Source organism: Yinghuangia seranimata (assembly GCF_029953285.1).
Taxonomy (GTDB): domain Bacteria; phylum Actinomycetota; class Actinomycetes; order Streptomycetales; family Streptomycetaceae; genus Yinghuangia; species Yinghuangia seranimata.
The window spans coordinates 225,123-282,793 of sequence record NZ_JASAOI010000014.1 but is presented as its reverse complement, the minus strand read 5'-3'; the positions used below and the strand labels follow the sequence as shown (position 1 = coordinate 282,793).

Annotated in this window: 47 protein-coding genes (1 of these 47 only partly in view); 18 read left to right on the top strand and 29 right to left on the bottom strand. The window is 72.3% G+C overall.

The features are described from left to right. The 6 genes from QI554_RS10940 to QI554_RS10915 form a co-directional block, all read left to right on the top strand. On the top strand, positions 1–146 hold the end of the coding sequence (locus QI554_RS10940) for an amino acid deaminase/aldolase (RefSeq protein WP_281468589.1). It extends 1,081 nt beyond the left edge of the window; 146 of the gene's 1,227 nt are visible here — the last part of the coding sequence; its start codon lies beyond the left edge, outside the window; its stop codon occupies positions 144–146. Positions 147–321: 175 nt separating this feature from the next. Next, a complete protein-coding gene (locus tag QI554_RS10935) occupies positions 322–762 on the top strand; it encodes an STAS domain-containing protein (protein ID WP_281468587.1) in 441 nt (146 codons plus the stop codon). Between the two features lie 43 nt (positions 763–805). Further along, entirely contained in the window at positions 806–1,447 is a 642-nt protein-coding gene (locus QI554_RS10930; RefSeq protein WP_281468585.1) for a GNAT family N-acetyltransferase, read from the top strand. A 64-nt stretch (positions 1,448–1,511) separates the two neighbouring features. Continuing rightward, entirely contained in the window at positions 1,512–2,426 is a 915-nt protein-coding gene (locus tag QI554_RS10925) for a 5'-3' exonuclease (protein ID WP_281468736.1), read from the top strand. Between the two features lie 193 nt (positions 2,427–2,619). After that, positions 2,620–3,345: a hypothetical protein gene (locus QI554_RS10920; protein ID WP_281468583.1), complete on the top strand. Its 726-nt coding sequence runs from the start codon at positions 2,620–2,622 to the stop codon at positions 3,343–3,345. Positions 3,346–3,679: 334 nt separating this feature from the next. Next, entirely contained in the window at positions 3,680–5,581 is a 1,902-nt protein-coding gene (locus QI554_RS10915) for a sigma-70 family RNA polymerase sigma factor (RefSeq protein ID WP_281468581.1), read from the top strand. 922 nt (positions 5,582–6,503) lie between these two features. Here QI554_RS10915 and QI554_RS10910 read toward each other — a convergent pair. The 8 genes from QI554_RS10910 to QI554_RS10875 all read right to left on the bottom strand — a co-directional run bounded on the left by QI554_RS10910 (position 6,504) and on the right by QI554_RS10875 (position 14,393). Beyond that, the gene (locus QI554_RS10910; protein WP_281468579.1) at positions 6,504–9,269 is read right to left on the bottom strand and encodes a DEAD/DEAH box helicase; all 2,766 of its coding nucleotides are present in this window, start codon (positions 9,267–9,269) and stop codon (positions 6,504–6,506) included. A gap of 93 nt (positions 9,270–9,362) precedes the next feature. Then, positions 9,363–10,310 (bottom strand): diacylglycerol kinase, encoded by a 948-nt coding sequence (locus tag QI554_RS10905; RefSeq protein ID WP_281468577.1) that lies wholly within the window; start codon positions 10,308–10,310, stop codon positions 9,363–9,365. 94 nt (positions 10,311–10,404) lie between these two features. Next, positions 10,405–11,271 (bottom strand): twin-arginine translocase subunit TatC, encoded by an 867-nt coding sequence (tatC, locus tag QI554_RS10900; protein ID WP_281468575.1) that lies wholly within the window; start codon positions 11,269–11,271, stop codon positions 10,405–10,407. 88 nt (positions 11,272–11,359) lie between these two features. Then, entirely contained in the window at positions 11,360–11,632 is a 273-nt protein-coding gene (gene tatA / locus QI554_RS10895) for a Sec-independent protein translocase subunit TatA (RefSeq protein ID WP_281468573.1), read from the bottom strand. A gap of 144 nt (positions 11,633–11,776) precedes the next feature. Then, the gene (locus QI554_RS10890; RefSeq protein ID WP_281468571.1) at positions 11,777–11,974 is read right to left on the bottom strand and encodes a hypothetical protein; all 198 of its coding nucleotides are present in this window, start codon (positions 11,972–11,974) and stop codon (positions 11,777–11,779) included. An 18-nt stretch (positions 11,975–11,992) separates the two neighbouring features. Continuing rightward, positions 11,993–12,196, bottom strand: a complete 204-nt coding sequence (locus QI554_RS10885; protein ID WP_281468569.1) for a PDDEXK family nuclease — start codon at positions 12,194–12,196, stop codon at positions 11,993–11,995. A gap of 248 nt (positions 12,197–12,444) precedes the next feature. Beyond that, entirely contained in the window at positions 12,445–13,401 is a 957-nt protein-coding gene (locus tag QI554_RS10880; protein WP_281468567.1) for a helix-turn-helix transcriptional regulator, read from the bottom strand. Further along, positions 13,401–14,393, bottom strand: coding sequence for a helix-turn-helix transcriptional regulator (locus QI554_RS10875; protein WP_281468565.1), 993 nt, complete (start codon positions 14,391–14,393; stop codon positions 13,401–13,403). The genes QI554_RS10880 and QI554_RS10875 overlap by 1 nt, the downstream gene beginning before the upstream one ends. Positions 14,394–14,633: 240 nt before the next feature. On the opposite strand from QI554_RS10875, the gene QI554_RS10870 reads away from it, so the two are divergent. Continuing rightward, a complete protein-coding gene (locus QI554_RS10870) occupies positions 14,634–15,716 on the top strand; it encodes a DUF3866 family protein (RefSeq protein ID WP_281468563.1) in 1,083 nt (360 codons plus the stop codon). Between the two features lie 119 nt (positions 15,717–15,835). On the opposite strand, the gene QI554_RS10865 is transcribed toward QI554_RS10870, so the two are convergent. The 4 genes from QI554_RS10865 to QI554_RS10850 all read right to left on the bottom strand — a co-directional run bounded on the left by QI554_RS10865 (position 15,836) and on the right by QI554_RS10850 (position 20,144). After that, on the bottom strand, positions 15,836–16,216 hold the full coding sequence (locus tag QI554_RS10865) for an FKBP-type peptidyl-prolyl cis-trans isomerase (protein ID WP_281468561.1): 381 nt from the start codon (positions 16,214–16,216) through the stop codon (positions 15,836–15,838). A gap of 116 nt (positions 16,217–16,332) precedes the next feature. After that, entirely contained in the window at positions 16,333–17,343 is a 1,011-nt protein-coding gene (locus QI554_RS10860) for an FKBP-type peptidyl-prolyl cis-trans isomerase (RefSeq protein ID WP_281468559.1), read from the bottom strand. 193 nt (positions 17,344–17,536) lie between these two features. Continuing rightward, the gene (gene pafA, locus QI554_RS10855) at positions 17,537–18,898 is read right to left on the bottom strand and encodes a Pup--protein ligase (RefSeq protein ID WP_281468557.1); all 1,362 of its coding nucleotides are present in this window, start codon (positions 18,896–18,898) and stop codon (positions 17,537–17,539) included. A gap of 28 nt (positions 18,899–18,926) precedes the next feature. Then, on the bottom strand, positions 18,927–20,144 hold the full coding sequence (locus QI554_RS10850; protein ID WP_281468555.1) for an MFS transporter: 1,218 nt from the start codon (positions 20,142–20,144) through the stop codon (positions 18,927–18,929). 335 nt (positions 20,145–20,479) lie between these two features. Here QI554_RS10850 and QI554_RS10845 point away from each other — a divergent pair, with 335 nt between their 5' ends. Next, positions 20,480–21,577: a LacI family DNA-binding transcriptional regulator gene (locus tag QI554_RS10845; protein ID WP_281468553.1), complete on the top strand. Its 1,098-nt coding sequence runs from the start codon at positions 20,480–20,482 to the stop codon at positions 21,575–21,577. Positions 21,578–21,653: 76 nt separating this feature from the next. On the opposite strand, the gene prcA is transcribed toward QI554_RS10845, so the two are convergent. The 6 genes from prcA to arc form a co-directional block, all read right to left on the bottom strand. After that, positions 21,654–22,415, bottom strand: a complete 762-nt coding sequence (gene prcA, locus QI554_RS10840; RefSeq protein ID WP_281468551.1) for a proteasome subunit alpha — start codon at positions 22,413–22,415, stop codon at positions 21,654–21,656. A gap of 64 nt (positions 22,416–22,479) precedes the next feature. After that, positions 22,480–23,328, bottom strand: coding sequence for a proteasome subunit beta (gene prcB / locus QI554_RS10835; RefSeq protein ID WP_281468549.1), 849 nt, complete (start codon positions 23,326–23,328; stop codon positions 22,480–22,482). After that, a complete protein-coding gene (locus QI554_RS43375) occupies positions 23,280–23,513 on the bottom strand; it encodes an endonuclease VII domain-containing protein (protein ID WP_343230777.1) in 234 nt (77 codons plus the stop codon). The genes prcB and QI554_RS43375 overlap by 49 nt, the downstream gene beginning before the upstream one ends. A 248-nt stretch (positions 23,514–23,761) precedes the next feature. Further along, positions 23,762–23,977 (bottom strand): ubiquitin-like protein Pup, encoded by a 216-nt coding sequence (locus QI554_RS10825; protein WP_281468547.1) that lies wholly within the window; start codon positions 23,975–23,977, stop codon positions 23,762–23,764. A gap of 270 nt (positions 23,978–24,247) precedes the next feature. Further along, complete coding sequence (gene dop / locus QI554_RS10820; protein ID WP_281468545.1) at positions 24,248–25,753, bottom strand: depupylase/deamidase Dop; 1,506 nt, start codon at positions 25,751–25,753, stop codon at positions 24,248–24,250. A gap of 207 nt (positions 25,754–25,960) precedes the next feature. Further along, positions 25,961–27,733 (bottom strand): proteasome ATPase, encoded by a 1,773-nt coding sequence (gene arc, locus QI554_RS10815; protein ID WP_281468543.1) that lies wholly within the window; start codon positions 27,731–27,733, stop codon positions 25,961–25,963. Between the two features lie 223 nt (positions 27,734–27,956). On the opposite strand from arc, the gene QI554_RS10810 reads away from it, so the two are divergent. Then, positions 27,957–28,244 (top strand): ferredoxin, encoded by a 288-nt coding sequence (locus QI554_RS10810; protein ID WP_281468540.1) that lies wholly within the window; start codon positions 27,957–27,959, stop codon positions 28,242–28,244. A 103-nt stretch (positions 28,245–28,347) separates the two neighbouring features. On the opposite strand, the gene QI554_RS10805 is transcribed toward QI554_RS10810, so the two are convergent. Together QI554_RS10805 and QI554_RS10800 are read right to left on the bottom strand one after the other, a co-directional pair. Further along, entirely contained in the window at positions 28,348–29,139 is a 792-nt protein-coding gene (locus tag QI554_RS10805) for a hypothetical protein (protein WP_281468539.1), read from the bottom strand. Between the two features lie 117 nt (positions 29,140–29,256). Next, on the bottom strand, positions 29,257–30,141 hold the full coding sequence (locus QI554_RS10800; protein ID WP_281468537.1) for a tRNA (adenine-N1)-methyltransferase: 885 nt from the start codon (positions 30,139–30,141) through the stop codon (positions 29,257–29,259). An 80-nt stretch (positions 30,142–30,221) separates the two neighbouring features. Here QI554_RS10800 and QI554_RS10795 point away from each other — a divergent pair, with 80 nt between their 5' ends. Next, positions 30,222–31,469, top strand: coding sequence for a site-2 protease family protein (locus tag QI554_RS10795; RefSeq protein ID WP_281468535.1), 1,248 nt, complete (start codon positions 30,222–30,224; stop codon positions 31,467–31,469). Between the two features lie 39 nt (positions 31,470–31,508). Here the strand turns inward: QI554_RS10795 and QI554_RS10790 are convergent, their stop codons facing one another. Beyond that, positions 31,509–32,936 carry a cellulase family glycosylhydrolase gene (locus QI554_RS10790; protein ID WP_281468533.1) on the bottom strand — a complete coding sequence of 476 codons (1,428 nt, stop codon included), beginning with the start codon at positions 32,934–32,936 and terminating at the stop codon, positions 31,509–31,511. A 267-nt stretch (positions 32,937–33,203) separates the two neighbouring features. Between QI554_RS10790 and QI554_RS10785 the strand changes: the two genes are divergently transcribed. After that, on the top strand, positions 33,204–34,115 hold the full coding sequence (locus QI554_RS10785; protein ID WP_281468531.1) for a RecB family exonuclease: 912 nt from the start codon (positions 33,204–33,206) through the stop codon (positions 34,113–34,115). A gap of 856 nt (positions 34,116–34,971) precedes the next feature. Here QI554_RS10785 and QI554_RS10780 read toward each other — a convergent pair. From QI554_RS10780 to metH, 6 genes are all read right to left on the bottom strand, one after another. Then, positions 34,972–35,979, bottom strand: a complete 1,008-nt coding sequence (locus QI554_RS10780) for a hypothetical protein (RefSeq protein ID WP_281468529.1) — start codon at positions 35,977–35,979, stop codon at positions 34,972–34,974. 49 nt (positions 35,980–36,028) lie between these two features. Beyond that, positions 36,029–36,724, bottom strand: coding sequence for a response regulator (locus QI554_RS10775; RefSeq protein WP_281468527.1), 696 nt, complete (start codon positions 36,722–36,724; stop codon positions 36,029–36,031). Further along, positions 36,721–38,163, bottom strand: coding sequence for a sensor histidine kinase (locus tag QI554_RS10770; RefSeq protein ID WP_281468525.1), 1,443 nt, complete (start codon positions 38,161–38,163; stop codon positions 36,721–36,723). The genes QI554_RS10775 and QI554_RS10770 overlap by 4 nt, the downstream gene beginning before the upstream one ends. A 667-nt stretch (positions 38,164–38,830) precedes the next feature. Next, a complete protein-coding gene (locus QI554_RS10765) occupies positions 38,831–39,526 on the bottom strand; it encodes an HAD family hydrolase (RefSeq protein WP_281468522.1) in 696 nt (231 codons plus the stop codon). Between the two features lie 155 nt (positions 39,527–39,681). Continuing rightward, positions 39,682–40,527: a putative RNA methyltransferase gene (locus QI554_RS10760; protein ID WP_281468734.1), complete on the bottom strand. Its 846-nt coding sequence runs from the start codon at positions 40,525–40,527 to the stop codon at positions 39,682–39,684. A 174-nt stretch (positions 40,528–40,701) separates the two neighbouring features. Then, a complete protein-coding gene (gene metH / locus QI554_RS10755) occupies positions 40,702–44,184 on the bottom strand; it encodes a methionine synthase (RefSeq protein ID WP_281468520.1) in 3,483 nt (1,160 codons plus the stop codon). Between the two features lie 347 nt (positions 44,185–44,531). Between metH and QI554_RS10750 the strand changes: the two genes are divergently transcribed. After that, positions 44,532–45,401 carry a PAC2 family protein gene (locus QI554_RS10750; RefSeq protein ID WP_281468518.1) on the top strand — a complete coding sequence of 290 codons (870 nt, stop codon included), beginning with the start codon at positions 44,532–44,534 and terminating at the stop codon, positions 45,399–45,401. A 60-nt stretch (positions 45,402–45,461) separates the two neighbouring features. Here QI554_RS10750 and QI554_RS10745 read toward each other — a convergent pair whose 3' ends face one another. Beyond that, a complete protein-coding gene (locus QI554_RS10745) occupies positions 45,462–46,451 on the bottom strand; it encodes an LLM class flavin-dependent oxidoreductase (protein WP_281468516.1) in 990 nt (329 codons plus the stop codon). Between the two features lie 347 nt (positions 46,452–46,798). On the opposite strand from QI554_RS10745, the gene QI554_RS10740 reads away from it, so the two are divergent. After that, complete coding sequence (locus QI554_RS10740; protein WP_281468513.1) at positions 46,799–47,803, top strand: NAD(P)/FAD-dependent oxidoreductase; 1,005 nt, start codon at positions 46,799–46,801, stop codon at positions 47,801–47,803. 39 nt (positions 47,804–47,842) lie between these two features. Here QI554_RS10740 and QI554_RS10735 read toward each other — a convergent pair whose 3' ends face one another. After that, positions 47,843–48,403, bottom strand: coding sequence for a DUF937 domain-containing protein (locus QI554_RS10735; protein ID WP_281468511.1), 561 nt, complete (start codon positions 48,401–48,403; stop codon positions 47,843–47,845). A gap of 952 nt (positions 48,404–49,355) precedes the next feature. Between QI554_RS10735 and QI554_RS10730 the strand changes: the two genes are divergently transcribed. The 5 genes from QI554_RS10730 to QI554_RS10710 all read left to right on the top strand — a co-directional run bounded on the left by QI554_RS10730 (position 49,356) and on the right by QI554_RS10710 (position 57,610). Further along, complete coding sequence (locus tag QI554_RS10730; protein WP_343230776.1) at positions 49,356–50,156, top strand: peptidylprolyl isomerase; 801 nt, start codon at positions 49,356–49,358, stop codon at positions 50,154–50,156. 107 nt (positions 50,157–50,263) lie between these two features. Then, positions 50,264–51,385: an AAA family ATPase gene (locus tag QI554_RS10725; RefSeq protein ID WP_281468507.1), complete on the top strand. Its 1,122-nt coding sequence runs from the start codon at positions 50,264–50,266 to the stop codon at positions 51,383–51,385. Then, a complete protein-coding gene (locus QI554_RS10720) occupies positions 51,382–51,966 on the top strand; it encodes a bpX5 domain-containing protein (protein WP_281468503.1) in 585 nt (194 codons plus the stop codon). Before QI554_RS10725 ends, QI554_RS10720 begins: the two co-directional genes overlap by 4 nt. Further along, positions 51,963–53,720, top strand: coding sequence for a hypothetical protein (locus QI554_RS10715; protein ID WP_281468501.1), 1,758 nt, complete (start codon positions 51,963–51,965; stop codon positions 53,718–53,720). The genes QI554_RS10720 and QI554_RS10715 overlap by 4 nt, the downstream gene beginning before the upstream one ends. Further along, positions 53,717–57,610, top strand: coding sequence for a bpX6 domain-containing protein (locus QI554_RS10710; RefSeq protein ID WP_281468499.1), 3,894 nt, complete (start codon positions 53,717–53,719; stop codon positions 57,608–57,610). The genes QI554_RS10715 and QI554_RS10710 overlap by 4 nt, the downstream gene beginning before the upstream one ends. Positions 57,611–57,671 lie beyond the last annotated feature (61 nt).

Below are 57,671 nucleotides of genomic sequence, written 5' to 3'. Positions count from 1 at the left end.
ACCTGCTGATCGGCGACCGGGTGTGGTTCCGGCACGCGAAGGCGGGCGAGCTGTGCGAGCGGTTCGACGCGCTGCACCTGGTCGAGGGCGACCGGGTCGTCGGCACGGTGCCGACGTACCGCGGCGAGGGCAAGACGTTCCTGTAGAAGGCCGGTCGACGGGACGCCGAACGGCCCGGGGCGCGAGGGTGGATTCCGGGTGGAATCCGGGCGGTCCGAGGCACGGCGAACACCCGAAACCGGCTGCTATGCGGCAAGCCGCCCGCGATCCGCACGGGCGGGTGCAAGACGCGTGGTCGTGGGGCTGTCACCGACGCTCCGGATGCAGCAGAATGCACACGGCGCCGTGAGGTTCCACTCCCGTCCCGACCACGGAAAGGTCGAGGCCATGGTCGCGCGGCTCGGCATGCTCGGTCAGGAACATCCCGTCACCGGGGTGACCATCTGGCGCGGGTGCGCCGTCGTCCATCTGCATGGCGAACTGGACCTGCACAACGCGCCGTTGCTGCACCGGACCCTGATCGACCTGATCGACGGAGGCTGCCGCCGCGTGGTGGTCGACGCGACCGGTCTGACGTTCTGCGACTCGGTGGGGCTCGGCGTGCTGATCGACGCGTTCAAGGCGATGCACGCGTGCGGCGGAGGCCTGCGGCTCGCCGCGCCGGACCGGCACGTGCGGGCGACGCTGCGGATGACCGGACTGATCGACATCCTCGGGGTGCGTGACACGCTCCAGGAAGTGCTGGACGAGTTCGCGGTCTGAAAACGCGTTGGCCGGCCCCCAGGGGGCCGGGCGACAATCGGGCATGATCTCCGATGCCTGGCCGCTGTTCGGTCTGCGCGTGACGACGCCGCGCCTCGAGCTGCGGCTGCCCCGCCTGGAGGACTTCGACGGCCTGTTCGAGGCGGTCGCGCGCGGCATGCACGAACCGGACTACCTTCCCTTCAACGTGCCGTGGTCGACGCAGCCGGAACCGGCCAGGTCGCGCGGCTCGCTCCAGTTCCACTGGCGCACGTGGGCGGAGTGGAGCGCGGCCAAGTGGACGCTCGCGCTGGTGGTGTTCCACGACGGCGTGCCGGTCGGCCAGCAGGACCTGGTCGGCAGGGACTTCGCGGTGACCCGCCAGGTGTCGTCCGGCTCGTGGCTGGAGACCCGGCTCCAGGGCCGCGGCCTGGGCGCGGAGATGCGCGCGGCGGTGCTGCACCTGGCGTTCGAGGGCCTGGGCGCCGAGTGGGCGGTGTCGGCGGCGTTCACCGACAACCCGAAGTCGCTGGGAGTGTCCCGCAAGCTGGGCTACGCCGAGGACGGCGTGGACGTCGTCGCGTCCGGCGACCGGGCGCGCCTGCAGCAGCGCGTGCGGATCGACCGCGCGGCGTGGGAGGCGCACCGCACGGTCCCGGTCGAGGTGCACGGGCTCGACGCGTGCCGGGACATGTTCGGGGTGTGAGCGGGGCGGTCCCGGGGCGTTGGCGGACCCGTACGGCACGATAGGTCGCGTGCCTGGACAACTGATGCTCCTCGATACCGCTTCCCTGTACTTCCGCGCCTACTTCGGCGTGCCCGAGTCGGTGAAGGCGCCCGACGGCACGCCGGTGAACGCGGTGCGCGGGCTGCTGGACTTCATCTCGCGGCTGGTGTCCGACCACCGTCCCACCGCGCTGGTGGCGTGCTGGGACGACGACTGGCGGCCGCAGTTCCGGGTCGACGCGATCCCCTCGTACAAGGCGCACCGCGTCGCCGAGTTCACCGAGGACGAGGTGCCGGACGAAGAGGAGGTGCCGGACACGCTGTCGCCGCAGGTCCCGATCATCGAAGACGTACTGGCGGCGTTCGGCATCGCGCGGGTGGGCTCGCCGGGCTTCGAGGCGGACGACGTGATCGGCACGCTCGCGACCGCCGCGGACACGCCGGTGCGGATCGTGACCGGCGACCGCGACCTGTTCCAGCTGGTCGACGACGCGCGCGGCGTGCAGGTGCTGTACCCGGTCAAGGGCGTCGGCAACGCGGACGTCATCGACGAGGCGGCGGTGCTCGCCCGCTACGGCGTGCCCGCGTCGGCGTACGCGGACTTCGCGACCCTGCGCGGCGACGCCAGCGACGGCCTGCCCGGGGTCAAGGGCATCGGCGAGAAGACCGCGGCGCAGCTGATCGCCGAGTTCGGGGACCTGGCCGGGGTGCGGCGCGCGGCGGACGACCCGGCCTCCTCCCTGACTCCCGCGCGGCGGCGCAACCTCCAGGCCGCCGCCGACTACCTCGACGTGGCACCGGGGGTCGTCGCGGTGGTCCGGGACGTTCCGGTTCCGGCGGATCTGGTCACCGCGCTCCCCCGCGCGCCCCGCGACCCGGCCGCGCTCGACGCGCTGACGGCCCGCTGGGGGCTCGGCGGCTCGGTCGAGCGGCTGCTCGGAGTACTCGCCGAGGCCTGAGGACACACACTCCTGAGGGGTCCGGCGCACACTCCGCGCCGGGCCCCTCAATCACGTCAAGGCAAGGCAAAGCGATCACTCGAAAGGGTCACCCGGAAGCGCGCCGGGCGCGCAATCCCCATGTGATCCAGGTCACACCAAATATTACTCACAAGTCGCGTCACTTCTCGGGGACACCCCGGTCTCCCCTGGCATGGGTACCGAGTGTGACATCGCATCGACCGCCGACCCCGACTGGCTTCGGGGCGAGTGGCACCGTGTGACGCGCCGGGCCGGCTGGCCCGCCCGCGTCGAATGGCACAGCGCCGCCGTGGAGCTGTGCATCGAGTCGTTCCTGACCACCGGACACGTCCGGTCGGCCTGCATGGCGCTCGGCCGCGACCGCGCGGCCGCCGAGATCCCCCTCGACGTGGCGCTCGCCGAACTGGACGCGCTCTTCCTGTGCGCGCTGGCGTACGCCGCGCCCGCCGCCGTCGTGCAGGCCTACGTGAGCGCCCGCGCGCGAGCCACCGCGCCGGGAACGCTGCCGCCGGGCACCGACCCCCTCACCGAACTCCCGTCCGCCGCACTGCTCCAGCGCCGCCTCCAGGAGCGTGCCTACACCGGGGAGCACACCCGGCTGATCGTCGTCCAGCTGGAGGTGCCCGAGACCCGCTTCTGGGCGCACCTGCGGCACCTCCTGCTGACCGCACGGCACATGGAGCGCGCCCTCGGCGAGGACGTGCACGCGGTGCCGGCCGGACGCCTGATGGCCCTGGTCGACGGCGACGAGCCGACCCTCCCCGACCGCCTCGACCGGCTCTGCCGCGCCCCCGTCGACCCGTTGGCGGGGCTGCAGGGCGCGCCCGGCCACGTCCCCACCGTCCCGCGCCCGCACGTCCGGCTCGCCGTCGAGCCCGGTACGCCCCAGGGGAGTTGACCGTGTACCACCGCACCACCGGCACGACCGGCACCACCCGCACGACCGCACCGACCCGCACGACGCACGCCCTCCTCGCGGCCCGCCCCGCCCACCGCGGCGGGCCCACAGGACACCGCACCGTCCACCGCATGACGCACGGTCACGCACACCACGACCCGCACCCCGGGGGCGCGCAGGAGATCCCCTCACGCCCCCTTTGCACAACTCACGCCGGAGCGCACAACCCCTATGGCGTACGCCCCCGGGCGTTCTGGACAGACGGCGCGGACATCGCCACGATGCTGACGAAAGAGCCGAAAGAGCCGGGCAGTGCCGCGCAAGGGGGTCATGGGTGTCACGCGAGGACGACCCGTCGGCCTCCGGTCCCGACCGGCAGCCGCCGGATCCACCGACCGAGCCCGACGGCGCACCGCCCCAGTCACCCGACGACGACAGCAGCTGGATCCCGGGCCAAGGGCGCCACGAGGACGGACCGCGCCACGCGGTCGTTCCGGGCCAGCGCACCGCCCTGCACCGCCGAGGACCGTTCCCGACCCCGCGGCGGGACGAGCCGACCGGAGCCGGCGAGGCCGGTACCGGGGCGGCCGACGCCGCAGCGACCGGTGCCGTCCCGGCCCCCGTCCGGGCGCAGCACGACGCCGTCGGCGCCGACCACCCCGGCATGGCCGACACCCCCCAGGGACACGGCGGTTCGGGCGGAACCGGCGACGAACACCAGGCCCCGCCCGAGCGCCACGACGACGGCCCCTCCGACGGCTACCTCGCCGAACGCGTCCGCGACGGCGACGACGCCGCCTACGAACTCCTCTACCAGCGCCACGTGGCCGCCGTCCGGCGCCTGGCGCGCCTGTGCACGCGCACCAAGGAGAACGCCGAGGACCTGGTCGGAGAGACGTTCACCCGCACGCTGCACGCCCTCCGCGCCGGCCACGGGCCGCGCGAGGCGTGCCGCCCCTACCTGCTCACCACGGTGAGACGGGTAGCCGGCGACTGGGCCCGCAACGAGCGCCGGGTCCTGCTCACCGACGACGTGGCGGCCTACGAGTCCGCGAACGAGGTCCCGGAGGACCCGGCCGTCGCAGCCACCGACCGGCAGCTCGCCGCCAAGGCGTTCCACGAACTCCCGGAGCGCTGGCAGGCCGTGCTCTGGTACACCGAGGTGGAACGCGAGCCCCGCGACCGCGTGGCACCGCTCCTCGGCGTGAGCCCGAACGCCCTGTCCAAACTCAAGGAACGGGCCCGAGACGGACTCCGCGACGCCTACCTCAAGGTGTACGTGGAGAGCGGACTGCCCAGCGAGTGCCGGCCGTTCGCCAAGAACTACGGCGCCTACGTGCGGCACAGGCTCGGCGACCGCGCCGAGGACAACGTGAAGGCGCACCTCGACGTCTGCGACCGGTGCCGGGCCGCGTGCGTCGAACTGGCCAGTGTCAGCACGACCATGCGCGTCGTCGCCGAGGGCGTCCTGGGCGCCGCGGCGCTGGCCTACCTCGCCGCGGCGACCGCCGCAGCGGCAGCCGTAGGCGTGGCGGTCGCCGCCGGGACAGGCGCGGCAGGCGCGGGAGCGGCAGGCGCCAACGCGGCCGGAGCCGGAGCGGCAGGCGCGGGCAGCGCCGCCGGCACCAGCGGCGGCTCCGCCGCGGGCGCCGCCGGAGAAGGCGGCTCGACAGTCCTCAAGGCCTCGCTGATCGCAGGCGCCACCATCGCCATCGCCGCGGCCGCCTGGGCGTTCGTGGCAGGCCAGGACGACCACACCAAGCCGGCCGCCGCCCCGGCGCCCGCCGCACCGCCCAGCCCGGCCCCGTCGCCCCCGGCCCCGCCGGCACCCCCGCCGGTCATCCCACCGCCGCCCCCCACCCCGACGCCGCCACCCCCCAAGCCGACGCCCCCGAAGGCCGAACCCGCCAAGCCCACTCCCCCGCCACCCCAGCCCACCCCGACACCCCCGCGCCCGGAATCCCCGCCCCCCACCCCGAAGCCCGACCCGCCGAAGCCCACCCCCAAGACGCACCCGACGGTCATCGTCGAACCGACGAGGATCCTGATCGACACGGGCCGTTCACGCTTCGAATGCAAGGGCACCCAGATCCCCCACACCAGCCTCCCCCGGTGCGAACAGGTGACCATCACCCTCCCCACCCGCCCAGCCCCACCGAACCGCCCGACCCCGGCCCCGACCTGCAAGGAATACACCCGCCCGGGCGGAACGAAGCTCACCATCTGCCGCAAGTAGCCCGCCGAAACGGCCAGTTCACCCGGTGACGCAAGTGTGACGCCAAAGGGGCCTACCAGGGCCGATTCGGTGATTCGCATACGTGACGGCACAGTGACCGGGGGTCCGGGGTGGGGCTGTTCCGTTGCAGCGTGGAGACCTCCTGCCATGCACCGTCCCGGACCTGTCTGCCGGCGGAGGCCACCTCCCCCTCCCGATTGGTGATTGTCCGCGCGGCCGGTCGCCTGTCAAGGCGCGGTGGACCGGTCTTCGACAGGTGGCCTGTCCCGGGGTGGTGGGGGCGCCTTGACAGGCGCCCGGCCGCGCTTAAAACCGCGGCAACTATCGGGAGGGGGAGGCGGTGTGGAGGCGCATCGAGTGCGTTGCGTCGCGGGGTTGCGGTCCCAGCGTGGTGGGGCGGGCGACCACCTTTGACGGCCGGCGACCGGCCTTCTCGAGTCTTATATCGCACCAAATCGGTATATTAAGGCGCCGAATCCCTATTTGGCTTTCCGTCAAGAGGCGGATGTGGCAACACATTGCCCGATCCGTCACACGAAAAAGGTTTTCAGTAAGCCTCGGTGGCCGCAGCCCCTCGACCGACCCGCCGGCACGGCCCGCCCCCGACCGGTACCGCCCGCCCCACCACGCTGGGACCGCAGCCCGGCAGCGCGAACCCGGACACGCGCGCCTTCACACCCCGCGCCCCTCCCGACAGCTGCCGGGTTGTCTGCGCGGACGGGCGGCTGTCAAGCCGCCCCCACCACCCCGCGACAGGCCGCCTGTTGAGGACCGGTTCACCGCGGCTTGACAGCCGTTCGGCCGCGCGGACAATCCAAAATCGGGAGGGGCGCCAGGACACCGCCACCAGCCAGGTCAGGAACGGTGCAGCAAAAAAGCCACAACGAGGCAGGCCAAGCCGTCGGCGCAGCCCTCGTCGCCCCTAGTTCACCGACGAGTACGCCACAACCCCACGCCGAACAGCCTCAACCGCCCGCCGAGCCGTGGCCCGCACCTTCCCGTCCTCCGGCGCCGCGTCCGCGATCTGGCCCAACACGTCGACCAGTTGCTTCATCCATCGCACGAAGTCCCCCGCCGGCAGCTCCGACTCCCCCAGCACGACGTCGAGCCGCTGCCCCGAAGCCCAGTTGTACGCCGTCCAAGCGAACCCCAGGTCCGGCTCCCGCAGGAAGTCCAGCCCGTGCCGCTCCTCCAGAGCGTCCAGGTGCCCCCACAGCCGAACCATGTCCGCCAACGCCGCCTTCGCCGCCCCACCGGGCAGACGAGGCGCCAACGCGTCGTCGGGCATCCGGGCCTCGAACACCAGAGCCGACGCACAGGCCGCGAGTTCCGCCGGGGTCAGTTCGTCCCACAGCCGTTCCCGCAGACACTCCGCCGTCAACAGATCCAACTCGGCGTAGATCCGTGCCAGCCGCCGCCCGTCGTCGGTGACGGTGTCCCCCCGCAGGTAGCCGAGGTCCGTCAGCATGCCGCACACGCGGTCGAAGGTCCGCGCGATCGTGTGCGTCCGCCCCTTCATCCGCCGCTCGAGCTGCTCGGTGTCCCGCTGGAGCCGGTAGTACCGCTCCGCCCACCGCGCGTGGTCCTCGCGCTCGTCGCACCCATGGCACGGGTGCTGCCGGATCTCCTGCCGCAGCCGGGTGATCTCGGGGTCGTCCGCCGCCGCCGAGCGGCCCCGTCGGGGCCGGGAGGGCTCGATGTGCCCCGCCTTGGTCCGGAGCGCCGAGGCCAGGTCCCGTCGGGACTGGGGGTTGCGGGCGTTGAACGACCGCGGGATGCGCATGCGTTCGACCGCCTCGACCGGCACAGGAAAGTCGATGGACGCCAGCCGGCGCGCCTGCCGGTCGGCGGTCAGCACGAACGGCCGCGGCCCGTCGTGCCCTTCGTCCAGTCCGGGGTCGAGCACGACGGCGAGCCCCGCGTACTTCCCCGTGGGCACCACGATGACGTCACCGGGCCGCAGCTTCTCCAGCGACGCCGAGGCCGCCGCCCGGCGCTGGGTGGCGCCCTCCCGCGCGAGCGCCGTCTCGCGGTCCTTGAGCGCGCGGCGCAGCGCCCCGTACTCCTCGAAGTCGCCGAGGTGGCAGGTCATCGCCTCGCGGTAGCCCTCGAGGCCTTCCTCATTGCGCTGCACCTGCCGGGCGATGCCGACGACCGAGCGGTCGGCCTGGAACTGCGCGAAGGACGTCTCCAGCAGTTCGCGCGACCGGTGCCGCCCGACCTGCCCGACGATGTTGACCGCCATGTTGTACGACGGCTTGAACGACGACCGCAGCGGATAGGTGCGCGTACCGGCCAGGCCCGCCAGGTACTTCGGGTCGAAGCCCTGGTGCCACAGCACCACGGCGTGGCCCTCGACGTCGATGCCGCGCCGCCCGGCGCGCCCGGTCAGCTGGGTGTACTCGCCGGCGGTGAGGTCGGCGTGTGTCTCGCCGTTCCACTTGACGAGCTTCTCCAGCACCACCGAGCGGGCCGGCATGTTGATGCCCAGCGCCAGCGTCTCGGTGGCGAACACGGCCTTCACGAGCCCGCGCACGAACAGTTCCTCCACGACCTCCTTGAAGGTCGGGAGCATGCCCGCGTGGTGCGCCGCGATGCCGCGCTGGAGGCCTTCGAGCCATTCGAAGTAGCCGAGCACCTGGAGGTCTTCGTCGGGGATGTGCCCGGTGCGGGACTCCACGATCGACTTGACCTGTGCGCGTTCGGCGTTCGTGTTGAGCCGCAACCCCGCGTGCAGGCACTGCTGCACGGCGGCGGCGCAGCCGGCGCGGCTGAAGATGAACGTGATGGCGGGCAGCAGCCCCTGCGCGTCGAGCTTCTCGATGACGTCGACGCGGGAGGGCGTCCACACCCGGCGCCGCGGGGGCGCCCCGTCGCGGATCGCCGCGGCGCGGCCCTTGCGGTACTTGTCGTACGGGCGGCCGGTGCGCTCGTTGGTCTCGCGGGCGAGCCGCACCAGGTCGGGGTTGACCTCCTGGTGCCGTTCGTCGGTGAACAGGTCGTAGACGCGGTTGGCGGCCATGACGTGCTGCCACAGCGGCACCGGGCGGTGCTCGGAGACGACGACCTCGGTGTCGCCGCGCACGGTGCCGAGCCAGTCGCCGAACTCCTCGGCGTTGGACACGGTCGCGGACAGTGACACCAGGGTGACGGACTGCGGGAGGTGGATGATCACTTCCTCCCACACCGCGCCGCGGAAGCGGTCGGAGAGGTAGTGGACCTCGTCCATGACCACGTATCCGAGCCCGGCGAGGGTGTGCGACCCCGCGTAGAGCATGTTGCGCAGCACCTCGGTCGTCATGACGACGATCGGCGCGTCGCCGTTGACCGAGTTGTCGCCGGTGAGCAGGCCGACCTTCTCGGGCCCGTAGCGCTTCACCAGGTCGGTGTACTTCTGGTTCGACAGCGCCTTGATGGGCGTCGTGTAGAAGCACTTGCGGCCCTGTTCGAGGGCGAGGTGCACGGCGAACTCGCCGACGACGGTCTTGCCGGAGCCGGTGGGTGCGGCGACGAGGACGCCGCGCCCGGCCTCGAGGGCCTGGCAGGCCTCGACCTGGAACGGGTCGAGGCCGAACTCGTACTCGCCCCGGAAGGCGTGCAGGCTGGTGCGCTCCTCGATCTGCCGGGTGCGTGCCGCGGCGAACCGCTCGGCGGGCGACGGTTCGCGGTCCTGGTCCGGTGCTGTCATTCGGACCACCCGATCTTCGGTCGCGCGCTGTTCAGGACTCGGAAATCGCGGCGTGCGCCGCGGCAAGGATCCAGAGGCATCTCACCGAGCAGATTACCGGGCGGAGTCCGGCGATGTGATCACGTTTATCTCCGGCTCGGGGGCGGGCGCGGGAATCTCGGCGACGGGCGGGGCGAGCAGCCGCAGGGCCCCACGCTCGGTGGTCGCGGTGACGGGGAGGGCGGAGATGCGCTCGCCGTCGGCCCACGCGGTGACCTTGGGGGCCGCGAGGGACACGACGGAGGCCTCGTAGGTGGTCACCTTGGGGTGCTCGACGTGCCGGCCGCTGTAGGCGCGCGGGAGGACGCGGAGCAGCTCGATACGGCCGCACGCCTCGACGACGGTGATCTGGAAGCGGCCGTCGTCCATGCGCGCGTCGGGGCAGATCTTCATGCCGCCGCCGTACGAGCTGCCGTTGCCGACCGCGACGAGCATGGCCTCGACCTCGAGGGTGCGGCCGTCGAGCTCGAGTTCGTACGGGACGGGCTTGAGGTTGCCGAGCTCGGCGAGGACCGCCCGGTTGTAGCGCATGCGCCCGCGCGGCCAGCGCATGGCGTTGGCGCGCTCGTTGACCCGCGAGTCGAAGCCGGCCGCGATCACGGTGCCGAACCAGCGTTCGCCGACCCGGCCGAGGTCGAGGTCGCGGGTGTGGCCCGCGGTGATGACGGGCAGCGCGGCGTCGAGGTCGCCGACCGGGAGGCCGACGGTGCGCGCGAAGTCGTTGCCGGAGCCTATGGGGACGATGCCCAGCGGGGTGCCGGTGCCGGCGACCGCCTGGAGCGCGAGCGAGACGGTGCCGTCGCCGCCGACGGCGACCACGGCGCCGGTGCCGGAGCGCACCTCGGACCGCAGCCGGGCGAGTGCTTCGGCCGGGTCGGGGACGAGGATCTCGCGGACGGGCAGGCCCGCCGCGCGCAGGCCGGCCGCGACGGGTCCGGCGGCGCGGGCGGCACGGCCCCGGCCTGCGGCGGGGTTGACGAGGATGGTGATCTCACGGGACACGCCCGGCACAGTAGTGCAGGGCGTGTCATCCGTGCAGGTCAGACCCGCCCGTCAGGCCGGTAGGCGCGAGCGGGTCGCGGGGTCGTGCGGGACGTCAGGTGATGTCGTCCGCGTGCACCGACGCGTCGTGCCCGTTGCGCGGCGTCGGCGTGGTGGTGTCCAGCCGGGACGGCGTCAGGTCGAGGTCGGAGGCCTCGTCGTCGTCCAGGTCGCCGCCGAGCTGCTCGGTGCGGTGGCGTCCGCGCCGCTTGTCGTTGATCAGCGCGACGAGTATCGCCAACCCGTACAGGAAGGTGATCGGCACCGACAGCAGGCACATCGTCAGCGGGTCGGTGGTGGGGGTGGCCACCGCGCCGAAGATGAAGATGCCCATGACGACCCAGCGCCACCAGCTGATCATGTTCTTCGCGCTGATGATGCCCGCAAAGTTCATCAGGATCAGGATGAGCGGCAGTTCGCACGCCAGGCCGAAGACCAGCACCATGCGGACCAGGAAGTCCAGGTACTCGTCGAGGTCGATCTGGTTGTTGGCGCCGGCGACCGTGAAGCCGAGCAGCGCCTCGAGGGCGTGCGGCAGGATCGCGTACGAGAACCACGCACCCGCGACGAACAGCGGCACACCGAGCGCCACGAACGACAGCGAGTAGCGCTTCTCGTTCTTGTGCAGGCCGGGGGCGAGGAACGCCCACAGCTGGTACAGCCAGATCGGCGCGGCCGCGACCACGCCGACCACGAACGAGACCTTGAGCATGGTCGAGAAGGGCGACAGCACGCCCTTCTGGACCAGCGCGGAGCACTCGCTCTGGCCGACGCCCTGCACGTCGAGGTCACACACCGGCTTCACGAGGAAGTGCGCGATGTCCTTGTAGTAGAACAGCGCGACGATCGTGACGACGAGTATCGCCAGCAGTGCCTTGACCAGCCTGTTGCGCAGTTCGCGCAGGTGGTCCATGAGGGGCATGCGCCCCTCGTCGTTCTTGGGCGGGGCAGGCTTGCGCCTGAGCCCTCTGCGTTCGCTCACTTGAGGGCCGACTCCGGGGGGCTTGGGGTCAGCGGCGGTTGGCGTCGGCCTCGCCGACGGGGCGCGCCTGCGTGGTGTCGCCGGGCGCGGCCTGGATGGTCCGCGGCGCCTCCGGGGCGTTCGACCGGGCGGCGGCGTCCGCGTCCGCGTCGTCGGTCTTCATCGCCTTGGCCTCGCTCTTGAGGATGCGCATCGAACGGCCGAGCGCCCGCGCGGTGTCCGGCAGCTTCTTGGCACCGAACAGGAGCACGACGATGACCAGGATCAGAATGATCTCGGTGGGTCCAAGCCTGCCGAACATAGTTGCTACCTCATAACCGGGGGGTTGATGGGTCCGATCGTACGCTGACCAGTGTTAAGGCTGTGCAACGCAATCGTGGCGAACGTCGGGCGCTTTCGGAACCCATCTGTTCACCGGTGTTACGCCAAAGATCTTTCAGGACATCTACAAACCGCGCCGGTTGAGCGGCATTCGCGCCGCATCGAGCTCCGCGGCGGCCTCGCCGATGCGGTCGGCGGCGTCGGCGGCGGTCCGGGCGAAGTGACGCACGTCACCCGCCAACCGGAAGGCCAGTCTGCCGAGCACCGCGAGACCGGCGACGACGAGGACGAGGACGGCGGCGAGCAGGACCCACAAGAGCATGCCGGAACCCTACCGACGTCAGCCCGCGACCTGCATGGACGCGACGCCGCCGTCGGACAGCAGCTCGACGATCTTCTCGCCGGCCGGGCGGCGCACCGACTCGCCGCACGTCGGGCAGCGGAACAGGTAGAACGACTTGTTGGGGCGCAGCACGAGCCGCAGCTGATCAGCCGTCAGCTCAACGCGCCCGCACACCGTGCAGCGTGCCGTGAACGTCGCCACCGGGGAGCCTCCTTGCCCGCGCCGCCGGGCGCGCCGAGTGCCGGGTCAGGGAACCGGTGCCCCGCGTGCCACCCTGACGCCGCACCAGAGTGTGGGATCACCGGGTCCGGGTCAAGCGCCGCACGTGAGCGGGCGGTCACCGGGGGCTCCGGGACCGCCCGGCGCACGGGCGGGATCGCGGGAGTCGGCGCGGCCGACCGGGCCGAGTCTGTTGGAACGAAGGTGCCGCAGGCGCCGGACGCGTCGGGTCAGGCGGTCGCGTACGCCGCGAGCGCGGCCTCCGCCGTCCCGCGGACCTCGTCGGCCAGCTCCGGCGGGGACACCACGCGGCCGTGCTCGCCGAGCCGCAGCGCGAGCCGGCGCACCACCGACGGGTCGGGGGTGCGCAGCGTCAGCCGCAGGCCGCCGTCGGGCAGCTCCTGGAGCGCGTCGTACGGGTAGTACTCGCGCACCCAGCGGCCGCCGGGCCCGAGTTCGAGCACCACCTCGATGTCGTCGGGCGACGCCTGCACCAGGCCCTCGGCCGGGTCGAACGGGGCCACCGTCGGCGGCTCGGACGCCTCGTCCAGCAGCTCGGCGGCGACCACCCGGTCGAGCCGGAACAGCCGCCGGTCCTCGGCGGTGCGGCACCACGCCAGCAGATAGGGCCGGCCCTCGACGAGGAGCAGCCGCACCGGGTCGACGACGCGCTCGGTGACCTGGTCGCGGCGCGGCACGTAGTAGTTGAGGCGCAGCACGCGCCGCTCGGCGATGGCGCGGTCCATCGTCGCGAACGACGACTCCTCCGTCTCGAACTCGACGCTGACGTGCGCGGCGACCTCGGCCGCCTCGCCCGCCGCGTCCTCCAGCTTGGCGGTGACCCGGCCGAGCGCCTCGCGGTCGCGGTCGCGCAGACCGGACAGCCCGGCGAGGGCGCGCAGCGCGACCAGCAGGCTCAGCGCCTCGTGCGGGGCGAGCCGCACCGGGCGCACCGGCGCGTCGGCGTTGTCGAGCCAGACCCGGCCCTCGGAGTCGACGTGCGGTTCGAGGAGGTCGTCGGCCATGAAGCTGGTGCCGCACATGTGCAGCGTGCCGAGGTCCGCCTCGATCGCGTCGATGTCGTGGCCGAACGCGCGGGCCACGTCCTCAAGGCGCGCGCCGGGGCGCTCGCGCAGGTAGGCGACGAGCGACAGCAGGCGCCGGGTGTCGTCGAGTGCGTTGCTCATCAGACGTCCGTCCCCTCGTTCGCGGCGTCGACCGGCAGGCCCGCGGCGGCGCGCAGCTGGCGCACCACGGCGGTGCGCAGCTCGGGCGGGTCGACCACGACCACGTCGGGGCCGAACTCGGCGATCCAGTTGTGCAGGCCGTGCCCGTACGGGAGTTCGAGCTCGTCCCAGGCCTCGTCGAGCTGCTTGACGGCGGTCGCGCGCGCCCGCAGCGGGAAGCCGGCGCCGACCCGCACGCGGATGCGCGCCGTGCCCTCGCCGCCCTCGCCCGCGAACCGGGCGACCTGCGCGCGGATGTCGACGTTGTCGGGCACCGGGGCGCGCAGCGGCTCGCGCAGGATCTTCGGCTTCGGCTTGTCGAGCACCCGCTCAAGGCGGAAGACGCGCTGCTCCTCGCGGTCGCGCGCCCAGCCGACCAGGTACCAGCGGCCGCGCCAGCAGCTCATGCCCCACGGCTCGACGACGCGCTGGCGGGCCTCGGCGGCACCCGAGCCACGGTAGGTGAACTGCACGGGACGCCGCGTGCGCAGCGCCTCGAGGAGCGGCCCGAACGCGGACTCCCGTGCGGTCACGCGGGGTTCGACCGCCGTCAGCGGAGCGGTGTCGATCTCGACGCCGGCCGCCTTGAGCTTGTAGAGCGCCCCGGTCGCCGCGCCGGACAGCGAGGACTGCTGCCACGCCCCGGCGGCCAGCGCGAGCGCGGCCGCCTCCTCGGGGTCGAGGTCGACGGGCGGGAGCGCGTTGTGCTCGGGGCGGATGCGGTAGCCGTCGGCGGACTCGACGAGCGGGTCGTTCGCGCCGGTCTCGATCGCGAAGCCGAGCTCGCGGACGTCGTCCTTGTCCCGCTCGAACATCCGGTCGAACGCCTCGTCGGAGGTACACATGCGGTACGACTCGATCGAGGACCGCAGCTCCTCCTTCGTGACGTACCGGCGCGCGGCGAGCAGGCACATGACCAGGCTCACCAACCGCTCCTGCTTGGGGATCGCCATCCGTTCCCGCCCCTTGGGTCCACATCTCGTCACACCACGCGGCGCGCCTGCCGCGCGCATGGCCGTGCCCGCACGCGCACAGCGCGGAACAGGCGGCACGTTCCGCCCCGACCGTACCGCGTTCGCGTGTTCGGTGTCCGCCCGGTCACCGGGGCGTGGCCCCGGGGGCGGCTGGGGCGCAAGCACACGCCGGGGACGCCGGGTGGAGGGAGGCGACCAGTTCCACTAATCTCACCGACCGTGATCACGTGGCGGCGCGGTGAGGTGCTCGAAGTCCGGCGCGAGTGGCGCGGAGCCGTTGAGTTGACGGTGCGTCAGGACGGGTCGGGGGACGTCGTCCGCGCGCTCGCCTACCCCGCGCTGGTCGGCCGCCCCGAGCCCGGCGACACCGTGCTGCTCAACACCGGCGCGCTGACCCTCGGACTCGGCACCGGCGGCTACGCGATGGTCGTCGCGCTGCCCGACCGACTGCCGCCCGACCCGCCGCCGGGCCCCGGCCACCTGGTGAAGGGCCGCTACACGCCGCTGCAGGCCATCGTCCTCGGCGCCGACGAGCAGGACTCGCCCCACCACGAACTCCTGCGCGACGCCGACGACCTCGACGGCATGCCCGTCGTCGTCGCCGACCTGCACTCCGCACTGCCGGCCGTCTGCGCGGGCGTACGCGCCGAGCGCCCCGACGCCCGCGTCGCCTACGTCATGACCGACGGCGGCGCGCTCCCGTCCTGGTTCTCCATGACCGTCGCGACGCTGCGCGACACCGACTGGCTCACCGGCACCGTCACCACCGGGCAGGCCTTCGGCGGCGACCTCGAAGCCGTCACCGTGCACACCGGCCTGCTCGCCGCCCGGCACGTCCTGCGCGCCGACGTCGCCGTCGTCACCCAGGGCCCCGGCAACCTCGGCACCGACACCCGCTGGGGCTTCTCCGGCGTCGCGGCCGGCGAGGCGGTCAACGCCGTCGCCGCGCTCGGCGGCCGCGCGGTCGCCGCCCTCCGGATCTCCGACGCCGACCCGCGCGCACGCCACCGCGGCGTCTCCCACCACAGCCTCACCGCCTACGGCCGCGTCGCCCTCGCCCCCGCCGACGTCGTCGTCCCCGCACTCGACGGCCCGCTGGCCGACGAACTCGCCGCCGACGTCGCCCCGTTGCGCGACCGGCACCGCGTCGTCACCGTCCCCGTCGACGGACTCGACGCGGCCCTGCGCGCGACACCGGTCCGGCTCTCCACCATGGGGCGCGGCCTCGACGAGGACCACGCCCACTTCCTGGCCTCGGCCGCGGCGGGCCGCCACGCGGCACGCCTGCTCCCCGACACCTGACCTCGGCAGCCCACCCACACCCCGCGCCCGGCCCGACCGGCCCCGGAAACGCCGGCGGGCGGCACCCCGGCTCGTCGCCGGAGTACCGCCCGCCGTGATGCGGCCGAGCCGCGGAACGTCTAGCGCACGCCGCGCAGGTCGACGACGAAGATCAGCGTCTCGCCGGCCTTGATCAGCGGGCTCGGGCTGCGGTCGCCGTACGCCATGTGCGGCGGGATGACCAGCTTGCGGCGGCCACCGACGCGCATGCCCTGGATGCCCTGGTCCCAGCCCTGGATGACCTGGCCCCTGCCGAGGCCGAACTCCAGCGGCTGGCCGCGGTTCCAGCTCGCGTCGAACTCGTCGCCCGTGGAGAACGACACGCCGACGTAGTCGGCCTTGACGGTGTGGCCGGCCTTGGCCTCCTCGCCGTCGCCCACCACGATGTCGGTGATCTCCAGCTCCTTGGGCGGCGCGCCCTCGGGGAAGTCGATCTCGGGCCGCTCGTTCGTGTTGCTCATCGGGTACCGCTCCTTGCTGTCTGAACACTGCCGACGGACACTCTGTCAGCCCAGCGCGGCCCATGTGCCGCGCCCCGCCGCGCGGGACCGGGAAAACCCGGCCCCGCGACGCCGGATCAGCTACCGCTGCCGCTGCCCGCCTGGCCCGCCGGAATCGCCTGGACCACGTCGATCACTATCACCAGCGTGGCGTTCGCCGGGATGTTGTACTGCGGCGCGCCCGCCGCGCCGAACGCCTTGTCCGGCGGGATCACGAGCATCACGCGGCTGCCGACCTTCTTACCCGCGAGACCCTCGGCGATGCTCTTCCCGAGCGTCGAGTTCGCCTGCGCCGCCGAGAACTCGGTCACGCCGCTGGTCGTCCAGCTCGAACCGAGGCCCTTCGGGTCGCCCCACACCCACTGCACGACCTGGTGCACCAGCGTGTCGGTCGGGGTGATCGCCGCGCCGCCGCCCTCGATCAGCACCTGCGAGACCATCTGCGCCGGCGGGTTCTTGCCCGCCGGGAACGTGATGCCGCTGACCTTCGGGCCGTCGGTCGTCAGCGTCGGCAGGTCCGGGTTCGCCGGCGCCGGGGTGCCGCTCGCGTAGCCCGGGGTGTCGCTGACGATGTCGACGATGAAGACCAGGGTCTCGTTCGCCTTGATGTCGTCGCCCTTGCCGGCCGCGCCGTAGCCCAGGTCCGGCGGGATGACCAGCTGCACGCGGCTGCCGACCTTCTTGCCCTCCAGGCCCTGCGTCCAGCCCTTGACGACGCCCAGCAGCGGGAACTCCGCGGGCTGACCGCGGTCGAAGGAGCTGTCGAACACCTTCTTGGTGCTCCACGAGACGCCCTCGTAGTTCGCCTTGACGATGTCGTACTTGGTGACCACCGGGCCGGTTCCCTCGGTGAGCACCGTGGTCTGCAGCCCGGCGGGCGCGGCGCCGTCCGGCACCGCGATGGTCGGCGGCTGGTTGAACGCCGCGTTCGCGGTGACCGCGCCGGTGGTGCTCGCGGGCACGACGCGCGCGGGCTTGGTGGGGCTGGGCGAAGCTGAGCTCTTCTTGTCACCCTTGCCGTCACCGCACGCGGCGGCACCGACCATCAGGGCGGGAACAAGAAGCAGCGCGGCGAAACGACGTCGCACGGTATTCCTCTGCAAGAGCCGACAAGGACCCGGACACTCTACGGGCAACCCGAGTCGGAATCGTGTGAAGACGAAACCTCACTTCGCTCCGTACCCGACCGTAACGTCACGCGGCGTGACCGCTTGTGCGATCACGCCGCGTGCCGCCGGCTCCGCCGCGCTGTACGCGCGCCGCGTCCGCGCCACCTCCGCGCTACATGCTGGCGATCAGCTTCTCCACCCGGTCGTCGACCGCGCGGAACGGGTCCTTGCACAGCACGGTGCGCTGCGCCTGGTCGTTGAGCTTGAGGTGCACCCAGTCGACGGTGAAGTCCCGCCGCTGCTCCTGCGCCTTCTTGATGAACTCGCCGCGCAGCCGGGCCCGCGTGGTCTGCGGCGGCACCGACTTCGCCTCGAAGATCTTGACGTCCTGCCCGATCCGCTCGACCTGCCCGCGCCGCTCCATCAGGTAGTACAGCCCGCGGCGCCGGTGGATGTCGTGGTACGCCAGGTCGATCTGCGCGACGCGCGGCGACGCCATCGGCAGGTTGTGCTTCGCCCGGTACCGCTCGATCAGCTGGTACTTGATGACCCAGTCGATCTCCCGGCCCACCAGGTCGAGGTTCCCGGTCTGCACCGCGGTGAGCGTGCGCTCCCACAGGTCGAGGACCTGCTGCACGGTGCCGGTGCGGATGCCCCGCCGGTCGGCGAAGTCCATCGCCTTGGTGAGGTACTCCAGCTGGATCTCCAGCGCGGACGCCTCCCGGCCGTTGGCCAGCCGCACCTTCCGCTGCCCGGTCATGTCGTGGCTCACCTCGCGGATCGCCCGGATCGGGTTCTCCAGCGTGAGGTCGCGCATGACCATGCCGGCCTCGATCATGCGCAGCACCAGGTCGGTCGCGCCGACCTTCAGCATCGTCGTCGGCTCGGCCATGTTCGAGTCGCCGACGATCACGTGCAGGCGCCGGTACCGCTCGGCGTCCGCGTGCGGTTCGTCGCGGGTGTTGATTATCGGGCGGGAGCGCGTGGTCGCTGAGCTCACGCCCTCCCAGATGTGCTCGGCGCGCTGGCTCACGCAGTACACCGCGCCGCGCGGCGTCTGGAGCACCTTGCCCGCGCCGCACAGCATCTGACGGGTCACCAGGAACGGGATGAGGATGTCGGCCAGCCGGGAGAACTCGCCGTGCCGGGCCACGAGGTAGTTCTCGTGGCAGCCGTACGAGTTGCCCGCTGAGTCGGTGTTGTTCTTGAACAGGTAGACGTCGCCGGCGATGCCCTCCTCGTGGAGACGCCGCTCGGCGTCCACCAGCAGGCCCTCAAGGATCCGTTCGCCGGCCTTGTCGTGCACGACGAGCTCGGGAACGGAATCGCATTCCGGCGTGGCGTATTCGGGGTGGCTGCCCACATCCAGGTACAGCCTGGCCCCGTTGCGTAGGAAGACGTTGCTGCTTCGGCCCCACGAGACGACTCTGCGGAACAGGTACCGCGCCACCTCGTCCGGGGACAGCCTGCGCTGTCCACGGAACGTGCACGTGACGCCGTACTCGTTCTCGAGCCCGAAGATTCGGCGGTCCATGAACCAACATTACGCCGCTGATGTGGTGTTACGGCACCAACTCGCGGGCGTTGGTCTCGTCGGAGTGGATCACAGCCGGAACAAGTTTGCGGCGGCCCGCGAACAGGTAGGCAAGACCAAGGGCCGCACCCACTCCGGCCACCGCGAACGCGCCGCGCACTCCCCCGACTTCGCCCGCGAAGCCGGCGACCGCGGTACCCACCGCGGCACCCGTCCCCATGGCCGCCACGATCCACGCGAACGCCTCTGTGACCGTGCCGGTCGGCGCGAGCTCGTCGACCAGGGTGAACGCGCAGGCGATAGTGGGTGCGAGGAACAGCCCGGACACCACGGCGAGCACCAGCATGACCCCCGGCGCAGGCGCCCACACCAGCGGCAGGTAACCCACCGTCAGGGCGCCCAGCAGCCACGGGAGTCGCTCCCGCGCGGGACGCGCCCACCGGCGCGCGCCGTGCACCACACCGCCGATGAACGCGCCGGTGGACATCGCCGCCATGACCGCGCCCGCCCACACCGCCCGGCCGTGCTCGTCCGCGTACGCGACGGCCGCGACGTTGATGACGCCGAGCGCGGTGCCGGTCAGCGTGAGCGCGATCAGCAGCACCCGCAGCCCCGGCGCGCGCAGGGGGCCCGCCCAGTGCGGCGTGTGCGCGGCACCGCGCCACGCGCGGGACGGCCTCGAGGTGGCGACCACCAGGGTTCCGACGATGCCGAGCACGCCGGTCACGACCACGGCGGCGGCCTCCGAGAAGGCCGCGGTGACGAGCACGACGATCATCGGGCCGACGGTGAAGAGGATCTCCTGCGAGGCGGCGTCCAACGCGTACGCGGCGTGGATCTGGTCGGGGCGCAGCACGGTCGGCCACAGCGCCCGCAGCCCCGACTCCAGCGGCGGCGTCGCGAACCCGGCCACCAGCACGGCCGCCAGCGCAACGGGGAGCGGGTCGACGCCGACGACGGCGAACAGCGCGTACCCGAGCGCCGAGACGACCGCCCCGCCGATCAGCACGGCGGTCTGGCCGCCCGCCCGCCGGTCCGTCCACCGCCCCAGCGCGGGCTGCCCGAGCGCGGTCGCCAGCCCGGACAGCGCGGACAGCGCGCCCGCGACGCCGTAGCTCGCCCCGTCGGCGCGGGCGAGCAGCAGGATCGCGAGCGCGCCCATGCCGTTCGGCAGCCGCCCGAGCAGCGTGCCGCCGAGCAGCCGCGCCGCGTAGCGGGCGCGGAAGAGGTCCGCGTATATGCGCATGGGCTCGACTCTCCGCGACGTCATACGTATGACTGACCGTCCCAGTGTCCCCGCCATGCGACCAAAGAGCAACCCAGCCGGCATGCGATGGGAGCGGTGCCTGAGGACGACCCGCCACTCGCGCCTGGCCCGGCGCGCGGGGCCGCGGGCAACACCGCGGGGCGGGCGGTGGCACGCGGCAAGGTCCGCAGGCAGCCGATCGGGCGCTCCGCCGGGCCGGCGTGACACGGCACACCACGGACACCGGCCGCCCCTCCACCACGACGCCGACCCCACCGCTTACAGTGGCGAAAGGCATCGACCGACCGGGCCCGACCGTCTTCTCCACCACCCCGATGCCCGCACGCACGAAGGGAACGCCGCACGTGTCCCCGACCGGCACCCCCGCGGACGACCAGGCCGCCGACCCCCGATCCGGCCGCCCCACCAGCAAGGACGTCGCCAAACTCGCCGGGGTCTCGCAGTCCACCGTCTCCCTCGTGCACGCCGGCAAATGGCCCGGACGCGTCTCCGAACGCACCGTGCGCGCCGTCAACGAGGCCAGCGCCGCCCTCGGCTACCGGCCCAACCAGGCCGCCCGCCACCTCCGACTCGGCACGACCCGCACCGTCCTCCTCGTGGTGCCGGCCCTCACCAACCCGTTCTTCGGCGCCGTCCACACGGGCGCGTCCCACGCCGCCGCCGCACGCGACTTCTCCGTCGTCGTCTACCCGTCACCGGTCGCGGCCGGCGCCGAACGCACGCCCGTCGCCAGCCCGTTCGCCGCCGCCCACACGGCACTGGACGGCGTCCTGGCGTCCTCGACCGCCGTGGAAACCCTCTCCGACCTCCTGGGCACGGCCGGACCCGGCGCGGGGCTCCCCCTCGTCATGCTCGACAGCCAGCCGGGCGCGGGCGCCCCCACCGCCAACATCGCGATCGCCGACGGCATGTCCGCACTCACCACGCACCTGCTCGGCCTCGGCCACCGCCGCGTCGCGCGCCTGTGCGCCGAGATCGACAGCTGGACGTTCGCCAGCCGCGAGGCCGCCTTCCGCGACGCCGTCCGCGCCGTCGCCGGCACCGAGACCGACCACGCCCGCACCCCGCTGACGATCCCCGACGCCACCGCCGCCGCACTCACCCTGCTGGACGGCCCCACACCGCCCACCGCCCTGGTCTGCGACGACGACGTCCTCGCGGTCGGCGCCTACAAGGCCGCCCGCGCCCGCGGCCTGCGCATTCCCGAGGACCTGTCCGTCACCGGCATCGGCGACGTCGCCTTCGCGACCGTCCTCGAACCGGAGCTCACCACCGTGAGCCTCCCCGCCCACGAGCTCGGCGAGGCCGGCATGAGCGCCCTCCTCGACCTCCTGGACGGCCGCAGCCCGGACGACGTCTCCCTGCCCGCCGAACTCCTCCTGCGCGACTCCACGGCCCCGCCACGCGCCTGACGCCCCCACACACGGGACGGGCCCGCCCCCTTCGAAGGGGGCGGGCCCGTGGCGTCCGCTGAACCTGACCGCCGGCTCACTCGGCCGACGAATCGCCGTCCTCCGCGTCGGACTCCGCCTCCACGCCGGCCGCCGTCGCGCCCTCGCCCAACAGACGGGCCAACTGCGTGCCGACGATCCGCTTGAACTTGCGGTCCTGGGTCCGCGTCCGGTCCAACACGGCGACCTCGAGCTGCGCCGCGGTGATCGTCCGCTTCTCCCCGCTGCCGTCCCGGCCCAGCACGTCGACCGCCACCCGCAGCGCCTCGCCCAGCGGCAGCCCCTCACGGTGCGTGCGCTTGAGCTGCTCGGTGATCTGGTCGGCGTTGCCGCCCATCGCGACGTAGTGCTGCTCGTCGGCGATCGAACCGTCGTACGTCAGCCGGTAGATCTGGTCGTCGCCCGGCGCCGCGCCGACCTCCGCCACGATCAGCTCGACCTCGTACGGCTTCTCGCCGCCGCTGGAGAAGATCGTGCCCAGCGTCTGCGCGTACACGTTCGCCAGGCCGCGGGCCGTGACGTCGTGCCGCGCGTAGGAGTAGCCGCGGATGTCGGCGTACCGCACGCCGCCGATCCGCAGGTTCTCGAACTCGTTGTACTTGCCGACCGCCGCGAACGCGATGCGGTCGTAGATCTCGCTCATCTTGTGCAGGGCCCGCGACGGGTTCTCCGCCACGAACAGGATGCCGTCCGCGTACGTCAGAACGACCACGCTGCGGCCTCGGGCGATGCCCTTGCGGGCGTAGTCGGCCCGGTCCGCCATGGCCTGCTGCGGCGACACATAGAAAGGCGTCGTCACCGTGGAGTCCTTTGCTGAGAGAGGATCAAAACTCGCCGACCGTCCAATGAGCCGTCGAAAAAGGTCAGTTCAGGGGCGCGTTCGGGCCGTCGGGACGCACCAGGCGGGCGTCCACGATCGTCCGGACGACCGCGCCGACCTGCTCGTCGGTCCACCGGCTCAGGCCCTCGTCGGTCACGACGGTCACGATCGGGAAGATCTTGCGGGACAGGTCAGGGCCGCCGGTCGCCGAGTCGTCGTCGGCGGCGTCGTACAGCGCCTGGACGCAGACCGTGACCGCCTGGTCGGCGTTGAGGTCGTCGCGGTAGAGCTTCTTGAGCGCGCCGCGCGCGAACAGCGAGCCGGAGCCGACCGACGTGTACCCCTGCTGCTCGTCGGAACGGCCGCCGGTGATGTCGTAGCTGTAGATCCGGCCGACACCCGCGTCGAGGTCGTACCCGGCGAACAGCGGCACCACGGCCAGACCCTGCATCGCCATCGGCAGGTTGCCCCGGATCATCTGCGTGAGCCGGTTCGCCTTGCCCTCGAGGGACATCGTGGTGCCCTCGATCTTCTCGTAGTGCTCCAGTTCGACCTGGAAGAGCTTCACCATCTCCACCGCGAGGCCCGCGGTGCCGGCGATACCGACACAGCTGTACTCGTCGGCGGGGAACACCTTCTCGATGTCCCGCTGCGCGATGAGGTTCCCCATCGTCGCGCGGCGGTCGCCGGCCATCACGACACCGCCGGGGAACGTCACGGCCACGATCGTCGTGCCGTGCGGCGCCTCGACCGTCACCGGCGTTGCGGGCAGCCCCCGCCGCGACGGCAGCAGCTCCGGCTGGTAGTCCGCGAGGAACTCGGTGAACGAGGACGACCCGGGGGTCAGGAAGGCAGCCGGTAGACGCCCGGTGCCACGCGTGTTGGCTTCCACACGATCCCTTCCAAGTAGGCGGCGGCCCGGCGGAGCGCGTCGGGTCGATCCTTGAAATGCCCAAGGGCGGCATTGCAGTTGAAGCAGAGTACGGCTCGGACCCTACCGGTTTCGTGATCGTGATCCACGTGTTCGGCGCGTGCCACGAGGCAGATCGCACAGCGCCCGACCTGGTCGTACAGCATCTGCTGAATGCGGCTTGACGGCGCCGCCCCCGGGGCAACGCTCGTACCCCGGGGGCACCACCGGCTTCGACAGCTTCTTCGCTTCACGACGAGCCTTGACATAAGCCCGGGCGTAAACGGCCTGACAGTCACGGCAATAAATCCGCAGGCCGTCTTTCATGTAGTTATGCGTCGCGAATTCTTCGCGAGAAAGAAGCCGGTGGCGCTTGGAGTATTTCTTTTCCGAGGGCAAATCGGACATTTGGTGACTATTCGCCACCCTTCTGGACAAATCCGCGCACGAAGTCCTCCGCGTTCTCCTCAAGGACCTCGTCAATTTCGTCGAGCACCGCATCGACGTCATCGGTCAGCTTTTCCTGGCGTTCCTGCAGGTCGGAGGAACCCTGCGCCTCGGTCGATTCTTCTTCGATTTCTTCCGAGCGCTTATTGGCCCGAGCCTGTCCGCCGTTGTCCTTCGTGGCCATTCGACTCACCCCGCCTTTTCGTCTCGGTCCTTTGCAGGACGACCAAGCCCACCGCGGTCCGGTCAACGGGCCGTGCGGGCCAGGTGATCAGACACTACAAGCGTAGGGCGCAGGGTGTTCCCCTTCACGGGAATTCCCTGCGTCACACCGCGGGTGCGGTGCCTCCACCGGCTTCTTCCCCCACACGGGTGTGGTTCACCCATCCGCGAGCCCGTTCACCTGCCCGCGAACACCGGTTTCACCTTGTTGGATGATCATGGACGGCGCAGGTCAGCCCCCGGTCAGCGCGGCGACCAGCTCCTCGGCCGTGCGGCAGCGGTCCAGCAGCTCCTTGACGTGCGCCTTGGTGCCGCGCAGGGGCTCCAGGGTGGGGACCCGCTGGAGCGAGTCGTGGCCGGGCACGTCGAAGATCACCGAGTCCCAGGAGGCCGCGGCTACCTCATCGGCGTACTGTTCCAGGCAGCGGCCCCGGAAGTAGGCGCGGGTGTCCTCCGGAGGGAGGTGCGCGGCCCGCTGGACCTCGGTCTCGGTGGAGATCCGCTCGAAGCGGTTCTCCAGGCGGTTGTAGAGGCCCTTGTCGGGGCGTACGTCGGCGTACTGAAGGTCGACGAGGTGCAGCCGGGGGGCGTCCCAGTCGAGCCCGTCGCGCTGCCGGTAGCCCTCGAGGATCTGGAGCTTGGCGACCCAGTCCAGTTCGCGCGAGAGCGACATGGGGTCGGTCTCCAGGCGGGTGAGGACGGACTCCCAGCGGTCCAGCACGTCCGTCGTGGTGGCGTCCACGTCGGTGCCGAAGCGGTCCTCGACGTATTTGCGGGCCAGCTCGAGGTACTCCATCTGCAGCTGGACCGCGGTGAGCTTGCGGCCGCCGCGCAGGGTGACCAGGTGCTTCAGGGACGCGTCGTGCGAGACCTGGTGCAGGGTGCGCACCGGCTGGTCGACGGTGAGGTCGTGGGTGATGAACCGGTCCTCGATCATCGACAGCACCAGGGCGGTGGTGCCGAGCTTGAGGTAGGTGGACACCTCGGACAGGTTGGCGTCGCCGATGATGACGTGCAGGCGCCGGTACTTCTCGGCGTCGGCGTGGGGTTCGTCGCGGGTGTTGATGATCGGCCGCTTGAGCGTCGTCTCGAGGCCGACCTCGACCTCGAAGTAGTCGGCGCGCTGGCTGATCTGGAAGCCGTGCGCGGAGCCGTCCTGGCCGATGCCGACGCGGCCGGCGCCGCAGACCACCTGGCGCGAGACGAAGAACGGCGTCAGGTGCCGCACGATGTCCGCGAACGGGGTGGCGCGCTGCATCAGGTAGTTCTCGTGGCAGCCGTAGCTGGCGCCCTTGTTGTCGGTGTTGTTCTTGTACAGCAGGATCTGCTGGCCGCCGGGGACTTCGCCGGCGCGTCGGGCGGCCTCGGCCATGATGCGCTCGCCGGCCTTGTCCCAGATGACGGCGTCGCGGGGGTTGGTGGTCTCGGGGGCGGAGTACTCGGGGTGCGCGTGGTCGACGTACAGGCGTGCGCCGTTGGTGAGGATGACGTTGGCGAGGCCGACGTCCTCGTCGGTCAGCTGGCTGGCGTCGGCGAGTTCGCGCGCGAGGTCGAAGCCGCGGGCGTCGCGCAGCGGGTTCTCCTCCTCGAAGTCCCAACGCGCGCGCCGGGCGCGCTGCATCGCGGCGGCGTACGCGTTGACGACCTGAGACGACGTCAGCATCGCGTTGGCGCCGGGATGTCCCGGCACGGAGATCCCGTATTCGGTCTCGATGCCCATCACGCGCTGGACGGTCATGCGACCCCCTTATCCCTTGCCCGGCCGGCTGAGCTCCCGCGGCGGGCCGCGGGGGCGTCGTTCACCGACGTGTAGCCGGTCGGGTGCACCCTGGTCATATATCGAGCCTATTGCCGTTGGTGGGTGGTGTGGATACGGCCGGGACGATTGGTCCCGACAGACACGCCGCCGCGGCCCACAGCAACGTGTGGGCCGCGGCGGCAGGTGTCACAGGTACTGTCCGGTGTTGGCGACCGTGTCGATGGAGCGTCCGGCGTCGGATCCCTGCTTGCCCGTGACGAGCGTGCGGATGTAGACGATCCGCTCGCCCTTCTTGCCGGAGATCCGGGCCCAGTCGTCGGGGTTGGTGGTGTTGGGCAGGTCCTCGTTCTCCTTGAACTCGTCCACACAGGCGGCGAGGAGGTGCGAGACGCGGATGCCCTTGTGGCCCAGCTCGAGGAAGTCCTTGATGGCCATCTTCTTGGCGCGGCCGACGATGTTCTCGATCATGGCGCCGGAGTTGAAGTCCTTGAAGTACAAGGTCTCCTTGTCGCCGTTGGCGTACGTGACCTCGAGGAAGCGGTTCTCCTCGGACTCGGCGTACATCCGCTCGACGGCCCGCTGGATCATGTTGGCGACGGTGGTGGCCTTGTCCTCGCTGTGTTCCTTCAGGTCGTCCTCGTGGAGCGGGAGGTTGGCCGTCAGGTACTTGGCGAAGATGTCCTTGGCCGCCTCGGCGTCCGGACGCTCGATCTTGATCTTCACGTCCAGTCGGCCCGGGCGCAGGATCGCCGGGTCGATCATGTCCTCGCGGTTCGAGGCGCCGATGACGATGACGTTCTCCAGGCCCTCCACGCCGTCGATCTCGGAGAGCAGCTGCGGGACGATGGTGTTCTCCACGTCCGAGCTGACGCCCGAGCCCCGGGTGCGGAACAGCGAGTCCATCTCGTCGAAGAAGACGATGACGGGGGTTCCCTCGCTGGCCTTTTCGCGCGCCCGCTGGAAGACCAGGCGGATGTGCCGCTCGGTCTCACCGACGTACTTGTTGAGCAGCTCGGGGCCCTTGATGTTGAGGAAGTAGCTCTTGCCCTGTTCGCCGTTGCCGCCCTTGGCCTCGGCGACCTTCTTGGCGAGCGAGTTGGCGACCGCCTTGGCGATGAGCGTCTTTCCGCATCCGGGGGGCCCGTAGAGCAGGATGCCCTTGGGGGGTCGGAGTTCGTGCTCCTTGAACAGATCCGGGTGGAGGTACGGCAGTTCGACAGCGTCGCGGATCAGCTCGATCTGGTTTCGCAGACCGCCGATCTTGGTGTAGTCGATGTCCGGCACCTCTTCGAGGACCAGTTCCTCGACCTCGCTCTTGGGGACGCGTTCGTACACGTACCCGGAGCGCGGTTCGAGGAGCAGGGAGTCCCCCGCCCGGAGCGGTCCGTCGAGCAGCGGTTCGGCGAGGCGCACCACGCGCTCCTCGTCGGTGTGCCCGATGACCAGGGCGCGTTCGCCGTCTTCGAGGAGTTCCTTGAGCATCACGACATCGCCGATCCGCTCGAACTCCATGGCGTCGACCACGTTGAGCGCCTCGTTGAGCATGACCTCCTGGCCACGCTGGAGGTCGTCGAGGTCGAGGTTGGGGCTGACGTTCACGCGGAGCTTGCGGCCTCCGGTGAAGATGTCCGCCGTGCCGTCATCGTTTGCGTTCAGGAATACGCCGAATCCGGAAGGTGGCTGCGCGAGCCTGTCCACCTCCTCCTTGAGGGCCACGATCTGATCGCGGGCCTCTCGGAGCGTCGCCACCAGCCGCTCGTTCTGTGTGGTCAGACCTGCGAGGCTGGTCTGGAGCTCGACAATGCGCTCCTCCAGCATCCTCGTCTGACGCGGCGAGTCGGCGAGCTTGCGACGCAGGACGGCGACTTCCTGCTCAAGAAAGGACACCTGGCTCATGAGGTCGTCCGTACCCCGAGCCGGCCTCCCGCCACGGTTCATGTCGTCGTCGTGGGCTGCCACGGTCCTCACCTCCTCCTGGGAGCTGCGACGTCTCCGACCCTACCTGTGGCAGGAGGGGTTGAAACCCCTTGATCAAAAGACGATGCGGGCGTGTCCGATCTTCACCCTTGCGATTGCCCCCACTGTTGTGTGGTCCAGATACCCACCCGACAACATCAAGAAGCCGTCGGGGGTAGGGTCTCTTGGTCGGATCCCGGTACGAAACGGTGAAGTGCGAGGCTCGATGTCCGCCGAGAATGAACCTCTTGAGGTGTGGATCGACCAGGATCTTTGCACCGGTGACGGAATCTGCGTGCAGTTCGCCCGCGAAGTGTTCGAGCTGGACATCGACGGTCTCGCCTACGTGAAGGGCGACGACGACGAGCTGCGCACCGATCCGGGGGCGGCGGTTCCGGTTCCGGTTCCGCTCCTGGTGGAAGTGATCGACGCCACACGCAAGTGTCCTGGCGAGTGCATTCACATGCGGCGTGTTTCGGATGGCGTCGAGGTCTACGGGCCGGACGCGGTCTGACCCGGGACGGCGCCTGACGGGGCGCCAGACTCCGTATGGGTGACCTGGGTTGGCTGTTCGGGCCGGTTGCGGCGGACGGCGGGTCCGGGAGGTCTGCGGGGGTCTACGGGGTCAGGACGCGGGTCTCGGTGACGTCGGGGCTGCTGCGCGGCACCAGGTCGGACGACCAGCCCAGCAGCTCCGCGGTGATCTTGCCGTCCGCGGTGGCCGTGAGCGAGCGCACGACGCGGTCGGCCGTGGTGTCGAGGAGCGTACGGGTGGGCGTGGGGGTTCCGTCCGCGCCCAGGGTGTACCCGTAGAGGGCGTCAGGGGCGGTTCCTGAGCCCGCAACGCAGTGGACCTGGACGACATACCGTCCCCCGGCCTCCGGGGGCACGGGAAGGGCTTTGACGACCTCCACGGGGCCGCCGCCGCAGTCGATCGGGTACTGCAGCGCGCCCCAGTCGGGGGCGGCCGGCGGACGGTCGCTGCCGCGGCCGGTCTGCGGGGTGGTGGCGCGCGGGCCGGGGGCCGGTTCGGCGGGGCCGCCGGGCGGCTGTGTGCCGGGCTCCGCGGGGTGTCCGGTGCGCTCGGACACGGGGATGATCGGGGCCTCGCGGTGGCCGTTGGCGGGCGAGGTTATGCCGGGGACGCCGCCGTCGAAGCGGGACGCCGTCCATATGGCGACGCCGCAGACGCCGGTGAAGGCGAGCAGGCAGGCTGCGGTCGCCAGGACGACGGAGTTCTTCACGTCGGGCTTGGGGACGCGGGGCTGCTCGGCGACGATCCGGACCAGTTCGGTCGACTCCGACGCCGGTTCCGATGCCGATTCTGAGGCCGGTTCCGGCGCGGGCTCGACCGCCGTGGGGTCCGGGTCGGGACCTGCGACTTCCGACGCGTTGTGTTCATCCGCCACGGACGGCCACGTTAGTGGGCCGGCGGCGCCCGGAAAAGGGTCCGGGGCGGCTCCGCTCGCACGAGCGGGGCCGCCCCGGGGACGAATCGGGTGGTGACCGGACAGGGTCGGACGGGGTCAGACCTCGGGGGCCTCGTAGTCCTCGCTGTCGTAGCCCTTGGAGGGGCGGCGGCGGCGCATGGGGGCGTCGACGCCGTCGGCCATGCGGCGGGCGGTCACCAGGAAGCCGGTGTGCCCGATCATGCGGTGGTCGGGGCGTACCGCGAGACCCTCGACGTGCCACGTGCGCACCATCGACTCCCAGGACTGGGGCTCGGTGAAGCAGCGCATGGCGCGCATGGTCTCGACGGTGCGGGCCAGCTGGGTGGTGGTGGCCACGTAGCAGCACACCAGGCCGCCGGGGACGAGTGCCTTGTGGACCGCCTCGAGGCACTCCCAGGGAGCGAGCATGTCGAGGATGACGCGGTCGACGTCGGTCTCGACGAGGTTGTCCTGGAGGTCGCCCACGGTGAGCTTCCACGCGGGGTGCGGGCCGCCGAAGTAGCGCTCGACGTTCTTCTTCGCGATGTCCGCGAAGTCCTGGCGTCGTTCGTACGACGACAGCTGCCCCTGGTCGCCGACGGCGCGCAGCAGGAAGGTGCTGAGCGCGCCGGAGCCGACGCCGGCCTCGACGACGCGGGCGCCGGCGAAGATGTCGGCCATCGCGATGATCTGCCCCGCGTCCTTGGGGTAGATCACCGCCGCACCGCGGGGCATGGACAGGACGAAGTCGGGGAGCAGAGGCCGCAGCGCCAGGTAGTCGAAGTTCCCGGAGGACCGCACAACGGTGCCCTCAGGGGCGCCGATGAGTTCGTCGTGGGGGAACGAACCCTTGTGGGTGTGGAAGGCCTTGCCCGCTTCGAGGGTGAAGGTGTGGTGACGGCCCTTGGGGTCGGTGAGCTGCACTTGGTCCCCGACCTGGAAAGGCCCGCGACGACGGGCGGCACCGGTCGGTTCAGACATGCGGACAAGGGTACCGGTCCGCGGGCGACGCGCTGACCAGGGGATCGGCCTGCGGAGGGGGCACCGAATAACATCGAGTCGTGAGTTCATCTGGCGGGTCGCAAGGGTGGGGCGGGCAGCAGGGGGCGGGGGGCGGCGCGGCGCCGGGTGCGGGTTCCGGGTCGGGGTCCGGTCCGGGCGGTCCGCAGGGCCAGGGCGCTTCGGGCGGCGGGCTGTTGATGGGGCGGCCGTTCGGCGTCCCCGTCTATGTGTCGACGTCGTGGTTCGCGATCGCGCTGATCATCACGCTGTTGTTCGCGCCGACGTTCGGGCGGTTGTTCCCGCAGCTGGAGTCGTGGAAGTACCTGGTCGCGTTCCTGTTCGCGGTGCTGCTGTACATCTCGGTGCTGGTGCACGAGTTGGCGCACGCGCTCACGGCGCTGCGGTTCGGGTTGCCGGTGCACCGCATCACGATCCAGTTCCTGGGCGGGGTCTCGGAGATCGACAAGCCGGAGACGGCGGGCCGGGAGTTCGCGGTGGCGGCGGCCGGGCCGGCGTTGTCGCTGGCGCTGGCGGGCGGTTTCTGGGGCCTGGGGCTGGCGTTGGACGTCGAGTCGCTGACCGGGCGCATGGTGGCGCTGCTGGCGGTGTCGAACCTGATGGTCGCGGTGTTCAACCTGCTGCCGGGGCTGCCGTTGGACGGCGGCCGCATGTTGCGGGCGGGTGTGTGGGGCGCGACGAAGCGGCCGATGGCGGGCACGGTGGCCGCGTCGTGGGCGGGCCGCGTGCTGGCGGTCGCGGTGCTGGTCGTGGCGGTCGTGTGGTCGCGCAACGACGACGGGTGGATGCGCCTCTACACGGTGGTGTGCGGCGGTCTGATCGCCGGTTTCATGTGGACGGGCGCCGTCCAGTCGCTGCGCGGCGAGCAGTTGCGGGAGCGGCTGCCGTCGTTGCGGGTGCGGCCGTTGACGCGCCGGGCCATTCCCGTGCAGGCCGATCTGCCGCTGGCGGAGGCGCTGCGGCGCGCCGGTGAGGCGGGTGCGCAGGCGCTGGTGGTCGTGGACCGGAACGGCGAGCCAATGGCGCTGGTGCGGGAGTCGCGGGTGGCGGCGACGCCGCAGCAGCGCCGGCCGTGGGTGGCGGTGGGTCCGCTGGCGCGCGATCTGCAGCCGGGCCTGCGGGTGTCGGCGGAGCTGGCCGGGGAGGATCTGCTGGTGGCGCTGCGGGCGACGCCGGCGACGGAGTACCTGGTCGTCGAGGAGGACGGCAGCGTGTACGGGGTGCTGGCGCGGAGCGATGTGGAGAAGGCGTTCCTGGGGCTGATGCGGCGGGAGCCGTCGGCCGGGTGAGGCCGGGCTCCCGCCGCCGCGTCGCGGTGCGGGTCGGGGTCAGCGCGGGGTGATGGTCACCGTGTAGGTGCCGCCGGGGCGGCCGTGGGTGCTGACGCGTACGGTCTGGCCGCGGTCGTCCCAGGAGGCCTTGGCGCCGTCGACGCTGACGCGGAAGCCGCCGGGGTAGGCGACGCGCGGGACGGTGATCTCGGTGGGGCCGTCGGCGGACTCGGTCGTGGTGTAGGTGAGCTTGAAGGTGTGCGTGGCCGGGTCGTAGCCGGTGCTGAGCGGGTTGCCGGCGACGGCGCGCGCGTAGGGCTGGGCGAGCAGGTCGGTGTTGGGGCGCCACTCGCCGGCGGGGTTGAGGTTGCAGTAGCCGCCGTTGCCGCGGCACCACTGCCACCACGTCCAGCCGTCGGCGAAGCCGTTCATGGCGGCGGTCATGTCGTTGATGAACCGGCCCGCGTTGGGGGTGGTCGGGTTGCCGCCCCACTCCCCCACGATGACCGGCATGCGGTGCTGGGCGGGGTAGGCGCCGATGGCGGCGACGTAGTTCGGGATGAACGGGCCCGAGGGGTCGTAGTCGGCGCCGCTCTCCATGGCGGTCTCGTAGAAGTGCGGGGCGTAGCCGGCGTGCGGGTCGTCGATGGTGCCGAGCGAGGTGGGGACGCCGAGGCCGACGATGACGGTGGGTTCGACGAAGACCCAGGAGTCGCGGTCGACGAGGCGAACGGCGTCGGCGAGCCGGTTCCACATCTCGGTGAGCTCGGTGGCCTCGAACCGGGCGGCGGCGGTGGGCAGGTCCTCGCCTTCGAGGAACTTGGCGAACGGCTCGTTCATCAGGTCGTAGCCGAGCAGCGCGGGGTGGTGGCCGAGGGACGCGGCGACGGTCATCCACATGCGGGCGTGCGCGGCGCGCAGGTCGCGGTCGTTGTACAGGTGGTCGAACGCGGTCTGGACGGACGGCTCGAAGTACTCGGAGAACCAGTCGTTCGGGATCGGCTCGAACGGCAGGCCGTCGTCGCGGGTGGCCCAGTCGGGGATGCCGCGGGCGCCGAAGTGCGGGCCGTAGATGTCCTGGTGGGCGTCGAGGACGACCTTGACGTGGTACTTGTCGGCCCAGTCGAGGATGCGGCGCATCTTGGCGAGGTAGCTGCGGTCGTAGTGGCCGCGGGTGGGCTCGAGGTCGTCCCAGAAGAACGCCAGGCGGGCGAGGTTGAAGCCGCGCGCGGCCATGTCGCGCAGGTCGCTCTCGTGGATGTCGGCGAAGGCCTCGGTGCCGCGGTGGCCCTTGTCGGAGAGGTTGAACCCGCGCCACTGGGTGGCGCGTCCCTGCTCGTCGGCGATGTAGGTGCGGTCGCCGACGGTGACGCGGTCGGGGCGGCCGTGGCCGTGTCCGGGGTGGGCCTCGGCGGTGCCGGGGACGGCGGCGACGAGGAGGGCCGCGGCGGTGAGGGACACGGCGGGGTGGAGGCGGTGGCGCATGCACGGGGCCTTTCGGCGTGGGGCGTCGGGGGCACGAGCGGGACGGGCGCCGGTCGCGGGCGTGCGGAAGCGGCCCGCGGGACGGGTGCGACGGTGGTGCACGAGCGCGACGGATGTTACTGGCGGGTGCGGCAACTTCCCAGATGCGCCGGAGCCGCTCTCGGACGGGGCGTACGGGTCAGATGTTCGGTCGAACAGCCCTCTGGCCTTCACCGGTGCGGGGATCGGGATGCGGTGATGTCTGCGGCGGCCCGTACTCTGGCTCGCATGAGTACGACCGGAACCGACTCCCCCGCCGACACCGCCGACGGCGGCGGCCCCGCGCCCGACTCGCGCGGTGTGTCGCTGTCGCCGTCGCGGGCCGCGGACTTCATGCAGTGCCCGCTGCTGTACCGGTTCCGTGTCATCGACAAGCTGCCGGAGAAGCCGAGCGCGGCGGCGACCCGAGGGACCGTCGTGCACTCGGTGCTGGAGCGGCTGTTCGACATCCCGCGCGGCGAGCGCACCCCGCAGGCCGCGCAGGGCCTCGTGCGTCCGGCGTGGGACGAACTCCTGGCCAAGCGGCCCGAGTTGGCCGAGCTGTTCGACGACGGCGAGGGCGGGGTGCGGGCCGACGAGCTCGCCGAGTGGCTGACCGGCGCCGAGCAGCTGGTGGAGCGGTACTTCACACTCGAGGACCCGAACCTCCTGGAGCCGGCCCGCCGCGAACTGTACGTCGAGACCACGCTCGACGGCGGCCTCACCCTGCGCGGCTACGTCGACCGGCTCGACGTGGCGCCGACCGGCGACCTGCGGGTCGTCGACTACAAGACCGGCCGAGCGCCGTCCGAACGGTTCGAGGACAAGGCGCTGTTCCAGATGAAGTTCTACGCGCTGGTCCTGTGGCGCCAGCACGGCCGGCTCCCCCGCCGCCTCCAACTGGTGTACCTGGGCAGCGGCAACATCCTGCGTTATGACCCCGACGAGTCCGATCTCCTCGCGGTGGAACGCAAGTTGCGCGCCCTGTGGACGGCCATCCAGACCGCCACCCGCACCGGCGAATGGCGCCCCAACCGCACGCGCCTGTGCGGCTGGTGCGACCACCAGTCCCTCTGCCCCGAGTTCGGCGGCACCCCACCGGTCTACCCGCTCCCGGTGATCGGCCCCCAGATGGACACGGACGTCACCGACGCGCTGTAGATGCTGATTTCGCCTGAGGGTGTCGGTTCCGTTCCGTTGCGGCGGCACGCCTTCGGCTTGCGAGCCAGCCGGCCGCTAGTACGTCGGCCTGCTCCTGCGGCGAGGACGGCCGGGGGCTGTACCGTTCGTGGCCTGCACCGTGGCGGCGTGGACTGCGCCTGCCTGCACCGTCCCTGACCTGATCCGCGGTTGGAGGCCTCCCGCCCCTCCCGCCTTTTGATTTTCGCGCGGCCGTCCCGCGCGTCAAGCCGCGGTGGATCTGACGCGGTCCTGGTGGCCTGTCCCGGGGTGATGGGGGCGGCTTGACCCGCAGGCCGTCCGCGCTAACGACCTTGGCAACTAGCGGGAGGGGCGGGGGGTGTGGCGCCGCGTCATTTCGCTTCGCGCTGCCCGCCTGCGGTTCACGTGGGGTGGCGGGCGCGGGGCCTGGAGCGTGGGGTGCGCGGCCTGCCCGGTGCCCGGGCCCGCCCCGCGCCACCAGGCCACCAGGCCACCAGGCCACCAGGCCACCGACCCCATACTGAAAACAATGTTCAAAAGAACCAAATGGCCACCTGGTGGCCATTTGGTTCTTTTGACGCGAAGTCAATAGGGGCCAGGGCGCCCTTATGCCCGAATGTGAACCGATATGCACCTCGCGAAGAGCAGCGCGAAGTGACGTGACGCGGCGCCACACTCCCCGCCCCTCCCGCTAGGTGCGAGGTGTTCAGCGCGGACGGCCCGCGGGTCAAGCCGCCCCCTTGACCTCACGCCAGGCCACCTGAACCGCGTCAGATCCGCCGCGGCTTGACGCGCGGGACGGCCGCGCGAAAATCAAAAAGCGGGAGGGGCGGGAGGCCGCCAATCACGGTGCAGGTCAGGAACGGTGCGGGTCCGCGGAGTCCACGCCGCGCCGAATGCCGGTCGCGCGCTCGAACATGTCGGCGAACGCGCCTTCCGCGATGTTGATGAGGATGCCCTCGGGCGACTGCTGCGTGACGCGGGTGAGCACGCCGCCGTGCCACCAGAAAACGTCGGGGCTGACCCCGTACGGCGCGTCGGCGTAGAGCGCGGCGGCGTCGAGGGCCATCGAGGCGGGTGTGACGGCCGTGAGGTGGTCGCCGACGCGGTGGAACATCAGCAGCTCGCGGGTCGGCACGGCCACCAGAATGCCGTTCTCGGGGACGGCGTCCAGCTCCGTGACGCGGCGCACGAGTTCGTCGACCACGCCCAGCCGCGCCGCCCCGTGCGGCGAACCGTCGCCGACGACGACGTAGCGGGCCCCGTTGTCGGCTTCGCGGACGAAGTGGTTGAGCGGCAGCGCGTTCAGGTTGGCGTAGGCGATCTGCCACGCCTCCTCCGGCGTGCCGAAGCGGGCCGTTCTGGCGTCGTTGAGCGTGTGCAAGAGCCCGTCGTGGGCCACCGCGAGCAGCTCGTGCAGGCCGGGCGCGAGGGTGCGCGCGTACGTGTGCAGGCCGGTGTCCGCGTAGAAGGCGTCGGAGGTCACGCGCGGGTAGAGCGCGGCCCGCAGTACGTCGGGGTCGAGGTCCTGCAGCGACCGCTCCCGCTCGGACAGCGACCGGATGCGTATCGCGTTCTCGACGTACTCGCCCACGATGTCGGACCACTTCCGGACGCCGCGCAGCTCGTGGCATCGGGAGGCGAGGTTGACCAGGTTGAACTGCCAGGACGTGCCGTTGCCGGAAGCCGCGGCGTGCTCGGACGCGGCGTCGGTGGCGTAGGTGTCGTAGACCTTCACGGCCGTCTCCCGGGCGGCGAAGGCCCCGCGGACGAGGTGGCGCAGGTGCACGCCCTCGTCGCGGGTCAGGAACGGGAACGCCGTGTCCTGGTCCGGCTGCTTGCCGCCGCGTCGGAATATGCCCATGCCGTGCTCCCCGAGGTAGATCTCGGGGAGCGTATCCGGGTGTTCGGGGTCAGAGGGCGCCGGGGCGGACGAGGCCGCTTTCGTAGGCGTAGACGGCGGCTTGGACGCGGTCGCGGAGGCCGAGTTTGGTCAGGACGTGGCCGACGTGGGTCTTGACGGTGGTTTCGCTGACGAAGAGTTCGGCGGCGATCTCGGCGTTGGACATGCCGCGGGCGACCAGGCGGAGGACCTCGACCTCGCGCTCGGTGAGCATGGCGAGGGTGTCGGGTGTGGGGTCCTCGGCCGCGGGGAGGCGGGAGGCGTACATGTCGAGCAGGCGGCGGGTGATGCTCGGGGCGAGGAGGGCGTCGCCGTCGGCGATGACGCGGATGGCGGCGATGAGGTCGTCGGCGGGCACGTCCTTGAGGAGGAAGCCGCTGGCGCCCGCGCGGAGGGCCTCGACGACGTACTCGTCGAGGTCGAAGGTCGTCAGGACGAGGACGCGCGCGCCGGCCGGTTCGGTGGAGGCGTTGTCGCGGCCGGCAGTGTTGCCGACGATGCGGCGGGTGGCCTCGACGCCGTCCATGCGCGGCATGCGGATGTCCATGAGGACGACGTCCGGCTGGAGGGTGCGCACCAGCTCGACGGCCTGGAGCCCGTCGGCGGCCTCGCCGACGACGGCGATGTCGGGCTCGGCCTCGAGGATCATGCGGAACCCGGTGCGCAGCAGGGGCTGGTCGTCGACGAGGATCACGCGGATCGTCATGCGGGGTTCTGCTCCAGTCGTTCGGTGGCACGGGCGGGGTGCCGGGTGGTCGCGGGGCGGTCCGCGGGGGCCAGCGGGATGCGGGCGAGGACTTCGAAGCCGCCGCCGGCGCGCGGGCCGGCGTACAGGCGTCCACCGTAGAGGGCGACGCGCTCGCGCATGCCGAGCAGGCCGTGCCCGGTGCGCTCGCCCTCGCGTGCGGTGAGGTTGGCGGCGGCGCCGCGGCCGTCGTCGGCGACCCGGACCAGGATCTCGTCGGGCCGGTAGCGCAGCAGCACGCGGGAGCCCGCGGGGCCTGCGTGCTTGAGCGTGTTGGTCAGGGCTTCCTGGATGATCCGGTAGACCGCGAGGTCGATGCCGGGCGGCAGGTCGGCCGGGACGCCTTCGATGGACAGCTCGACGGCGATGCCGGCCTCACGGACCTGTCCGACGAGGACTTCGAGGGCGTCGAGGCCGGGCTGGGGTGCGTTGTGGCCCTCGCTGAGCTTTCCGCTGTCGGCGTCGTTGCCGCGGAGGATGCCGACGAGGCGGCGCATCTCGACGAGTGCGGCGCGGCCGGTCTGCTCGACGGCGGCCATGGCCTCGCGGGCCCGGTCGGGGTCGCGCGCGAGGGTGCGCTGCGCGGCGGACGCCTGGACGGTCATGACGCTGACGTGGTGGGCGACGACGTCGTGCAGTTCGCGGGCGATGCGGCCGCGTTCCTCGGCGATCGCGGCGCGGGTGTCGGCTTCGCGGGTGTGCAGCAAGCGGTCGGCGCGGGCCTCGAGTTCGGCGGTGTAGGCGCGGCGGAAGCCGACGCTGCGGGCGAACGCCCAGACCGCGAAGAGCGCGGCGAGGTTCGCCAGCACGTCGACGAAGCCGATCTGCCGGTCGCCGACGGCGAGCCACACCATGGTGGTGGCCTCGGCGAAGAACAGCGCGAACGCGGCGGGGATGCGGGGGCGGCTGACGGCGGCGCTGTACATCGCGACGAGTTGGCCGAGGCTGGCGCCGGCGGCGCCGTAGTGGTGCGCGGCCAGGATCAGGAACGGGATGGTGACGGCGACCAGCACCCGCAGCGAGTGGCTGGCGCGCCACAGCAGCGGCAGGACGCACAGCAGCGCGAGGATCACGCCGAAGGCGTCGGCGGGGCGCCGCGTGTCGGTGCCGAGGTCGTCCATGAACAGGCCGCCGACCGCGAGGAAGGCGAGCACGACCACGAGGACGACGTCGAGCGGGGCGGGCTTGCGCAGCAGCGTGCCCTCGCCCTGACGCAGCTCGTCGAGCCACCCGTGCAGCCGCTCCCGGGCCCGCTCGCCGCGCGAGGGCGGCGCGTCTTCGGGGTGCCCGCCCGACGCCGCGCCGGGGTGCGCGGAGGGCGCGGCCAGGACGGGCGCGGGGGGATGCGGGTCTGCGACTGCGGGGGCGCCGGCGCGTACGTCGTCGTGGGCAGCTGTCACAGGTCCACGGTAGAGGCTGTGACCTGCCGATTTCGCCCCCGGGGCGGCGTCTCGTCCGCACGGAGGAGCCGGGGGCCGGGGGGACTGCGACTTGCGGAGGAGGGGGGTCCTAGTCGTGACGAAGCAGCGGGCTCGCACGCAGGTGGGCGGGGGCGCGGCCGCCGTATGCGGAGGCCCGGCGGAGGGGGGTGGGGCCCTGTTCCGTGTACCGACTCGCCGGGCGTGAGGGCCTCTCGGTGATGTCGAGGGATTTCCCTGACGACGGTCTACCCGCGTTGTCGCAACACTGACAGTGCACGGGGGATCCACCAAGGTGGGCCGCCTGGGCCTCCGGCGGTGGCTTCGGTCATCGCAGTGAGAGCCCACAGGGTCCACGGGGGGCCTTGTGGGAGCTTTCCCGGACGTGGGGGCGGCCGGGAACACGGGGAAACGGGGGCCCGCGCCTTTCGGGGCACGGGCGGAGCACGGCGGAACCGGTCGTCGGCGATGGGGAGATCGCCGAGGGCCGGCTCCTGACGGGCCTGGTACGGGGAAGGGGCCGACCGCCGGGAGGCGGCCGACCGGGGAGGGACACAGGCTTCGGGGGAACGCCGACCACGGGGGAACGGCACGGGGAGCGGAGCGGACGGGTCTCAGGGCCCGTCCGCTTCCCTGTGTCCGGGGCCGGTCAGCGGCGTGTGCGGCGCCGTACCAGTGCCTCCAGCAGCCCCAGGTCGACGCCTTCGAGCGACTGGACCACGGTGCGCCGGGGCCCGGCCGGGATGTCGGTCATGCTCGGGACGGCGACGACGACGCATCCGGCGGCCTCTCCGGACGCGACGCCGGTCGGCGAGTCCTCGAGGACGACGCAGTGCGCGGGGTCGACGCCGAGGCCCGCCGCCGCGGTCAGGTACGGGTCGGGGGCCGGCTTGGGCCGTTCGACCTCGTCGCCCGCCACGGTGACGCTGAAGTGGTGGGCGCCCAGCGACGGCAGCACCGCGTCGACGATGGCCCGGTAGGACGCGGTCACGAGCGCGAGCGGCACGCCCGCCGCGTCCAGGTCGGCGAGCAGCCGCTTGGCGCCGGGCCGCAGGTCGACGCCGCTGCTGAGGATCTCGACCATGCGCTCGTTGATGCGCCGTTCGAGTTCGAGGGGCGCTATGTCGACGCCGGAGACACCGAGCAGGTACGTGACGGCGGGTTCCATGGGGCTGCCGAGCAGCCGTGGGGCGTGCTCGGGGCCGAGCTGGAAGCCGAGGTCGGCCATGACCGAGACCTCGGTGGCGAACCAGCTGCGTTCGGTGTCGACCAGGGTGCCGTCCATGTCGCAGAGGACCGCTTCGAGGTCCGGAGCGGGCTGGGTCCCGGTGTCGAGAGCCGTCATGGCCACCTGCCTCTCGTGTCGTGCCTGGCGCGCCCGGCGGTCGTGCCGGGGCGGGCGCAGCGTGCCGTCCCCTTCCGTCGCTGCCTCACTCGCTGGTGATGGGCCCTCGATTGTCCGTGACCGTGCGGTTGGAGGCAAGCCGAAACGCGTGGCGGCTACGCGCGTCGCGGAGCGTAGACGGACAGGGTGACCTCGGCGGAAACGACGTGTGGCCGGGGAAGTTCCGCGATGCGGCGGGCCAGCTCCGCGGGGTCGGTGTGCCAGGCGCTGGGGCCCATGCCGACGACGGTGGCGACGTCGGTGTCGGTGAGGTTCATGGGGAAGCCGATGACGTCGGCGCGGACGGGGGTGAAGTGCGGGTCGAGGGCCTCGTCGAGGCGGGCCTTCTTGTCGTCGTCGACGCGCAGGAGGCCGAGGGCGCCGACGAGCTCGCCCAGGTGGCGGGCGGTGGGGGTGACGACGAGGAGGCGTCCTTCGGGGTGCAGTACGCGCCGGAGCTCGGCCGGGTTGCGGGGCGCGAACACGTTGAGGAGGGCGGCCGCGGCGGCGTCGCGGACGGGGAGCGGCCGCCAGGCGTCGCAGACGACCGCGCCGGCGCGGGGGTGGGCGCGGGCGGCGCGGCGCAGCGCGTACTTGGAGATGTCGAGGGCGAGGCCGACGCGGTCGGGGGCGGCGTCGAGGGCGTGGGCGAGGTAGTGCCCGGTCCCGGCGCCGACGTCGACGACGGCTCCGGGGGCGCGGCGCGCGGCGTCTGCGGTGGCTTCGGCGAGGGCGGCGGCGATGGGACGGTAGTGCCCGGCGCCGAGGAAGGCGTCGCGGGCGGCGACCATGTCGGCGGTGTCGGCGGTGCCGGCCTTGGCGTCGCCGGCGAGGAGGTTGGCGTAGCCCTGGCGGGCGATGTCGAAGGTGTGCCGGGCGGGGCAGCGCAGCGCGGAGCCGTCGGGAGCGAGGTCGGCGCCGCAGTGCGGGCAGCGCAGGAGCGCGACGACGTCGGGCAGCACGGCGGGGCCTTTCTCCGGAACCGGCACGCCCGGTGCGACGATCCGACCGGTTGCGCGCTCCCCCACTGCTGGGGGTTTTGGCAGAACGGGCCTGAGGAGTGCGTAGCGCCGTCGACAGGCCTGCGGGATCCCCGACCCGGACCGCGTGGGCGGGTCCGGGTCGGCGGGTCCGGCTCAGCGTGCGTTGAAGTACTTCGCCTCGGGGTGGTGCAGCACGATCGCGTCGGTCGACTGCTCCGGGTGGAGCTGGAACTCGTCGGACAGGTCGACGCCGATGCGCGAGGGGTCGAGCAGGTCGACGATCTTGGCCCGGTCCTCCAGGTCGGGGCAGGCCCCGTAACCCAGCGAGAACCGCGCGCCGCGGTACTCGAGCTTCAGCATGCCGTCGATGTCCGCCGGGTCCTCGCCCGCGAAGCCGAGTTCGGAGCGGACGCGGGCGTGCCAGTACTCGGCAAGGGCCTCGGCCAGCTGCACGGACAGGCCGTGCAGTTCGAGGTAGTCGCGGTACGCGTTGGCGGCGAACAGCTCGCCGGTGGCGCCGGAGAGCTTCGAGCCCATCGTCACGACCTGGAAGCCGACGACGTCGACCTCACCGGAGTCCTCGGGCCGGAAGAAGTCGGCGAGGCACAGGTGCCGGTCGCGGCGCTGGCGCGGGAAGGTGAAGCGGGTGCGCTCGGAGCCGTCCTCGTGCAGGACGATCAGGTCGTCGCCCTTGGAGACGCACGGGAAGTAGCCGTAGACGACGGCGGCCTCGAGGAGGTTCTCGGTCACGAGCCGGTCGAGCCAGTACCGCAGCCGCGGCCGGCCCTCGGTCTCGACGAGCTCCTCGTACGACGGGCCGTTGCCGCCGCGGGTGGGCTTTAGCCCCCACTGCCCCATGAACGTGGCGCGCTCGTCGAGCCAGGAGACGTAGTCGGCGAGCTGGATGCCCTTGACGACGCGGTCGCCCCAGAACGGCGGCTTCGGCACGGGGTTGGTGACGGACACGTCGGAGCGGGCCGGCATGTCCTCGGGCGCGGTCTCGACGAGCGTGGCCGCGGCGACCTTGCGGCGCTTGAGCGGCGGGAGCTCGGCGCCGGGGAGGCCGCGCTTGACGCCCATGAGCGCGTCCATGAGCCGCAGGCCCTCGAACGCGTCGCGGGCGTACCGGACTTCGCCCGCGTAGATGTCGTACAGGTCCTCTTCGACGTACGCGCGGGTGAGCGCGGCGCCGCCGAGGATGACGGGGTACCCGGTGGCGAGCCCGCGCTGGTTGAGCTCCTCCAGGTTCTCCTTCATGATCACCGTGGACTTGACCAGCAGGCCGGACATGCCGATGACGTCGGCCTTGTGCTCCTCGGCGGCCTCGAGGATCGCCGACACCGGCTGCTTGATGCCGATGTTGACGACGTTGTAGCCGTTGTTGCTGAGGATGATGTCGACGAGGTTCTTGCCGATGTCGTGGACGTCGCCCTTGACGGTGGCGAGCACGATGGTGCCCTTGCCGTCCGCGTCGGACTTCTCCATGTGCGGTTCGAGGTACGCGACGGCGCTCTTCATGACCTCGGCGGACTGCAGGACGAACGGCAGCTGCATCTGGCCGGAGCCGAACAGCTCGCCGACGACCTTCATGCCACCGAGCAGCGTGTCGTTGATGATCTCGAGCGCGGGCCGGGTGAGCAGGGCCTCGTCGAGGTCGGCCTCCAGGCCCTGGCGTTCGCCGTCGATGATGCGGCGTTCCAGGCGCTCGCCGAGCGGCAGCGCGGCCAGTTCCTCGGCGCGCGAGGCCTTCACCGACTTGGCGTCGACGCCCTCGAACAGCTCCATGAAGCGCACGAGCGGGTCGTAGTCGTCGCGGCGCCGGTCGTAGACCATGTCGAGGGCGACCTCGCGCTGCTCCTCGGGGATCCGGGCCATCGGCAGGATCTTGGAGGCGTGCACGATCGCGGAGTCGAGGCCGGCGTCGATGCACTCGTTGAGGAACACCGAGTTGAGCACCATGCGGGCGGCCGGGTTGAGGCCGAAGGAGACGTTGGACAGGCCGAGCGTGGTCTGCACCTCCGGGTAGAGGCGCTTGATCTCGCGGATGGCGTCGATGGTCTCGATGCCGTCGCGGCGGGTCTCCTCCTGGCCGGTGCCGATGGGGAAGGTGAGGCAGTCGACGATGACGTCGGCGACGTCGAAGCCCCAGTTGTCGCGCAGGTCGCGGATGATGCGGTCGGCGACGCGGACCTTCCACTCGGCGGTGCGGGCCTGGCCCTCCTCGTCGATGGTGAGGGCGACGAGCGCGGCGCCGTGCTCCTTGGCGAGCGCGGCGATCTTCGCGAAGCGCGAGTCGGGGCCGTCGCCGTCCTCGTAGTTGACCGAGTTGACGACGGCGCGGCCGCCGAGCGCCTCGAGGCCGGCCTTGATGACCTCGGGCTCGGTGGAGTCGAGGACGAGCGGCAGCGTGGTCGCGGTGGCCAGGCGGGTGGCGAGCTGGCGCATGTCCTCGGCGCCGTCGCGGCCGACGTAGTCGACGTTGAGGTCGAGCATGTGGGCGCCGTCGCGGGACTGGTCGCGGGCGATCTCCAGGCACTTCTCCCAGTCCTGGACCAGCATCGCCTCGCGGAACGCCTTGGAGCCGTTGGCGTTGGTGCGCTCGCCGATGGCCAGGTACGAGGTGTCCTGGCGGAACGGCACCGACTGGTACAGCGAGGCGGCGGCCGGCTCGTGGTGCGGGCGGCGCGGGGTGATCTCGTGGCCGCGGACCCGGTCGACGACCTGGCGCAGGTGCTCGGGCGTGGTGCCGCAGCAGCCGCCGACCAGGGACAGGCCGTACTCGCGGACGAACACGTCGTGCGCGTCGGCGAGTTCCTCGGGGCTGAGCGGGTAGTGCGCGCCGTTGCTGGTGAGCACGGGGAGGCCGGCGTTGGGCATCGCGGAGACGCCGATCTTGGCGTGCCGGGCGAGGTGCCTCAGGTGCTCGCTCATCTCGGCGGGGCCGGTGGCGCAGTTGAGGCCGATCAGGTCGACGCCGAGCGGCTCCAGCGCGGTGAGCGCGGCGCCGATCTCGGAGCCGAGCAGCATGGTGCCGGTGGTCTCGACGGTGACCTGCACGAAGACCGGCAGGTCGCTGCCGGCGGCCTGGTTGGCGCGGTGCGCGCCGATGATGGAGGCCTTGGTCTGCAGCAGGTCCTGTGTCGTCTCGACGAGCAGGGCGTGGGCGCCGCCGGCGATCAGGCCCGCGGCGTTGGCCTGGTAGGCGTCGCGCAGCGAGGCGTACGTGGTGTGGCCGAGGCTCGGCAGCTTGGTGCCGGGGCCGATGGAGCCGAGGACCCAGCGGGGGCGGTCGGCGGTGGAGTAGCCGTCGGCGACCTCGCGGGCCAGGCGGGCACCGGCCTCGGACAGCTCGAAGATGCGGTCGGAGATGTCGTATTCGCCGAGGTTGGCGAGGTTGGCGCCGAAGGTGTTGGTCTCGACGCAGTCGACGCCGACCTCGAAGTAGGCCTCGTGGACGGACCGGACGATGTCGGGGCGGGAGACGTTGAGGATCTCGTTGCAGCCCTCGTGGCCCTGGAAGTCGTCGAGGCTGGGGTCCTGCGCCTGCAACATGGTGCCCATCGCCCCGTCCGCGACGACGACGCGGGTTGCGATCGCTTCACGCAGCTGCTGGGGGGTCGCGGATGTTGCGGTCATCAGGATTCTCCCTGGGGTGCGACGGCTGTCGGCTTGGTCGACCCATGATGGGCCGGGCGAACAGCGTAACCAGGACGCCTGCGATTTCCGTGGACCGTCCCACCAGATGGGCGCAGCGTCACACTGGGCGGTCACCCTGTCGCCCGCTGTCGAGGTCCGGGGCCGAGCGCGGTCGGTGTTCACGCTCGGCGGAACGCGGCCGGGGGTATGGGGGTGTTTACCGATGCCCTTCCCCCGGAAGGCGGATGCGCAAAGCCGTAGGCTGGTCGTGTCGGCCGGAAGGTTGGCCGGCGCGGCATGGCGGTACGACGGTACGACGAAGCAGTAGCGACGCAGGAGGCACCGGCTTGATCGAGCTCGACGACATCCCCGAGCTGGTCGACCCCGTCATGGTGGCCGCGTTCGAGGGGTGGAACGACGCGGGGGACGCCGCGTCCTCCGCGGTCGCGCACCTCGACCAGGTCTGGAGCGGCGAGGTCTTCGCCGCGCTCGACGCCGAGGACTACTACGACTTCCAGGTCAACCGGCCCACGGTGTGGATGGACGGCGACACGCGCCGCATCACGTGGCCGACGACGCGGCTTTCCGTCGTACGCGTGCCGGAGCCGCGCCGCGACATCGTGCTGGTGCACGGCATCGAGCCGAACATGCGGTGGCGGTCGTTCTGCAACGAGCTGCTGGGGTTCGCGCACGAGCTGGGCGTCGAGACGGTGGTGACGCTGGGCGCGCTGCTGGGCGACACGCCGCACACGCGGCCGGTGCCGGTGACGGGGACGACGTCGGACCCGGTGGTGGCGCGCGGCCTGGGCCTGGAGCAGACCCGCTACGAGGGCCCGACGGGCATCGTGGGCGTGTTGCAGGAGGCGTGCGCGCACGCGGGCATGCCGGCGCTGACGTTCTGGGCGGCGGTGCCGCACTACGTGTCGCAGGCGCCGTCCCCGAAGGCGACGCTGGCGCTGCTGCGCAAGCTGGAGGACTTCCTCGACCTGTCGATCCCGATGGGCGACCTGACGGAGGACGCCCGCGCCTGGCAGCTGGGTGTCGACCAGCTGGCGTCGGAGGACACCGAGGTCGCCGAGTACGTCCAGACCCTCGAGGCGGCGCGCGACGCGGAGGACCTCCCGGAGGCGTCCGGCGAGGCGATCGCCCTGGAGTTCGAGCGCTACCTGCGCCGCAAGGGCGGCGAGACGGGGCCGTCGGGGGCGCCGGGCCAGTAGGAGTCCAGCCCGGCGCGGCACCGCGCCGGGCTGTCCCCCTTCATCCGTCCGCGACCCGTCCTACTCCCCGAGCCCGACAGCGGCGGCGAAGGCACGGAGTTCGCGGGCCTTGTCAGGGCCCACCGGCTGGTATGCGAGCTCCGTGACGCCGTTCTTCCCCATCTCGGCGATCTTCGCGCGGACTTCCTCCGCGGTGCCGGTCAACGTCAGCTGCGTGGCCAGGTCGCGGGACTTCTCCCAGATCAGGCGGTCGTGCCGGTTGAGGGCGACCAGGTGGCCGTCGTGGACGGACAGGTGGCGGGCGTCCTCGGGGGCGAGCTCGACGGACTCGCGCCAGGTCTGGCCGCCGGGGAACCCGTCGACGCCGGCACCGGCACGCTCGTACACCGCGTGGTAGATCACCGCGACCGCCGGCCCCGCCGCCTCGCGGACCCGGTCGCTGCGCGGGTCTTCACCCTCCTCGAGCACGGTCCCGAACTGCAGCGTGGCGCGCCAGCCGAAGGCGCCGGCCTTCTGCACCGAGCCGACGGAGAACACACCGTCGGCGAGCCTTTCCGCGGCCGCCAGACCCTTGGGGCCCTCGGCGCCGAGCAGGATCGGCACATCCGCCAGCGGCCGGGCGGCGCCGTGACCGGGCGGCTGGAGCATGCGGAGCGTCTTGCCCTCCCACAGGATCTCGTCGCCGCGCAGCAGCGCCCGGACGGCGGCGACGTACGGCTCGACCTGCGACCACGGCATGGGGCGCTGCCCGAGCATCATGCGTCCCGTGAAGCCCGCGCCGAGGGTGACGGCGACCCGGCCGGGGGCGAGTTCGGCCAGGTGCGCGATGGCCGCGGCGTTCACCATGGGGTGCCGCAGGCTCGGCACGAGGACGGCCGGACCGAGGCCTATCCGCGTCGTACGTTGGGCGGCCAGCGCGAGGGTCATCCACACGTCGCCGTAGAGCACGGGCGAGTCGTAGCACCACGCGCGGGCGTAGCCCAGGCGCTCGGCCTCGGCGATCAGTTCGGGGGCTTCCGCCGACGGGGGCAGGGCGCACGAGATTTCCATGCCGCGGACCTTAGTGACACGTGACGGCAATGAGAACAGGTTCTCGTCGGACGCCCGGCGCGTACCCGGACGGCCGTACCGACCCCGCGCACCCCCCATGCGTGTGCCGTCGTACGGGTGACGCCGCCCGGGGGCGCGAGAACTCGACATCCCATGCGACATGCGGCCACGACGGGCTTTCCGGGCTGTGACGCGGGGCACGTATCAGGGTGGACGCGCGGTCGCCGTCGGTATCGTCGTCGCGGCTTCTGCGGTTGATCACATCAGGGCTGGCCAACCGTCAGAAATCCGGTCGGCACGTGTCGCCGTCGGCCGTCGACGCACGACCCCTTACGGAGGGAGCACGCGTGTCCCAGCCCGTTCAGCCCAGCGCCACCGAACCGGTCGAAGCCGACCTGCTGATCATCGGTGCGGGTCCGACCGGCCTCTATGCCGCGTACTACGCCGGCTTCCGCGGCCTGAAGGTCGCCGTCCTCGACTCACTGCCCGAGATCGGCGGGCAGATCACCGCGATGTACCCCGAAAAGATGATCTACGACGTCGCGGGCTTCCCGGCCGTCAAGGGTCAGGACCTCGTCGACGCGCTCGGCGAACAGGCCGCCCAGTTCGACCCGGTCTACCTGCTCGGGCACCGCGCAGAACAGCTCGAGCACACCGACGAGTCCGTCACGGTCACCTGCGACACGGGCCTCTCCGTGCACGCCAAGGTCGTGCTGATCTCGGGCGGCATCGGCACGTTCAGCCCGCGCCCGCTCCCGGCCGCCGACGCCTTCACCGGCGAAGGCGTGATGTTCTTCGTCCCGCGGCTCGCCGAACTCGCCGACCTGGACGTGCTCATCGTCGGCGGCGGCGACTCGGCGTTCGACTGGGCGATGAGCCTCGAACCGCTCGCCAAGACCGTCACGCTCGTCCACCGCCGCGACAAGTTCCGCGCGCACGAGCACACCGTCCAGCGCGTCCTCGCGTCCAACGTGGAGGTCATCACCTCCGCCGAGGTCACCGCGCTGCGCGGCAACGGTCGCGTCGAATCCGCGGACATCGTCGGCAAGCTCGACGGCGCGCTCCGGACGGTCCCGACGCAGGCCGTGGTCGCCGCTCTGGGGTTCGTGGCGGACCTGGGACCGATGAGCCGCTGGGGGCTGGAGCAGCGCAAGCGGCACATCCTCGTCGACTCCTCGATGCGGACCAATCTGACGAGGGTCTTCGCGGCCGGCGACATCGCCGACTACGACGGCAAGGTCAAGCTGATCGCCACCGGCTTCGGCGAGGCGGCGACGGCGGTCAACAACGCCATGACGGTCATCGACCCGTCGGCGAAGGTGTTCCCGGGCCACTCGTCGGACTCGGGCTGACAGACGCAGCCGGTACGCCGCTGCGCCGCCCAGGTGACGTCAGCGGCGTACCGCGGCGACAACGCGGTCGACCAGGCCCGCGAGGCCGTGGCGACTGGGCCTCTGCGGCACGGCGGCCTCGGTCGCGATCGCCCCGCTGACGTCGAACGCCCCGACACCCTTGCCGGCGCTGCGGGCCTTGAGGCGCTTCGCGAGCACCCCGATGACCACCGGGAGCAGCATCTCGGCGAGGGTGACCGCCACACGGACCGGAATGCCGGTCTTCTTCGCGATCCGCCGCGCGGCCGGGCCGGCGACCCGGCGGATCACCAGCGCGAGGATGCCGCCCTTGATCCCGGCCAACGCCGAGCCCCGGCGCGTCCCACCAGTGGCCGCGCCGCCGGACACGGGCATGGCCTCGTTGATGGCCCCGGCGACGCGGGTGGCCTCGGTGCGGTTGCGGTGGGCATCGTCCGCCAGCGCGGTCGCGATCGGCGTGACGGAGTCCTGAACGATGCGCCGCGCGGCAGGTTGGTCGACGCCGAGCACTACAGCAATTTTCGCCAGGCGCTCGTCGCCGAGGCGCTTGAGGACTTCGTCCGTGAGAGAGCGGCCGCGCATGACACCTCCCTGGAAGACGCGACAAAAGCCAACAAAACGCTACGCCGGACCAGGCTTGGGCGCGCGGTGACGCGAGTGTGACGCGGAGACCCCCCAATGAGGGAGTTCTGGTGATTCGCATACGTGACGACACAGTGACCAGGGGAAGGACCCTGGCGCGCGCCACGCTGGAAGAGGAACCCGGCAGCGCAACGAACCCCAGCAACAAAACCCGCCCGGAACCCCCAGCAAAACCGCAGCCCGGCGGAGCAAAGCAAACAAAGCGCGTCCACACCCCGCGCCCCTCCCGCCAGTCGCCAAGGTAGTCAGCGCGGACGGCCCGCGGGTCAAGCCGCAACCGAACCAGGCCACCTGACCAAGCGCTGCCAGGAACGGCTTGAGGCGCGGGCCGTCCGCGCGAAAATCAAAGAGCGGGAGGGGCGTCAGGCCACCGAAAGCGAACCAGGTCAGGAACGGCGCAGGTCAAGGACCCCGCCCCCGGGCGTCAGGCCACCGAAAGCGAACCAGGTCAGGGACGGTGCAGCCCAAGAACCCCCCAGGCCCTAGGCTCACCCCGGCGGTGATCGCCTTAGCGACAGTGCGAAACATGGGAGGCCAGGGCGTGGTCGACGACCAGGGTTCAACGGGTCAGCCGGGCTGGAATTCAGGACCGGGCGTGCCGCCGCCCCCGGGCGGCCAGCCGCCCCACCCCCCGAACCCCTGGGGCCCGCCGCAAGGCGGCCAGCCCCCGCACACACCCCCGCAACCCCCACAAGCGCCCCCGCAAACACCTCCGCAAACACCTCCGCAAACACCCCCGCAACACTGGGGCCCACCCATCGGCCCCTCAGCCCTCCCCCCAATCCCAGGCCCCCCGTCGGGCCACGGCGCTCCGCCGCCCGGCGGCCCCATGCCCCCCTACGGCCCAACCCCCTTCGGCTCCCCCCAGCCGCCCCCCAACCGGCGGAACGTCGTGATCGGCTCAGTAGCCGCCGTCGTCGCCCTAGCCGTGATCGGCGGCATCGTCTGGGCGGCAACCAGCGGCGGCGACGACAAGGGCGGCTCAGCCACGGCCACCACAACAGGCACCACAAAGAACCCCACCGACGCCCCCACAACCACAACCTCACCCACGTCGACGTCGACGCTGTCCCCCTGGCCCACCACACCATCCAAGCCGTCGAACACGACCAACCCCGGAGCCGCGGACCAGTTCGGCTGCACCCCGCCCACGCCCGGAACCCCCACGAACCAGTGGTTCACCTCCGCGCCGGCAATGAGCATCGACAAGGCCGCCCCGTACGAGATGGTCCTCAAGACCACCTGCGGCGACATCACCGTCGCACTCGACGCCGCGAAGGCCCCCACGACCGTCAACTCGTTCAACTTCCTCGCCGGCAAGAACTACTTCGACCACACCAAGTGCCACCGCCTCACCACCGACGGCATCTACGTCCTCCAGTGCGGCGACCCGACGGGCACCGGCACCGGAACGCCCGGCTACGCCTTCCCGGACGAGAACCTCACCGGCGCGACGTACCCCGCCGGGACCATCGCGATGGCGAACTCGGGTCCGAACACCAACGGCAGCCAGTTCTTCCTCGTCTTCAAGGACACCCAACTGCCGCCGCAGTACACCCCGTTCGGCAAGATCACGGGCGGCATGGACGTCCTCACCCGGATCGCCACCGCAGGCACCGCGGACGGTTCCGCCGACGGCACGCCCAAGGCCCCCGTCGTCCTGAACCAGGTGACAGTGGCCAAGAAGCGCTGACGATCCCCCTGACCGGATGGTCGCGGAGGGCAGCGGCTAGCCTGCTGCCCTCCGGGGGGACGACGCAGACCGCACCACCCCTGGCACGGACATCGGGGGTGGCGGGGATGCTGCAGGACGACGCGCTCGCGGTACGCGAGGCACTGGCCCGGGCCCGGGTGGGCCTGGTCGACCGCGAGGTGATCGCGGAGGTGGTCGCACTGTGCGCGGTCGCCGGCGAGCACCTGCTGGTCGTCGGCGCCCCCGGTACGGCGAAGTCCGAGGCGGTACGTCGGATCGCCGCCCAGCTCGGCGGCAGCTACTTCGAGTACCTGCTGGGCCGCTTCACCGAGCCGAACGAGATCTTCGGCCCCGTCGACCTCCGGCGGCTGCGCGAGGGCGTGGTCGAGGTCGAGACCGCCGGCATGCTGCCGGAAGCGGACGTCGCTTTCCTGGACGAGGTGTTCCTCGGCTCGACCGCGATCCTGAACACACTCCTCGGCCTCCTCAACGAGCGCACGTACCGGCGCGGCCGCACCGCCCTGCGCGTCCCCCTGCGGGTGTGCGTCGGCGCCGCGAACCAGCTGCCCGACGAGCCGTCCCTGGCCGCATTCGCGGACCGATTCCTGGCCCGGGTGTTCATCGCCCCTGTCACGGACACGCGCCTCGAGGAACTCCTGGAAGAAGGTGGGCGCGGCGCGGTTCCGGGCCCGTCCGACTCACGCACGCTCGGCGCGGTGGACCGGCTCTCCGAAGCCGCCGCCGAGTGCGAACTGACCCACGTGCGGCCGGTGCTGGCGGCGGCACTTCGGCGACTGCGCGCTGCCGGTGTGCCCGTCAGCGACCGCCGCGCGGTCCGCTCGCAGCGCCTGATCGCCGCGGCCGCGGTGCTGGACGGGCGCGGCAAGGCGGACACCACCGACCTGTGGACGCTGCCCCTGATCGCCCCGACGGCCGACGCCCAGGCCGCGGCGCGCGACGTGCTCGCGGACCTGATCGGCGAGGCCGGCAGCACGAGCCTGTTCCACGCCGCCGAGGAGTTCTCCCGCGGCGCACGGGCCCGGGCGCAGCGGCTGGCGGCCTCGGGCCGGGCCCTGCTCCAGGAGTTCGGCGACCGTCCCGAAGACCTGGACGTGCGGCTGCGCTTCGAGGCCGTCCTGCGCGAGATCGACGCGGGCTTCGCCGCCCCGGACCTGGACGTGGAACTGGGCGAGGTCCGTGACCTGCTCGTCGCGGCCGTGAAGGCATGACCGACGGCCCGCGGTGGGTCCGGCGGGAACCCCCACTCGTGGCCGCCGCGGTGGCGGCGAACGGCAAGGCGGCGGCCCGGCTCGCCGCCGGTGCGGCCCGCCGAGTGCGCGCCGGAACGTCCCTGCGCGCAGCCGCGGACGCAGACTGGCTGGTGGTGATCGGCGCCCCCGACGACCTCCCCTGGGCGGACGGGGCACGCTATCTGGGCTGGGAACACGGCGTATTGGTACCCACGACCCAGGAACCGCTCCCGGCCGCGGACCTGTGGCGCGAGGTCTTCGGCGCCCCGAACCCCGGCGACCTCCTGGTCCTGATGCCGGACCTGGTCCTGGTCGCGCCGATGCCCGTATGGCCGGCGGATCCAACCGCCCTCGAGTCGTGGAGCGGCGCAGCCAACGGCGCGCTCGACGAGCACCCACCGACCACCGACGCAGCCGGTGTCACCCGTCATGGCCCACACCCCGACGAACCGAGCCGCACGCCTAACAGCCGTCCGACCCAAAGCGACTCAGGTCTGAGCGACGATGTCTCGGTAGTGCCCCCGCCGCCCGCAGGCCCACCCGTCGGGGGAACCGCATGACGCCTCGCCACATCTCGTCAGGCCCCCGCACGCTGCCTCCCGCCCTCGCTCCCTGGGCGGCCCAACTCGCCTTCCTCGTCCCCGAGCTGGCCGTCTCGTTGGGGCCGCTCATTCGTCGGCTCGACACCGAAATGGCCTCTCCCCTCGTCGCGCCCTCCCCCCAGGGCGAGTTCGCCGGCTACGGCGGCATCACCCGGCGCGGGAAGCCCGAACTCCTCCTCGCCTCCGAGTGGGCACTGGCAGACGAGGTCGGCGACGAGTTCCTCCGCCGTGCCGTCGACGGCGAACTCCTCCACCTCGCACACGAGTTCACCGAGCCGAAGCACACCGGCACGGTCGTCGCCCTCGTCGACGCCGGGCCGTACACCGCAGGCGCCGCGCGGCTGGTGCAACTGGCCGGGCTCGTCGTGCTGGGCCGTCGGGCCGAGGCACGCGGGGCCGACCTCTGCGTGCGGGTGCTCGGGGACGAGCCCGGTCGGGAGCTCCGAGGCGGGCTCGCGGAGGTACTGGCCGGATGGGTCCGCCTCAGGCGGCCCGCCGCCTGGTCAGCGGAGGCGGTCGCGGAGGCGTTCGAGACCCTCGATCCCGACGACGAGGCCTGGGTGTTCGCTCCGCCGATGTGGACCGGAACCACCGACCGCGCCGCCGCGATCGCCGCGCGCGGGCGCCTGGTCACGGCCGTCGAGTCGGCGTGGACGGAGTCCGGCGCCTCCGCGGTCCGGGTGGCCGTCGGGACCTCGGACCCGTTCGACCTGCCCCTGCCGCCCCCCGACCTGGCGTTGCGGACGTTGCGCGGCGGCGCGTTCCGGCGCCCGTCCACCCCTTCGGAGCAGCCGTCGGACACGGCCGCCCTGCGTGGCCTCCGCGTCCCGTCGTTCACCGACGCGACGACGCGGCTGCTGCTGCGCGGCGAAGGACCCGGCGAGGTGGTGTCGGTCTATCTCCCGGCGAATCCGGGCCAGCGCTCGGGGCGTCCGCGGCGCTACCAGGTGCCGGGAACGGCCCTGGGAGCGTCGTGGATCGACCACCGGCTGGTCGTCGTCTACGTGACCTACGACAGGCTCTGCCTGTGGATGGCGGGAAGACCGTGGCCGCAGGTCACCGCGTCGGAGTTCGTCGCGGACGCGGACATGGTCGGCGTGACGTCCACCTACACCGCGCTGGCCGGTGAGCGCCCGCTGCAGCCGGTGTTCGCACTCGGCGAGGGCTTCGTCACGCGCGTCGGTACGAAGTGGGTGCGGCTGCACCCGGGCGGCGCAGAGCCGACGCCGTACCAGGCGATGGCGCCGAGCCTGCGGCGCGGCGCCGAGCCGCTGCGCACGTGGTTCGTGAACGGCCGCCTGCACGTGGCCGGTTGGCCGCAGCCGTGGACCACTGACGGGGTCAGCGGGCACCTGTTGGGCGCGGGCATGTTGGCGTGGTGCACGTCGGACCGCCGGACCTGGTCGGTCCACGAGCCCCTGATGGGGTCGGCCTCGATCACGATCGACGCCGACGCACGACCGATCGGGCTGATCCGGCACGAGGGCGCGCCGATGCTGGTCACCGTGTCGCTGCGCGGTCAGATCGAGGCGGTCGGCGCCGACTCCCGGCACGCGTTGCCGGGCTGGTCCCCGCCCACCGTCCCGACGGACGCGCCCCCGGTGGTGCATCCGACACGACCGCTGCTGGCGGCGGCGACACAGGACGGCCGGATCCGGATCGGGGAGGCGTACTCGGGCAAGGAGACGCTGGTGTTGGGGGGTTCGCAGTGACGCACGGAGAGCACGACGCGGGCGACAGCGCCGACATGAACCGCGGCCCCGCTGCAGAGACACCCACCCCGGCGGCGTCCCGCACGCCGCGTTCCGACGCCGACTCCCCCACCGCACCCACCGCACCCACCGCACCCGGTCACCCTCAGGCCTACCGCGGCCGGGTCACCGCTTCGGGCTTCCTCCTCGACCCGTCCGTGGTCGGCGACGCCGATGTCGCGGCACGTGTCCGCGCCTCCTGGCAGCCGGGTGCCGAGCTGCGTGAACTGCCCGACGGCCGGGTGGTGTTGCGCCTCCCGGAGGCCTCGGACGTCCGGGCCGAGCTGGCGCCCGGGACGCCGCTCGTCGCGTACGACGGCGCACTGGTCGTGCCCGGCCTCCCCGTCGAGGCCGGCGACGTCGGGCATGTGGTGTACGCCGTCGCGGGCGCGCGCCGTAGCGTCGCGTGGTCTTCCCTGCCCCGTGTCCCGGTGTCCCGTTGGCTGGACGTGTCCGCTCTCCCGGTGCGCCGCCTGGCGGTCCTGGACGGGCCCGCGCCGGAACCGGACGCGCTGCCGGGCCCGCCGTCGCCGGACGAGCCCGATCTGCGTGACGCCGCCCGGGTACGCGGTCGCGGCCCCCGGGCCGCGCGTGCCGTCGACGAACTCGCCGGCGACGCAGCGGGCAACCGGCGTACGCGGGTCCATTGGGGCCAGGTGGGCCTCCGCGTCGCCGCCCTCCTCGTCGCCGTCCTCGCGATGGTGATCGCGGTCAGGCTGTTCACCGGCGACGGCCTGGACGGCAAGCCGAGCGCCGCGGATTCGACGCAGGCGACGGCGACCGCGTCGAAGACCACCAAGGACGGCACGCCGACAAGCACGAAATCGAACACAGGCAAAGCCCGTTCGCCCGGCCCGCTCCCCACGGACGCGGCAGGCATGGCCAGTTGGCTGGCGGCGCAGGGCTTCACGCGCTCTCCCGGCCCCGGCGACACATCCGCGATGCCCACCGACCCGCGCGCCCTGGCGAGTTGGCTGGCCGCGCGCGGCGTCACCGTGAAGCCCGGCACGGGCGAGCCCACCACCCTGCCGACCGACCCGCGGGCGCTGGCGAGTTGGCTCACCGAGCACGGCCTCACGTCGTCCCCCGGGTCCGGCGGGACCGGGTACCTGGACATGGACGGCCAGCCGGGCAGGGTGATCGAGGACCCCGTCGTCGGTTCCTCGGACGACGGGCTCGGCAGGGGCTGGCTGCTCGCCCTCCTCGCCGCGTTCGTCGGCCTGCTCGCGCTGTGGACGTCCCGGCGTCGGCGCGCGGCGGCGACCGGGGCGGGCGCCGGGGGCACAGGGTCCGCGCGGACCCGCCGCGGCCGAGCGCACGGCGGCGACTTCGGCGCGCCGGGCGGCCCCGAGTGGGCCCCGCGCCCGCCCGGTGCCCTGAGCCGCCTCGCCAACCGCATCGCCGTCGGGGTCGCCCTCTCCTCGCCCGCGCGCGGGTACCTCGAACAGCGCCACGAACGCTACGTCCGCGAGCTCACCGACGCGTTCCGGCAGGGCCGTTGGGACGACGCGCTGCGGGACGCGATCGCCATCGGCGACGGCCCCGCGGCGGGCACGATGTCGCTGCGCGTGCCGGCCCGCCGGGTGGGACGGCTCGTCCCGACACCGCAGGAACGCCTCGCCCGGACGCAGGCGTTCGGCGATCCGACGCTGTTCGCTCACCTGAGCGAGCTGTACCGCGACGCGGGCCGCCGTCTGGAGGCCGAAGGGCGGGTCGACGAGGCCGCGTTCACGTACGCCGACCTGCTCGGGTCGCCGATGGAGGCGGTGTCGCTGCTGGAGCGGCACGGACGGCCGCGCGACGCGGCGGTGCTCGCCGAGGGCCGCCGCATGGCCCCGGAGCTCGTCGTGCGGCTGTGGTGGAAGGCCGGCGAACGGCGGCACGCGGTCGACGTCGCGCGGCGCACCGGAACGTTCGCGACGGCGGTGGCGCGTGCCGAGGCGGTGGACCTCGCGCTGGCGGCCGAGCTGCGGGCCGCGTGGGTCGCGGCCTGTCAGGAGGCCGGGGACCACATGGGCGCCGTCGAGGCGGCGTGGCCGGACCGGGCGCTGCGGGGCACGGTACGCGCGGACATCGCGGCCGGCATGACGCAGGGCGGCCAGAGGGGCGCCCGCCTGACGGCGTACTTCGCGGTCGCGGCCCCGGCGGCCGAGGCCCGCGCGGCGGTCGCGCCGCTGCTGGCGCCGGGCACCGACCCGGACCCCGACGAACTGGCGTGGTTCCTGCTGACGCTGGCCACGCTGGACGGCGCGGACCCGGTGTGGGACCGCGAGTTGGCGACGCTGGCGCTGCGCGCGCTGACCGTGCGCGCGGGCGCGTTGCGGCCGGATCCGTCGGCGCCGAAGCCGCAGTCGGGGTCGGGGTCGGGGTCGCGGTCCGGGTCGCAGTCGGGAGCTTCCACCGTCGCGGAACCGGCCATGGTTCCGGTCGACGGGGAGGCGGCCTTCGGGCGGGTCCGGGAGCCGGTGGCGGCCCCTGGTTCCGGAACGCCGGCGGCCGGGGAGGGAGGCTGGCCGGAGACGGCGGCGGGCGCGGCGCCCGGCGCCTCGGCGCTCCCTGGGCGAGGGCCGACGGAGCCGTCCGCGCGCCTGGCGCCCGAGGCGTTGCCGTCCGCCGCGTTGCTCCGACGCGCCGGCCGCAGCCCGTTCCCCGCACTCGGCACCACCGCGCTGCTCGCCCCCGCGACGCCGGGGCCGACCGACGCCGCCCCGGTTCCGCCGACCGGCGGCAACAACCCGCCCAGGAGGCGCGTCCCGCAGGTCGCGCTCACGCCGAGCCAGGCCCGCGACATCCGCTCCACGCTGGTCGGACGCGCCGATCCGCTGGTCGCCGACGACCTGGGGGCGCTGCGGACGTACTCCGCGGACCTGCCGCAGCGGACCCCGCTCCACGTCGCCGCGGCCGACCAGTCGGGCACGCTCCCGGTGTTCGACGCGGCGGCGCTGCCCGGCGGCGACGTGCTGCTCGCCCACGGTGAGGCCGGCGTACGGCTGGTCGACGGCTCGGGGCGGACCCGCGCGCGGTGGGACGTCCCGGCGCACCGCCTCGTCCTCGCCGACCACGCGGGCACGGCCTTGCTGGCGGCCGACCGGAACGCCGTGCAGGAGGTCCACCGGCTCGACCTGGCCACCCGGGCGGTGCGGTTCTGGGCGGTGCTCGCGGACCGGATCGCGGTCGACTCGTTCGACGGTGCGCAGCTGGTGACGCTGGACGGCCAGGGCGTCGCCGTGCTCGACACGACGTCGGAGCGGCCACGCGTGCTGTGGCGCGAACTGGCCCACGAGACCGCGCTGCGGCCCGGCATGCTCACCCGCACCGCCGATGCCTGCGCCGCCCTGGTGCTCGACGAGGTCCGCGGCCACCTCGAGGTGTGGCGGTGGTCGATGCCGGACTGGTCGCTGCGGGAGCGCCGCCCGGTCCAAGGGGAGCTGACGGCCGCGGCGGTGTCCGCGGCGGGCGCGGTGGTGACCGTGCGCCCGGCCTCGGAGGAGCGGCAGGCCCGGGTCATCGGCAGGCGCCGACTGCCGTACGAGGCCAGCTGGTCGGGTCCGAACGCGACGGACTGGGTACACCTGCTGCCGGAGAGCGGCTGGGGTGTACGCGCGTCGGGTGAGGTGACCGCGGTCGTCGAGGCTTTCGGCAACGAGGTCACCGCCCGCATCCGCACACCGGACGCCCCGCCCACGCCGGGCACTACCGGCACGGTCTCCGTGCGGTTCCCGGACGCCGACCCGAACGGCATCGGCATCCGCGAACACAACGGCCTGCTCACGGTATGGGACCGCACCGGCCGCGTCGTGGTGGCGGACGCCCGAGGCAACCTGAAAGCGAACTTCCGCACCCGCGCCTGACGCGCCGCCCGAGAACAACCGAGCCGACGAGCGGCCGTCGCAGCGCGGCAGAAGCCAGACG

Excerpts from the sequence above, each read along its gene's own strand:
- QI554_RS10935 (WP_281468587.1), top strand. The coding sequence starts at position 322 with ATGCAGCAGAATGCACACGGCGCCGTGAGGTTCCACTCCCGTCCCGAC.
- QI554_RS10930 (WP_281468585.1), top strand. The coding sequence starts at position 806 with ATGATCTCCGATGCCTGGCCGCTGTTCGGTCTGCGCGTGACGACGCCG.
- QI554_RS10925 (WP_281468736.1), top strand. The coding sequence starts at position 1,512 with ATGCTCCTCGATACCGCTTCCCTGTACTTCCGCGCCTACTTCGGCGTG.
- QI554_RS10920 (WP_281468583.1), top strand. The coding sequence starts at position 2,620 with ATGGGTACCGAGTGTGACATCGCATCGACCGCCGACCCCGACTGGCTT.
- QI554_RS10910 (WP_281468579.1), bottom strand. The coding sequence starts at position 9,269 with ATGACAGCACCGGACCAGGACCGCGAACCGTCGCCCGCCGAGCGGTTC.
- tatC (WP_281468575.1), bottom strand. The coding sequence starts at position 11,271 with ATGCCCCTCATGGACCACCTGCGCGAACTGCGCAACAGGCTGGTCAAG.
- tatA (WP_281468573.1), bottom strand. The coding sequence starts at position 11,632 with ATGTTCGGCAGGCTTGGACCCACCGAGATCATTCTGATCCTGGTCATC.
- QI554_RS10890 (WP_281468571.1), bottom strand. The coding sequence starts at position 11,974 with ATGCTCTTGTGGGTCCTGCTCGCCGCCGTCCTCGTCCTCGTCGTCGCC.
- QI554_RS10880 (WP_281468567.1), bottom strand. The coding sequence starts at position 13,401 with ATGAGCAACGCACTCGACGACACCCGGCGCCTGCTGTCGCTCGTCGCC.
- QI554_RS10875 (WP_281468565.1), bottom strand. The coding sequence starts at position 14,393 with ATGGCGATCCCCAAGCAGGAGCGGTTGGTGAGCCTGGTCATGTGCCTG.
- QI554_RS10865 (WP_281468561.1), bottom strand. The coding sequence starts at position 16,216 with ATGAGCAACACGAACGAGCGGCCCGAGATCGACTTCCCCGAGGGCGCG.
- pafA (WP_281468557.1), bottom strand. The coding sequence starts at position 18,898 with ATGGACCGCCGAATCTTCGGGCTCGAGAACGAGTACGGCGTCACGTGC.
- QI554_RS10850 (WP_281468555.1), bottom strand. The coding sequence starts at position 20,144 with ATGCGCATATACGCGGACCTCTTCCGCGCCCGCTACGCGGCGCGGCTG.
- QI554_RS10845 (WP_281468553.1), top strand. The coding sequence starts at position 20,480 with ATGCCCGCACGCACGAAGGGAACGCCGCACGTGTCCCCGACCGGCACC.
- QI554_RS43375 (WP_343230777.1), bottom strand. The coding sequence starts at position 23,513 with ATGCTGTACGACCAGGTCGGGCGCTGTGCGATCTGCCTCGTGGCACGC.
- QI554_RS10825 (WP_281468547.1), bottom strand. The coding sequence starts at position 23,977 with ATGGCCACGAAGGACAACGGCGGACAGGCTCGGGCCAATAAGCGCTCG.
- dop (WP_281468545.1), bottom strand. The coding sequence starts at position 25,753 with ATGACCGTCCAGCGCGTGATGGGCATCGAGACCGAATACGGGATCTCC.
- QI554_RS10810 (WP_281468540.1), top strand. The coding sequence starts at position 27,957 with ATGTCCGCCGAGAATGAACCTCTTGAGGTGTGGATCGACCAGGATCTT.
- QI554_RS10800 (WP_281468537.1), bottom strand. The coding sequence starts at position 30,141 with ATGTCTGAACCGACCGGTGCCGCCCGTCGTCGCGGGCCTTTCCAGGTC.
- QI554_RS10790 (WP_281468533.1), bottom strand. The coding sequence starts at position 32,936 with ATGCGCCACCGCCTCCACCCCGCCGTGTCCCTCACCGCCGCGGCCCTC.
- QI554_RS10785 (WP_281468531.1), top strand. The coding sequence starts at position 33,204 with ATGAGTACGACCGGAACCGACTCCCCCGCCGACACCGCCGACGGCGGC.
- QI554_RS10780 (WP_281468529.1), bottom strand. The coding sequence starts at position 35,979 with ATGGGCATATTCCGACGCGGCGGCAAGCAGCCGGACCAGGACACGGCG.
- QI554_RS10775 (WP_281468527.1), bottom strand. The coding sequence starts at position 36,724 with ATGACGATCCGCGTGATCCTCGTCGACGACCAGCCCCTGCTGCGCACC.
- QI554_RS10765 (WP_281468522.1), bottom strand. The coding sequence starts at position 39,526 with ATGACGGCTCTCGACACCGGGACCCAGCCCGCTCCGGACCTCGAAGCG.
- metH (WP_281468520.1), bottom strand. The coding sequence starts at position 44,184 with ATGACCGCAACATCCGCGACCCCCCAGCAGCTGCGTGAAGCGATCGCA.
- QI554_RS10745 (WP_281468516.1), bottom strand. The coding sequence starts at position 46,451 with ATGGAAATCTCGTGCGCCCTGCCCCCGTCGGCGGAAGCCCCCGAACTG.
- QI554_RS10735 (WP_281468511.1), bottom strand. The coding sequence starts at position 48,403 with ATGCGCGGCCGCTCTCTCACGGACGAAGTCCTCAAGCGCCTCGGCGAC.
- QI554_RS10725 (WP_281468507.1), top strand. The coding sequence starts at position 50,264 with ATGCTGCAGGACGACGCGCTCGCGGTACGCGAGGCACTGGCCCGGGCC.
- QI554_RS10720 (WP_281468503.1), top strand. The coding sequence starts at position 51,382 with ATGACCGACGGCCCGCGGTGGGTCCGGCGGGAACCCCCACTCGTGGCC.
- QI554_RS10715 (WP_281468501.1), top strand. The coding sequence starts at position 51,963 with ATGACGCCTCGCCACATCTCGTCAGGCCCCCGCACGCTGCCTCCCGCC.